Genomic DNA, 57,671 nt, shown 5'->3' with positions numbered 1-57,671 from the left:
CGCCATCGCGATGGCGACGCGCTGAGCCATGCCGCCCGACACCTGATGCGGAAAGAGGCGGATGACGCGCTCGGAATTCGCGATGCGCATCGCGTCCAGCAGTTCGATCTGCCTGCGGGTGGAGGTTTCTTCGCCCATCGCACGCAGGACGAGCTGGAGTTGCCTGCCGATGCGCATCGTGGGGTCGAGCGAACCGATCGGGTCCTGCGCGATGTAGGCGAGGGTGTCACGCCGGTAGCGCCGAAGCCCGTCGATGTCGAGCGCGAGCACGTCGACGCCCCCGACTTCGAGCGTGCCGCTCACGATGCGTGCCGAGCGCGGATGCAGTCTGCCGATCACCGACGCCAGCGTCGACTTGCCCGAGCCGGACTCGCCCACGATCGCGAGCGAGGCGCCCTCGGCCACCTCCAGATCGATGCCGTCGAGCGCGCGCACGGTCGTGGTGCCGGTGAACTCGAGGACGAGGTCGCGGATACGTACGGCGGTCATGTGAGGGACCTCGTCTCTCGAGGCTCGAACCGGTCGCGCAGTCCGTCGCCGATGATGTTGATGCACAGGATCGACACGACGAGGATCACGCCGGGGACGATCAGCAGCTGGGGAGCGAGGGTCATGTACAGCATTCCCTGCTGGATGAGCAGCCCGAGGGATGCCTCGGGCACCTGCACTCCGAAGCCCAGGAAGCTGAGTCCGCCTTCGACCAGGATCGCCACCGACAGCGCGTAGCTCGCCTGCACGGCGACCGTGCCTGCGATGTTCGGCAGGAGGCGCCGCGCGAAGATGACCGGCGTGCGCACGCCGCTGATGCGTGCAGACACGACGAAGTCGCGCTCGGCGACTGCGCGGGTCGCAATGCGCACCACGCGCGTCATCAACGGGATCGTGATGGCGATGATGCTGATGATCGCCGCGGGGCGTCCGGGTCCGATGAGCGCCGACACGAGGATCGCGAGCACCAGCGCCGGGAAGGCGTACAGGACGTCCACGACGCGCATGACCACTTCGCTGGCCCCGCCGCCGTAGTAGCCGGCGAGCAATCCCATGGCCGTGCTGAGGATCGCCGAGCAGACGACCGCGATGAGAGACACGACGAGGGTTGTGGCGATGCCCTCGAAGATCCGTGGGAGCAGTGACCGGCCCAGGTTGTCGGTGCCCAGAGGTGCGACGACGGAGGGTGCCTCGAAGCGACCTCCGACCGTCGCGCTGGTCGAGCCGGCCCATCCCGTCAGAGTCGCGAGGACGGTCGCCAGCACGATGACCCCGAGCACGACGATCGCGAGCCGCATCAGCCCGTCCATGCGGCGCCAGGCGCCCCGGGTCGCCGTGCCGGCGGCGCGGACGCGGTAGGTGGCGGTGGGTGCGACGGTCATCGGCGACTCCGTCCGGTCAGGCGCAGTCGCGGATCCAGTCCGTTGGCGACGAGGTCGACGAGAAGGCTCGTGACGATGAAGACCGCGGCGGCCAGCATCACCGCCGCCTGGATGATCGCATAGTCACGGCGGCCGAGCGCGGTCTGCAGGTATGAGCCCATCCCGGGGACGTTGAAGACGAACTCGACGATCACCGTCCCGCCCAGCAGGACGGCGATCAGCGATCCGACGACGGTCAGGATCGGTGCGGCGGCGTTGCGCAGCACATGGTGGCGGACGATGAAGCCCGGGGTCTCGCCGCGAGCCACGGCCGCCTGCACGTGGGGCTCCACGAGGACATTCATGACGGCATCCCGCGTATTGCGTGCCACGACGGCCACGCAGCCGATCGACAGCACTGCGATCGGCAGCACGAGCGACCCGACGAACCGCCCCGGGTCCTCGGCGAGCGGGGCGTACTGGCCGACCGAGATCCCCAGTCCGAGTGTCGAGACGGCGAAGACCACGACGCCGGCGAGCAGGAACTCCGGGATGCTTATGCCCAGCGCGCTGACGAGCCGCCCGGCTGCTCCCGCCGACCCCTCCGAGCGCAGGGCGGAGACGAATCCGAGGGGGATGCCGATCAGCAGCGTCGCCACGATGGTCACCACCGCGATCGTCGCGGTGACGGGAAGCCGCGCGGCGAACTCCTCCGAGACCGAGACGTTCGAGACGAACGAGAACCCGAGGTCGCCGGTGAAGACGCCGAACAGCCAGCGGAAGTACTGCTCGACGATCGGCGCGTCCAGGCCCGATGCGGCCACCGCCTGGGCCCGCTGCTCCTCAGAGGCGAGCGGACCCAGGACGAGGTCGGTGTAGTCGCCCGGCATCAGCCGCACGGAGGCGAAGATGAGCACCGACACCCCGATGAGCGTGACGAGTGCGGCGGCGACCCGCCGGAGCGACCACAGGACGACCGTCATGTCAGCCCGCGCGGAACTCGGTGATGTGACGGAGGAAGTCGCCGTAGCCTTCGTCGGTGGTCAGGGTGGGACTGACCGACGCGGTGTTCCACGCGATGGTCGACGGGCGCAGCACCAGCGGGATCATCTCGCTCTGCTCGTCAGCGAGCGCGCAGAGGTCGGTGAACACATCAGCACGCGCCTGTCCCGGCTCGGTCGAGTACCCGGCGGCGATGAGCTCGTTCAACTCGTCGGATCCGCTCATGTACACCGACGAGAATCCGGCGACTCCCGGGTTCCACCACGTGGTGACCATCGCGGGGTCGGCGTAGCCCGCGAACCAGCTCAAGGCGAGGTCGAAATCGGAAGGGTCGCCGTACACGCGGTCGGAGTAGGTGGCGTAATCCAGCTGCTCGATCGACACGGTGACGCCGATCTCGGCAAGATTCTGCTGCATCACCTGGGCGATCTGAGCGAGCACCGGCTCGTCCGTGTACACGAGCAGGTCGAGGTCGAGGCCTCCGATCTCGTCTATGACGGCCTTGGCCTCGGCGGCATCCGTCGCGGCGGACGGGAGCTCGCCGGGTGCACAGCTGTCGGGCAGTCCCGCGGGGGTGACACCAGAGGCGGCGGTCGAACCGCCGAATGCGAGCTCGTTGATGGCATCACGATCGATCGCCGAGTTGATCGCGAACCGGACCGCCTCGTCCTGCAGCGCCTCGTCGCCCGAGACGGAGTTGATCATGAGGTAGTGGTAGTCGGTGTTCTTCTGGCCGGCGACGGTCACGTCGGCGGCGTTGGAGAGCAGCTCTGCCGAATCCGCCGAGTTCAGTACGGCGAAATCCGCGGAACCGTCGCGCAGCGCGGCGGCGCGTGTCGCCTCGTCGCCGACGATGTCGATGCGCAGCGACGAGAAGCCGAGCGAACCGGCGTCGGGGTGGTGCTCGTTCGGTTCGAACGTCCACTCCTCGTCTTGACGATGCGCGGTTGCCACGAGCGGGCCGGTGCCCAGCATCTCCTGGGTGATGTCGACTTCGCCGGCCTCGATCTCTGCCATCGGGAGGACGGCGGCCGGGGTGTTCGCGAGCGCGGCGAGGAACGGCGCATAGGGCTCCGAGAGCGTCACCGTGACCTCCAGGTCACCGGTCTTCTCCACCGAGGCGATGGGGCCGAGCTGGCCGGTCCACGTCGTGGGGTTGTCGATCAGTCGCTGCAGGCTGCCGACCACGTCGTCGGCGGTCATGGCGCGGCCGTTCGAGAACACGGCGTCGTCGGCGAGGGTGAAGACATACTCGGTCTCGCTGGGCGTCTCCCAGGATGTCGCGAGGTGCGGTGCCACGGCCAGATTCTCGTCGATCGTTGTGAGGGTCTCGTACGAGAGCCCCTCGATCATCCACGATCGTGCCGTCGCGGCTCCTTGCGGGTCGAGTCCGCTCGCTTCGGCGGTGTCGTAGTCGACCTGCACGACGAGTTCGCCGCCGGAGTCGGACGACTCGTCGGCGACCGCGATGAAGCCGGGTGCTGCTTCCTCTTGCGACGGGGGTGTGGACGAGGTGTCCGCGCCCGCGGCACAGCCGCTGAGGGCGAGGGCGGCGACCGCGACGATCGCGGCTCCCGCTCGAGCTGCTTTGAGCATTTCTAGTGTTCCCTTCGAGCTGAGTGCTGGTTCTCATGGTGCTGGTGCGACACGTCCGCGTGCGCGTGCTCCTCGTGGGTGCACGAGCATGGCGCGACGGAGGCCGGGACATCGAGGGTCGGGTTCCGGTCGAAGAAGTCATGGGGTCTGAGGACGAAGCCGCAGGTGTCTACGGGCATGATCGGCCAGTCCTCGGTGCGGGGGAAGTGCGTGAGGCCGAAGGTATGCCAGAGCACCAGATCGGCGCCGTCGAGGGAGGCGTCGTCGGCGACGAACGCCGGCAGCCCCTGATCGCCGGCGCTCTGGTTCACGACCGCGCCCGCCGGATAGCGTTCGGCCACGTCGTACGCCGTCACCCAGAGGTCCGCGGTGGCGAACCGGGCGCGCGACGCGATGACGGAGTCGGGCTGCGCCAGCAGAACGGGCTTTCCTTCGCCGGCGAGCACATACGACACGGGGCGACCGAGGCGGTTCGTCGCGGTGGTGCTGCTGACGCGCCAGGTACGATCCACCGAGGCGTCGGAGCGTCGCCTGGCGCTCTTCTCGCTGGTCAGCCGCGTTGCGCGGAAGCCGATCGCCGTGCCGTGCGCGTTGTCGCCGTCGATCGGGACGGTGGTGACGTCCACCTCGTCGACGACCGCCGGTCCCTCGTCGACCGCCATGTCGAGGCGTGCGCAGAACAGGTGCTGGTGGTACGGCGCCGCGAGACCGGGCGCCAGTTCGCTGGCGTAGCGGCTCGCCCGCTCGTCGTAGGCGGCAGTAAAGACCAGTCCGGTCGCCTTCGCCTCGAACTCGATCTTGCCGTCGAGGTAGAGGTACCAGTAGAAGCCGTAGTCGTAGTTGCCGACGGTCACGAAGAACGAGATCACGAGCCGGCGCTGCCGCCGCACGTCGGTCGTTCCCGTGAACTGCTCGGTGTGCTTCCACAGCACCCCGGCATCCTCCTCGTGGATGCACACCGCGTTCGGGAGCACCTTGACCTCGCCGCGTGCGTCGGCGATCGGCACGTCGAGGTAGGTGATGTCACCGACGCAGTCGCACCCGAGCTCGAGGCTGTTGACGAGGCGGCCGAGCAGGTACTCGCCCGTGTCGAAGTAGTTCTGCCAGAAGCGGACGGGACCGGGATCGCCGTACGGCACGAGCATTTCGGCGATCGAGGCGCGGTGCACGATCGGCCGCACGCGTCCGGCATCCTCGAAACCGATCCCGTGCAGGATCAAGCCCTCGCGCATGTCGTATCCGACGCGCAACGACCACTTCTCCCACGACACGACGTCGCCGTCGAACGAGAAGCTCGGTCCTTCGGGCTGCCGGATCACGATCGGCTTCTGCGTCGTCCGTTCGGGGCCGAACGTCCCCGGCACGTGGTAGTCCGCCGTCTCCTGGGGGATCGGCACCACGCCGGTGTCGATGACCTGCGTGACGCCGCGGGCGCCGAGGTCCACGTAGGCGACCAGCCCGTCGATGGGATGTGCCCACGGCATGGTCTGCGGCGTCGGCTGGTGGTGGCCGAGCACGCGGGCCATGCGCCGGCCGTCTTCGCCTTCGATCGGAAAGCGTCCGGCGGACAACCCCGCAAGGGCGACGGTGGCGGGATCGTGGATGCCGCGCAGCGCGAGCGCGGCGAGCCACCGCTCGTCGGTTGCAAGCAGGTCCCGGATGAGGATGTGCTCCTCTTTCAGCAGCGGCACCTGGCCTGAGACGGCGGGGTCGATCGGCTCGTCGCGAGCGATGTCGCCGCGGTCCAGGTCGACCGAGATATCGTGCGCACGGCCCGTCGCGACATCCAGCAGCTGCACCAGGGCACGGCGGGCGACGGGGCGGCCGGCGAGCACCTCGCGCCGGTCCGGCTCGTCCAGGCCGATGTACGCGATCCTGTGTGTCTCCTCCAGGCGTCCGTGGCGGCGGAGAATGGCGGCCGCCTCCTGCAGCTCGCCCTCCGAGAGCGTTGCGAACGGTGCGCCGGACTCGTCGCCGAGGCGACGCGAGCGCTGCACGTGAGTGCCGGTGGAGCAGGAGCAGGTCATCGGTTCTCCGAGTCGGGTGACGTTGCCGGCTCAGATGCCGGAACGTTCCGGCAAAGGTAAGGGAAATCCGTGTTACGGCGCAAGGCCCTCATTGTTGCGAGCGGATTACAGTCTTCTGGGTGTGGTTAGAATCGGCCGCATGCAAGGGCCCCGGCGTGCGCGCCTGATCGATGTCGCCCGTCGTGCCGGCGTCGGCAAGACGACGGCGTCGGACGCCCTGAGCGGGAGCGGGCGAGTCTCTCCGGCGACTCGCGACGCCGTGCTCGCCGCGGCGGCAGACCTGGGCTACACCGCCAACACCGCGGCGCGCCACCTGCGGAACGGATCGATCGGCACGATCGGGATCGTCCTTCCCGAGGTCGTGTCGCGGTCGTCGTACTACATGGCGTTCTCGTTCGGGATCGTGACCCACGCGGCCGCACACGACGTCGACGTCACGATCGTGAGTCCTTCGCTGTCGTCGGGCCGCTCGCGACCGATCCGCGCCGACGGGCTCATCATCGGCGACCCGCTATCGGGCGACCCGGCACTTCCGGCGCTGTTCGCGAGCGGCATCCCGATCGTCACGCAGGAGCACCTGCCGGACGACGTCGAAGGCGACCCCGTCGGCGTCGTGTGGTCTTCGCACGAAGCCGGGATGCTGCGCCTCATGGACGAGATCGACCGCACCGGGGCACGCCACCCCGCCCTGCTCGTGGCGCCCGACATCACCGACTGGAGCCGCCAGCTCGTCGCGGGCTACCGGCGCGGCTGCGAGAGCCGGGGGCTGCAGCCGGTGCTCGCGCCGATCGAGTTCGAGGCGCCGTGGGCGGCGGTTCGCGCAGCCACCGAGCGCCTCCTCGCTGAGCGCCCGGAGACCGACGTGATCATCTGCGCCCCCGACTCGAGCGCGATCGAGGTGGTGGCGGTGCTAGGTCGAATGGGCCGTATCGTCGGCGACGACATCACCGTGGTCTCGTGCGTCGACCACCCTTCGCTGCCTTATCTGCAGCCCTCGATCACTTCGATCGACCTGCGGCCGCGGGAGTCGGGAGTCGCCTGTGCCGCGCTGCTGCTGGACGTCCTCGAGGGACGCGCCGAACCGGGGGCCGACATCGAATTCCCGATCACGGTCGTCGCCCGCGAGTCCACTGCGCACCCGCTGCGGGTGAGGGCGTCATGACGGCTCCGCTCGACGGCGTGGTCGTCGCGGACTTCTCCCGCGTGCTCGCCGGACCGCTCGCGACCATGACGCTCGCCGACCTCGGCGCACGGGTCATCAAGATCGAGCGACCGGGTTCTGGCGACGACACGCGAGCCTGGGGGCCGCCGTATGCCGCATCGGGAATGACCACGTACTTCGAGTCGGCCAACCGCGGCAAGGAGTCGATCGAACTGGACCTGACCGACGCCGACGACCGCGACCGGGCGCACCAGATCATCGCCCACAGCGACGTCGTCATCGAGAACTTCCGCCCCGGCCAGTTCGCTCGCCTGGGGTTCGACTGGCCGGCGATGTCGGAGCGCCACCCGCGGCTGGTCTACGCCTCGGTCAGCGGTTTCGGCGTCGGCGCCGGCGCGGACCTTCCGGGGTACGACTTCGTCGCCCAGGCAGTCGGCGGGCTTATGCACATCACGGGCGACCGCGACGGCGAGGCGATGAAGGCGGGCGTGGCCCTGGTCGACGTCCTCACCGGCAAGGACGCGGTGATCGGCATCCTCGCCGCCCTGCGTCGGCGCGAGCTGACCGGTCGCGGCTCGCGCGTGGATGTGAATCTCCTCTCGAGCCTGCAGGCCGCGCTCGTGAACCAGGTGTCGGCGCAGCTCGGAGCAGGGGTGGAACCGCGGCGGCTGGGTAACCGGCATCCGTCGATCGCCCCCTACGAGGTGCTCGAATGCGCTGACGGCCCACTCGCCGTCGCGTGCGGCAATGACGCGCAGTTCGTCAAGATGACCGCGGTGCTCGGCATGCCGGCCCTCGCCGGCGACGCGCGCTTCGCGCGCAATTCCGACCGCGTCGCGCATCGCGAGGAGCTGGCGACGGCTCTCGAGCGCGCGCTCGCCGCCGACTCGGCGCTCAGCTGGTCCGATCGCCTGAACGCGGTCGGTGTCGCAGCGGGCGTCGTCAACACGATCGGCGACGGGCTGGCGCTCGCAGAGCGGCTGGGGCTCGAACCGGTGAGCGAGACGACGGCATGCGACGGTCGGGTGTCACGCCAGGTGCGGCCTCCGATCGCATGGTCGCCGGGGATCCCGGCGCCGACCATGGCGCCACCGCGGCTGGGGGAGCACACCGATGACGTGCTGCGATGGCTCGCCGCGGGCGGCCGCTAGGGCCGTTGACGCAGCGCCAGCCACAGCTCAGCCGAGACGTCAGGATCCGCCAGCTCCACGTCAAGCAGCTGTTCGGCGGCCGCGATTCGCTGTCGGACGGTGTTGCGATGCACGCCCAGCGCTCGAGCCGTGTGTTCGGCATGCCGCCCCGACGCCAGATGAGCGCGCGTGGTCGCGAGAAGAACGGGCGATCCCTCGAGTAGGCGCACCCAGTCGTCTGCCCGTTGCGCGGAGTCCACGAGGGGCCGTCCGGGGGAGCGCCGCCAGAGTGCGAGGGCGCGGGCCGCAGCGGACGGGACCTCATCGAGGGCGACCGCGGCGCTGAGCACCCCGACCCCGCCGTCGGTCGGACTCTCGGCCTCCACGAGCGTCAGTCGGACGCCGTCTCGATCGACGGCGAGGTCGCCCACCGGGGCGTCGTCGGTCCCGCCCACATGCACTCGGGCCAGCAGCGGCAGCCCGACTCCCGCCGACCGGGCAAGCGAGCGTGCCGCAGCGGCATCCCCCTCGAGGGCCAGGTGAGCGACCCACTGTGCCGCGGACGTCGCAGGCGCAGGCGCCGGCGACGACCGCATGGTGAGGCGCAGCACGGCGACCGCGGTGAGCACGAGCTGCCGGTCCGTGCGGGTGAGCGGCCGGCTTGCGCCCACGGCGACCGCGCCCCGCGTTCGGCCGTTCGCGACGACGGGGTGTGCCACGACGACCGAACCGTGTGCGACGAACGAGGCGGCGGCGACGCCGGAGCGCTCGAGTGATCGCTCGAGGTCGGCCCTGACGGTGGGCAGCAGACCCGCGAGGCTTGCCGGATGGAGCAGCGCATCCGGTGCCGTGCGGTCGAGCGGGATCCACGCCGCCCAGCCGCCGACCGCCTCGGAGGTCAGGCGCACCACGTCGAGGACCGGGTCATCGCCGGCTGCCGCCTCCGCCAGACGGGTGTGCGTATGGCCCACCCGCACCACGGCGTCGCGCTCGTCGCGGCCTTCCAGTTGCCAGAACGACCGAGTCACGGCGAGGAAGGGCTCACCGTCCGGCACGACGAAGAGCGGCACGCCGGCGTTCGCGCAGCGCTCCGCGAAGCCCGGGGGCACGGCATCCCACCCCTCTCCGAGCCCCAGGCCGAGCGCGCCGACCCGCTGCTCCGCCAAGCGCGCGACGTACGCGTCGTCGCTCTCACGGCCGGTGAGGCGGATGCCGGTGCTCAGCAGCAGCTCGCCACCGTCGAGGTAGCGGCCGGGGTCGGCGAGTTCCGAGACATGCACCCCGGTGATCTGGCGCGCCGGATCGAACGGTCCGGCCGCAACGAGCGCCGATCCAGCGGTCTCGACGAGTTCTCCGAGCGTGGTCATGATCACATTGTGCAGGATGCACACTCTTTGCGTTCACAGAGTGCAGATCGACTATCAGACGTCGGTGTTCCGATTTGTATCGTCGCCTGCATGACCGTTGACCTTCCTCGCCTCGTGACCGAGATCCCGGGACCTCGCTCGCGCGAGCTGCACGCCCAGCGCTCCGCCGCCGTCCCGCACGGATTCGGCGTCACTCTGCCGGTCTTCGTGGAGCGCGCCACCGACTCCGCGCTGGAAGACGTCGACGGCAATCTGCTCATCGACTTCGCCTCGGGCATCGCAGTGACGAGCGTCGGCGCATCCAACCGACGCGTACGCGAACGGGTCTCCGCCCAGCTCGACCGCTTCACCCACACGTGTTTCATGGTGACGGAGTACGAGTCGTTCGTGCGTGTCGCGGAGTGGCTCAACGCGCACGTGCCCGGCGACTTCGACAAGCGCACGGCATTGTTCAGCACGGGTGCCGAAGCGGTCGAGAATGCCGTCAAGATCGCGCGTTCCTACACCGGCCGAGCGGGCGTGCTCGTGGTGGACGAGGCGTACCACGGCCGGTCGCTGCTGACGATGAGCATGACCGCCAAGGTGCACCCGTACAAGACCTCGTTCGGCCCCTTCGCCCCCGAGGTGGTGCGCGTTCCCAACGCCAATCCGCTGCGGGGGGTGGGTGTCGACGCGGCTCTGGTCGAACTCGAGAGGGTCGTGGCCGACAACGGGCCAGACGCCTTCGCCGCGCTCGTGGTGGAGCCCATTCAGGGCGAGGGCGGCTTCGTCGTTCCCGAGCCGGGCTTCCTCGCCGGTTTGCGCCGCATCGCCGACGAGCACGGGATCGTCCTGGTCATCGATGAGATCCAGTCCGGGCTCGGGCGCACCGGCGCCATGTTCGCGAGCGAGCAAGAGGGGGTCGTCGGGGACATCACCCTGACCGCGAAGGCGCTCGGTGCGGGCCTTCCGATCAGCGCAGTGACCGGACGGACCGAGATCATGGATGCCGCGCACCCGGGGGGCCTGGGCGGCACATATGCCGGCAATCCACTGGCCTGCGAGGCGGCCCTGGCTGTGTTCGAGGTGCTCGAGGATCCGGCTCTGCTGCCGCGGGTACGGCAGGTCGAGACGATCATCCGGCGCAGCCTCGAGCCGCTTCAGCTCGAGTTCGACGTGGTGGCCGACGTGCGCGGACGCGGCGCGATGATGGCCGTCGAATTCGCCGATGCGGCAGACCTCGCCCCGCGCGCCGACCTGGCACAGCGCATCTCCGTCGCGTGTCACGCGGCCGGACTGCTGACGCTGACGTGCGGCACGTACGGCAACGTCATTCGGCTGCTCCCGCCTCTCGTGATCGACTTCGCCGTGCTCGAACGCGGGCTCGAGATCCTCACCGGCGCCATTCGGGCGACCGCGTCGGACGCGGGGGAGGCGGCGGCATGACCGGCGTGCCCGACCTGCTGGATTTCGACGAACTGCTCACGGACGATGAGCGGGCGGTGCGGGACCGCGTGCGCGCCTTCGTCGACGCGCGCGTTCGTCCCGACATCGCCGACTGGTACGACCGCGCCGAGTTCCCGGTTGCTCTGATCCCGGAGCTGGCGGAGCTCGGCGTGCTCGGCATGCACCTCACCGGCTACGGATGCCCCGCCCGCAGCGCCGTCGAGTACGGCCTGGCCGCGATGGAACTCGAAGCCGGAGACTCCGGGCTGCGCACGTTCGTCTCAGTGCAGGGCTCCCTCGCGATGAGCGCGATCCACAAGCACGGCAGCGAGGAGCAGAAGCAGCACTGGCTGCCTCGTATGGCGCGCGGCGAGGTCATCGGATGCTTCGGGCTCACCGAGCCGCAGTCTGGATCGGACCCGTCGAGCATGACCACGTTCGCCCGCCGCGAAGGCGACACGTGGGTCATCAACGGGGCCAAGCGCTGGATCGGCCTCGCCTCGATCGCCCACATCGCCATCGTCTGGGCCCAGACCGACGATGGGGTTCGTGGGTTCATCGTCCCGACCGAGACCGCCGGATTCGTGGCGACGCCGATCGCGCCCAAGATGTCGATGCGGGCGTCGATCCAATGCGACATCACATTGACGGACGTACGCGTGCCGGCTGACGCACAACTGCCAGAAGCGCGCGGTCTGCGCGGGCCGTTCTCGTGCCTCAACGAGGCGCGCTACGGCATCGGATGGGGCGTCATCGGCGCCGCGCGCGACAGTTACGAGACGGCGCTGCGCTATTCGCTCTCGCGCGTGCAGTTCAACACTCCGATCGCGGGCTTTCAGCTCACGCAGCAGAAGCTCGTCGACATGGCGATCGAGATCGAGAAGGCGCAGCTGGTCGCCCTCCGGCTGGGACGGCTGAAGGATGCCGGCAAGCTGCAGCCGCACCAGATCTCAGTGGCGAAGCTCTCGAACACGCGGGCGGCGATCGCGATCGCCCGCGAGTCCCGCACGATCCTCGGTGGCAATGGCGTGGCGGCGGAGTACTCGCCGATGCGCCACGCGGCGAACCTCGAGTCCGTCCGCACCTACGAAGGGACCGACGAGGTGCACACGCTCGTGCTCGGCGCCCACATCACCGGCATCCCGGCCTTCCGGCCGTCGGCAGAAGGAGCAGCATGACCGTCACGCCATTGCGTCATCTCATCGACGGAGAGTGGATCGAGGGCGAAGGTGATCTGCTGACGGACGTCAACCCCAGCCGGCCGTCCGACATCGTGGCTGAAGGTCGCGGGGCCTCATCGGCGGACGTGGATCGCGCCTTCCGTGCTGCGCGCGCGGCCTTCGACGGCTGGCGTCGAACCCCCGCCCGCGAACGCGCCGGCGTTCTACTCCGTGCCGCGGACGTCATCGCCGCGCACCGGGAGGAATGGGGCCGCGAACTCGCACGCGAAGAGGGCAAGACGCTGCTCGAGGGGACCGCAGAGGTCGCACACGCCGCGAACATCCTGCGCTACCACGCCCAGGAGGCCGAGCGTGCGTCGGGAGAGGTGTACGAGTCGCCGACCCCGGGTGAGCGGATCCTCGTCGTCCGACGTCCGGTCGGCGTGATCGGCGCGATCACTCCCTTCAACTTCCCCATCTCGATTCCGGCGTGGAAGCTCGCTCCGGCACTCGTGTGGGGCAACACCATCGTCTGGAAGCCCGCCACGACCGTGCCGCTTCTGGCCGTTCGCTTCGCAGAGGCGCTCGAGCGGGCCGGGCTTCCCCGTGGGGTGCTCAATCTCGTCAACGGCACGGCCGCAGTGGGCGAGGCGATCGTCGCGCACCCTGACGTCGATGCCGTGACCTTCACCGGCTCGACGCGTGTCGGCCGCGCGATCGCGGCGCAGCTCGCGGCGCGCGGCATCCCGTTCCAGGGTGAGCTGGGGGGAAAGAACGCCTCGCTCGTGCTCGCCGACGCGCAACTGGATCTGGCCGTCGAGCAGGTCGCGATCGGAGCGTTCCGTGCCGCGGGCCAGAAGTGCACGGCCACCTCGCGCGTCGTCGTCGATGACGCCGTCGCGGACGAGTTCCTCGCGCGGCTCGCTGAGCGCACGCGCGCGATGGTCGTCGGCGACGCCCTCGCCGATGGGGTGGAGGTCGGCCCTGTCGTGGACGGCACAGCGCGAGATCGCGTCGCGGCGGCCATCGGCCAGGCCCATGCCTACGCTCGTCCAGTCGTCGCGCCTGACCTGTACCGCGAGGGACCTCTGGCCGACGGCTACTTCATCCCGCCGTCGATCTTCGAGCTGTCGCACGACGACCCGGGAGAGCTGTGGCGAGAGGAGCTGTTCGGCCCGGTGGTGGGGGTGCGACGCGCCCCCTCAGCGGCCGAGGGGTTCGCTCTCGTGAACGACAGCGAGTACGGATTGTCGACGGCGGTGTTCACGACGGATCTCGGCCGCGCACTCTCGGCGATCGACGACATCCGCGTCGGTGTCGTGCACATCAACTCCGCTTCGGCGGGTGCTGACCTGCACGTGCCCTTCGGGGGGAACCGGGGCAGCGGCCTCGGGCCGAAGGAGCAGGGTGCCGTGGCGCGGGACTTCTACACCGAGACCGCGACGGTCTATCTGAAGGGTTAGTCGCACGGTTACGTCCCGGCTCAGCCCAGTCGTTCGCGCACGACTCGAGCCGTGGCGACGGGGTCGGGGCGGTGCATGACCGACTCGGGCACGACGACCAGCTGGGCGCTCGCCATCTCGTCGGCCAGCCGATCGGCCGCGGCGATGAGCATGGGGAAGGTCTGCTCGCCGCGCAGGATCGTCACCGGCTGCGACACCGCGAGCATCTCGGGCGTCGGCGTCGACACCTGCGCCACGAGCGCGGTGTCGTAGACGGTCGACTGCCCGAGGGGCACGAGCGCCTCGAACTCGTCACTGGCACGCATGCCCTCGACCATCTCTTTTCGCAGTCCGATGTTCTCGAGCTGGAAGGTGACGACGGCCTCGTCGGATCGTCCCTCGTCGACCAAGCGCTGCAGGCGCTCGGCGAGGTCGGCCGGCGGCTCGTCGAGGCCGAAGCGCAGCGGCGGCTCCGACAGGAACAAGGCCTTGACGGGAACGCCCCGCGACGCGGCGTAGAGCGCGAGCACCGCTCCCGACGAATGCCCGAGCACGGCCGCGTCGCCACCGGCCGCCTCGATCACCGCCGCGAGATCCTCGACCTCGCGCTCGGGCGTCGAGCCGCGCGCGTCACCGCTTGCCCCCCGCGCACGCCGGTCCCACGAGATCGCGCGGAATCCCGCATCCGCCAATGCGGACGCCAGTCCCGCTGCGTCTTTGCCGAGCGACAGCGCGCCGCCCACGATGACGACGGCAGGTCCGTCGCCCGTCTGCTCGTACGCGATCGAGGTTCGGTCTGCCGAGGTCACGGTGCTCATGACCGCCACACAACCACGGCCCTCAGACATCGACAAGGGCGATCCGGATGCCGATCCGGGCGCGATCTCCGTCTCTTCCGTCACAGCCGGCGTTGCTGACCGGTCATCTCTGGCACAGGCACAATCCGGCCGCCATGGCCGGCCTCGCCCATCGCCGCCAGACCCCTCGAAAGGAATCGCCATGATCGACCACATTCTCGAGCCGGATGCCCAGGCCTTCGCCGATGCGACATCCCGGCCCCCCTTCCTCGCCGACCTCGGCGTCGAAGGTGCACGAAAGCTGCTGGACGAGGTCCAGGCCGCACCGATCGACAAGGCGGACGTCCAGGACGAGTGGATCACGGTTCCCGCCGAGGTCGGCGACGTCCGCGTGCGGATCGTCAAGCCGGTCGGCGCCGAGGGGCAGCTGCCCGCCATCCTCTACGTGCACGGCGGCGGCTGGGTGCTCGGCAACGCCGGCACGCACGACCGGCTCGTGCGGGATCTCGTCGCCGGAACCGGCGCCGCCGTCGTGTTCGTCGAGTACGACCGATCGCCCGAGGCGAAGCATCCCGTCGCCATCGAGCAGGCGTACGCGACCGCCCGCTGGATCATGAACGACGGCGAGTCGAAGGGCCTCGACGCGTCGCGGCTCGCGGTCGCGGGCGACTCCGTCGGCGGCAATATGGCGGCGGTGCTCGCGATCCTCGCCAAGAAGCGCGGCGACGTGTCGTTCATCCATCAGTCGCTCTTCTACCCGGTCACCGACGCGGGGCAGAACACGCCGAGCTACCGCGAGTTCGCGGAGGGCTTCCACCTCCGCGCCGACGCGATGGCGTGGTTCTGGGACTGCTATCAGCCCGACCTCCACGCCCGCAAGGATGTCACGGCCTCCCCGCTGCAGGCGCCGATCGAGGAGCTCGCCGGACTGCCCGAGACGCTGCTGATCGTCGACGAGAACGACGTGCTGCGCGACGAGGGGGAGGAGTACGGTCGCAAGCTCATCCAGGCGGGCGTGCGCACGACCCTCGTGCGGTACGACGGCACGATCCACGACTTCATGATGCTGAACCCGCTGGCGACGTCCGCGGCGACGACGGCCGCGATCGAACAGGCCGTCCACGTGCTGCGCAAGGCCTTCGGCACTCTCTGACGGGTGGCGCACCGATGATCGCAAGCAACCCGCCGCTGCGTCGCGTCGATGCCGGTGAGCTGTCGGTCGGCTACTACGACCTCGGCAGCCCGTCGGACGAGCCCGTCGTTCTGCTGCACGGCTTTCCGTACGACGTCCACAGCTATACCGACGTCGTCCCGCTCCTGGTCGAGGCGGGGTTCCGTGTGCTGGTTCCCCATCTGCGCGGCCACGGGCCGACGCGCTTCCTCGACGAGCACGCGGACCGGTCGGGGCAGCAGGCGGCGCTCGGGGCGGACCTGCTCGCGTTCCTCGACGCGCTCGACCTGGAGGAGCCGGTGCTGGCCGGCTACGACTGGGGCGGTCGCGCGGCGTGCGTCGTCGCGGCGCTGTGGCCGGATCGGATCTCGGGGCTCGTCTCGGTGAACGGATACCTCATCCAAGACATCGCGGCGGCGCAGAACCCGATCCGGCCCGATCTCGAGGCCGGCTTCTGGTACTTCTGGTACTTCGCCACCGAGCGGGGCCGGCGGGGGCTGGAGTCGCACCGGCGCGAGATCGCCGAGGTGATCTGGCGGCGCAACTCGCCGGAGTGGTCCTTCACCGGGGACGACCTCGCCCGCGCCGCGCACGCGTTCGACAATCCGGATTACGTCGACGTCGTGATCCACTCGTACCGCCACCGGCTGGGGCTCGCCCCGGGCTCACCCCGGTACGCCGGCCTGGAGCAGCGCCTCGCCGCGGCCCCCGGCATCCGTGTTCCGACGATCACGCTGGATGGCATGGCGGACGGCAACTTCCCCGCCACCGACGGCAGCCAGCACGCGCACCTGTTCACCGGGCCGCGCGAGCACCGGCAGATCGCGCACGCCGGGCACCACCTGCCGGCCGAAGCACCGCACGCATTCGCGGAGGCGATCTTCGACGTCGCCGAACCGCCGGGCGACGGCGCGGGAACGCCGTGAGACAGGGACGGCCGCGGGTCTCAGTGACCCGCGGCCGCCCTTGGTGTCACTGCACCTGGTCGGCGGGACGCACCAGGATCTGGTTCACGGCGACATGGTCGGGCTGGCCGAGCGCGAAGACGACCACGTTCGCGATGTCGTCGGCGGTCAGCGTCCGCATGGACTGCTGGATGCCGGCCGCCATCTCCCGCATCACCGGGTCGGTGATGTGACTGGTGAGCTCGGTCGCGACGAAGCCGGGCTCGATCACGGTCACGCGCACGCCACGCGCCGTGACCTCTTGACGGAGCGCCTCCGAGAACGCGTTGATGCCGAACTTGCTCGCGGCATATGCGGCGTTGCCGGCGGATGCGATCCGCCCGGACGTCGACGAGACCTGGACGATCGCTCCTCGCGACTCGATCAGGTGCGGCAGGGCCGCATGCGCCGCGTACATCGAGCCGAGCAGGTTCGTCTCGATCATCCGGACCCATTCCGTGATGTCGGCGCCGACGACCGGTCCCGCCAGCATCAGCCCCGCGTTGTTGACCAGCGAGTCCAGGCGACCGAACCGCTCGACGGCCGCTGCGACGGCCGCGGTGGCCGAGTCGGGATCGGTGACGTCGAGGGTGACCGCCAGCATCTCGCCGGGCGCCTCGGCCACGAGGGCGTCGAGCCGCTCCGCCCGCCGTGCGCCGACGACCACCTTCGCGCCCGCCCGCGAGAGCGCCAGCGCGATGGCTCGCCCGATCCCCGATGAAGCCCCGGTCACCAGCGCGACATGGTCGTTGAGAGTGTTGTGCATCAGTTCCTCCGAGCAGTTCGATCGCCGGCGCCGCGGAGCGCTCGCCGGCGCGTGGCAAGCCGCCACAGCCATGACCGCGGAGGGCCCGCTTCTGTGACGCCTCTCGTGCGCGCGCGGGGAAGGCGACGCGCAGGCGGGGCTGGACGCCCACGACCTCTCAGGCGCGCACACCCCGGCGCACAGCATCCGGAGTTCGCTTCGGCGCTCCGCCGGGCGGAGAATCGCGCGAATCTCGGAGCACGCGCGCCCGATCCTCCGCCCCGGGCGTGATCCTCCGCCGGGCGGAACCACCGATCCTCCGCCGGGCGGAACCACCGATCCTCCGCCGGGAGGAAAGGCGATTCCGGATGCCGCGCCCCGACGCCCATCGCCGGGACAGGTTCGTCCGCTGGCAGGCGCCGCCACCGCGGATCGTCACAACCGCGAGCCGCATCCGGTCATATCTGCGGGGACGGATGCCGTCGGCCGCTGCCGATCCGATGCACCGTGTGGTGCCGACCAGAGGAGGACTCATGAGCGAACCGGGTGACACCGGGGCGCTGCACAGCGCGCTCGGCACCGAGCTGTTCGTGCTGCAGTCCGCCGCGAGCTCGACGATCAGCGAAGCGGGGACGCGCTCGACCATCTATCTGGCGACGCTGTCGGGCGGGCTCGTCGCGCTCGGGTTCGCCGGATCCTCGCCATCGCTGCTGGCCGTGATGACTTTCACGGTGCTTCCCACCATCTTCATGCTCGGCTGGTTCACCGTCGTGCGATTGGTCGACACCAGCGTCGAGAGCATCACGGCCCGGCACCGGATGGCTCGGATCCGCGCGTATTTCGCGAGCCTGCATCCGCTCGGCCCGACTCTCATCGCGCAAGACGACCCGCGCACCAACGGCGAGCTCGGCGTGCGCTACGCGCGCTCGTCGTTCCTGTTCACGATGGCGAGCATGGTCGGAGCGGTCAACTCCGTCGTCGGCGGCGCTCTCGTCACTCTCGTGCTGACGATCGGGCTGGGCCTGCGGACGCTGCCTGCGACGCTCTTCGGCATCGCCGCCGGTCTGGTGCTGCTGCTCGCCACGCTGCGCTACGAGCGCCGCCGCATCGCTTCGGTCAACTCCGGAGCGACGGATGCCTCACAGTCGCGGTGACGGTGCCGTCGTGGTGTTGCCGAGGGATTCACTGCCCAGCCGCATCGACACGAGTTCGGTGAAGCCGGCCCGCTGGGCGAAGCGGACCTTGCGGCGCTTGTAGATCTCGAAGCCGAACTTGCGGTAGACGGCGAGGGCGGGCGCGTTGGTGTCTTTGATGTCTTCGAGCACGAACTCGTCGTAGCCGGGCTGGGCCAGCAAGAAGCTCAGCAACGCCGTCGCGACGCCCCGGCCCTGATGGGCCGGCTCGGTGGCGACGAACCCGATCTCGGCGCGGCCGGGCCGGGCCTCCTTCGATGTGCCCATGAACCAGCTGCGGATCACGATGAGGCAGAGCAGCCCCCGCACCAGCCCGAGGTGACGCCGGATCTCGCGCCACCGTGGCGCGAAGAGCATCTCATCTCCCTCGGTCAGCGACGCCAGACCCGCGGGGTCGTCATCTACCAGGGCGACGTAGAACCGCTCGAGCAGCATCATGTGCTCGAACGCGTCGGCGAGCTTGCCGGTGTCGCGCGAGAACGCGACGAAGTCGTCAGCGAAGCTGCGCACGTAGACCTCGGTGATGCGGCGCCGGTAGCTCTCGCCGAGGCGGTCGCCTCGTTCGACCCGCACCGCTGCCTCCGTCATCCGTCTGCTCCGATCGGTGATTGCGGGATGCCGTCACTCACAGCATCCCGCAATCACACGTGTTTCCTGCAGAGGCGGGTTTCAGGCGACGGCGTTGCGCCGGAAGTAGGACGGCGCGGTGAACATGAGCACGCTCGCGGTCCAGACCGCGAGGATGTGCACGACGCGCGAGACGAGGAATGCGGCGTCCCAGCCGGTCGCGGCGGCGAGTGCGTCGCTGACCGAGCCGCCGTCGAGCAGGTAGGTCAGAGGGTCGGCGACGAGCGACCACGTGCCGAGTCCGGTGAAGAGCACGAGCAGTGCGTAGCGAGACCAGCCTCGGCCGGCGCGAAGCGCGAGGGCCAGGACTGCGAGCACGATGAAGGCGAGCAGGCGGATCCCGATGGGCGCGAGCAGCGAGCCGAACTGCTCACCGGCAGACAGCGCTTGCGTCACCGAGATGGCTGCCTCGAAGACGCCCGCGGCGAGCGCGAACATCCAGAGCCAGAAGGCGGCGGTGATGCGGCGCGGGCGGACCCGCGTTGTGGTGGGGAGAGACGAAGACGTGGCGATCATTGACATGGGGCACCTTTCCGTCTCTCACGATGGCCCTGGCTGGGTGGGCCGAACATGGTGCGTGCCCCCGCGGGGGAGTAGGGCAGACCCCCGAACGCTCGCCGGGCGCTACGCGATGCGGAGCGCGAGCTTTCCGACGTAGTGCTCGCGGAGCGCGAGGTGTGCGTCTCGGGCCTCGTCGAGCGGGAACATCCGGTGGACGTGCACCTGCAGGCCGCCCGCCTCGATGATGGCGTTCAGCCGGTCGGTGGCCGCGCTGCTGCGGTCGCCGTTGTAGTTCGAGACGGACGCGCGGGGCGCAGTCGAGAGCGCGGGGTAGACGCCGTAGGGCCAGGCGATCCGTCCCGAGTCCTTCACGGCACTCAGCGCCTGCTCGGTCGTCGCGCCTCCCACCGTGACGAGTGCCGCGTCGAGACCTTCAGGAGCGAAGGCGGATGCTGCGGCCACGACATCTTCGCGACGCCCGTCGACGCTCGCGTCGGCGCCGAGGCGTCGCGTCAACGCCACGCCGTCGTCACCGGAGGCGACCGCGAGCACGCGGAGTCCGCGGTGCTTCGCGATCTGGACGGCCAGATGCCCGATGCCGCCGCTGGCGCCGAACACCATGAGCGTCGCGCCGGGCTGCAGGTCGAGCAGGTCGACGCCGCTCAGCGCGGTCAAGGCGTCCCAGGCCAGCGCGCCGGCCTGTGCCGCCGGCATCCGCCCGGGCAGGTGGGCGACATGCTCCGCCTCGACGACGGCGTACTCGGCGTACGACCCGCCACGGGGGACCGGGGTGATCGCGGCATAGACGCGATCGCCGACCGCGAACCGGTCGACGCCCCGGCCGACGGCGGCGACCGTGCCCGCGGCATCCCACCCGAGCACATAAGGGAAGGTCGACGGCACGCCGAACGCGCCGGCGTAGTCGCCTTCTCGCTCGGTCGCGTCCCACGACCCGATCCCGGAGTACTCGACGCGGATCAGCACGTCGTCCTCGCCGACCTCCGGCCTGGGGATCGTGCGGAGCGACAGCTCTTCGGGGCCGCCGAAGCGATCGAGGACGACGGCGTTCATCTGCGCAATGGTCATCACCTCAACCGGCAACGCGATGCGGCCGTGATTGATGCCCGACGGGTGGTGTTCGTCAGCCCCGGTCCTGCATCAGCTCGACCATGGCTTCGGGTATGCGCGTCTTGAAGTCGAAGACCTTCGCCCACGTCGGCCGGATCGAGATGAGAGCCATCTGGTCGTACATCTCCGCCGCCTCGCGTTCGAACTCCGCCCAGTACTCGCGTGGCATCCTGCGCAGGTTGGCCGCGACGTACTCCGGAGCCGCACCCTCGACGATCGTCACTGTCGCCATGCCTCGAACCAGCAGCGAGGCGGGCGGCTGCTCGACATCGTCGATCGTGAGCGCCACCGCGGGGTTCTCGCCGAGCGCTGCCACCTTCGGCGCGCGCACCGGCGAGCCGAGGACGAAGGCTTCGCCGGTGAACACGTAGGCGACCGGAATCACGCGCGGTGTGCCGTCGACCGCGATGTAGGCGAGCCGCGCGGGGATCGTCGACTCCAGCAGCTCGCGGGCGGTGGGGTCCTCGTTGAGCAGCCGGAAGACGTCGCTCTCGAGCATCAGCTCCTCGTTCCAGAGCGCTGGAGGTGATCGCCGAGCACGTCGAGCGCGCTCTCCCAGCCGTCTCGGGTGTCGCTGTCGATCGAGCCTTCGGCGGTGAGCACGAAGGTCATTCGGGTGCGCTCGCCATCCGGGTCGAGGGACACCGTGATCTTCGGCGCCGTCTCAGGGTCGGCATCCGGGCTGCCCCAGGTGAAGGCGAGGCGCTCGAACGGGTCGACCTCGAGGTAGACGCCGCCGGTCGGGTAGGACTCGCCGGTCTCGTCGTCGATCATCGTGTACGCGTACCGGCCGCCGACGCGGGCGTCGATGGCCACCGATTCACGGGGTGTGGAGACGCCCCGCGGATGCCACCAGTGAGCAGCCTCGTCAGGATTCGTCCACGCGTCCCAGAGCTCCTGCGGGGTGGCGTCGAAGACGCGGACGAGGGTGAAGCTGCGTGCAGTGTCGGTCATGATTCTGATCCCTTCGTTGTTCGTCGTTCACGGAGTCGCTCTTCCAGGAGATCGAAGTTCTCTGTCCAGTGGGCGCGCTGTTTCGCGATCCACTCCGAGGCATCGTCGAGGCCGTCGTCTTTCAAGGCCACCTCGCGCCACTGCGCGTTCACCGTGCGGGCCACGAGCCCGGCACTCTCGAGCACCCCGAGGTGCTGCGAGATGGCCGGACGGCTGATGGTGTAGTTCGCCGCGAGGGTGCCGACCGTGACGGGCCCGGTTGACAGTCGGGTCAGGATGTCTCGGCGGGTGGGATCCGCGAGCGCACTGAACACGACGCTGAGTCGGTCTGTCGCTGCCATTAAGCACTTCCTTACGTAAGGACTTGCTTACATTAGGTCGATCGGTGCGAGTGTGTCAAGCCCGCGGTTGTTCGTGCTGGTTCCGCGGTTGATTGCTCCGGAGACTTAGCATGCTAAGTTAGCCACTATGACTCGCGGACTGAGCTTCATCCTGCATGTGCTGACCGCACGACTGGATCGCGCTGCGGACCGCATGCTGCAGGCCGAGCATGGGGTGTCGTACAACCGGTTTCTCGCGCTGACGATGGTGGGCGAGCTCGACGTCTCCACGCAGCGCGCGCTGGCCGACGCGCTGGGTGTGACTGAGCCGTCGGTGAGTCGCATGGTCGGAGTGCTCGCCGCGGACGGGCTGCTCGACGTGCAGCGCAGCGCCGCGGGGGAGCGCGGCCGCCGGCTGAGCCTCACCGAAGCGGGCTCGACACTCGTCGCCTCGGTGCAGAGCCGGCTGGAGGAGCGGTTCGCCGAGCTGGTGAAGGCGAGCGGCGTCGGGCTCGACGAGTACGCCGAGCAGACGGCGCGGTTGCTCGGGACGCTCGAGCAGGTGCAGGCGCGAGAGGAGAGCACGACGTGAGCGAGGGCATCGACAGCACCGTGCGGTCCGTCGACGGGACGGAGATCGGATACCGGACGCTCGGCGCCGGCCCGGACGTTCTGCTGGTCGGCGGTTCCCTGCGCAGCGCGGAGGACTATCTCGGGCTGGCCGCGGCTCTGGCCAGCGAGTTCCGGGTGCACGTGATCGACCGGCGAGGGCGTGGCCGGAGCGGTCCGCAGGGTTCGGACTACAGTCTCGCTCGCGAGCTCGAGGATCTCCTTGCGGTGCAGCAGGCGACCGGTGCCCGGCTCGCTTTCGGGCACAGCTTCGGCGGTCTCGTGCTGCTCGAAGCCGCGAGGGTGACTGACCGCTTCGATCGCCTCGTGGTCTATGAGCCCGGTGTTCCGGTGGCGCCTGTCGCGACCGGGTGGTTCGAGCCGTATGAGCAGCGCCTGGCCGCCGGCGATCCTCACGGTGCCTTCGTGCACTTCCTCCGCGGAGCCGGGGGAGCGCCGCCGATCCTGGCGAAGCTGCCGTACTGGTACCTGCGCCTGGCGCTGAGGGTGGGCTTCCGCGGGGAGTCCTGGCGGCGGATGCGCCCGTTGCTGGGGGCGAATCTTGCCGAGCATCGGGTGATCGCCGAACAGGCGGGGCGCGTCGAGGATTTTCAAGCCGTGCGTGCGGACGTGCTGATCCTGAGCGGGGGCCGATCGGTGGCGGGGACAGCCGAGGAGCTCGAGGTGCTCGCGGGGATTCTTCCGGCCGGCGAGATGGCGGTGCTGCCGGGTTTGGACCACTTCGGCCCGGAGGCGGAGCCCGCGCCTGCTGTCGTGGACCGGACGAGGGCGTTCCTCGTGCGGACGGTGCCGCCGCTCGCCGGGTCAGCCGGCCTTTCGGCGGCGCGCGATGACGATCGCAATCACGATCAACACCACGCCGACCGCGAGCACGATCGGCCCGATCGTCGCCCACAGCGGTGAGCCGCTCATCGCCGACCCGCCGAGCACGTTGAATCCCTGCAGGGTCCACACAATGCCGACCAGCGCCAGGATCACGCCTGGCACGAGGTACGGCCAGATTCGCTTCATGGCGCGACCTTACTCCGCCTGAGTGCGGACCGGAGATGCCGTCACGCACTGCGCTCTTCGGATCCGGGCGAGACTCGCGCTGCATCCACCCCGGATTCAGGCGTTCCTCCCGCCCGCGGTCGGCGTCCATTGAAAGAAGAATTGAAGTCTCGCCGGTGAACAGCGGCTGTTGACGTTCGGATTCGGACGCGCCTTCCTCCTGTGGTCCATGGCGCCCCGATCGTTGATTTTGCGGCCTTCGGCAAAGGTCGGACCTCCGTACGCAGCTTCCTCCTCCCCAGGGGCGACCCTCGCGTCGAGTCGTTCGGGCGCCCGGAGCCCTGAACGGCCGGCGGTAGCGAGCGTGCGATCATCGACGAGCCCAAATCCTCGGCGACGATCGTCTGAATCCGGAGGGGATCGGCAAGATCGAGCACTCCCATTTCCCGAAGGCCCTGATGACCCGCTCTCTCAGCACACTTCTCGGTGTCGTACTGGCATTCTTGGGGATCGCGGCGACGCCGACCCCGGTTGCCGCTGCAGAACAAGAAGACGATGCGATCACCTGGATGGTGCGACCGAGCGACGGCGTCGGGGAAGACGGTCGCTCGTGGGTCGAACTCGAACTCGACGCGGGCGAGACAGTCCAGGAGCACCTGCTCGTCCGGAATCTCAGCGCATCGCCCGTGACGTTCTCGCTCACGGCGGCGGACGGGTACTTCACCGAGACCGGTCGGTTCAACATGCTGACTGCCGACAGGGAGTCCGTCGACGCGGGGACGTGGATCGAGATCCAGGACGACGTAGAGGTCCCGGCGGGAGCCGACGTGATCGTGCCGTTCACGATCACCGTTCCCGGCAACGCGACCCCAGGCGATCACCCCGCCGGCGTCGCCGCGGCCATTCGCTCGGGTGGCACCGAGGAGGTGGGCATCGAGTCACGTGTCGGCTTCCGCGTGATGACGCGAGTGACCGGCGAACTCGCGCCGGCCGCGGCTGCGACAGCCGCCGGCGAGTACACCGGGTCGCTGAATCCGTTCGAGGCCGGACGGATCGATGTGGACTACTCGGTCGAGAACACCGGGAACACGCGCTTGTCGATCCTCCCGCAGGTGGAGGTCAGCACGTTGTTCGGGTGGGTCTCCTACACCGCGACCGGCGAGGAGATCGTCGAGATCGCGCCGGGTGAGTCCCGCTCGGCCACGATCTCGTTCCCGTCGGTGTGGCCGCTGTTCGTCTACTCCGCTGACGTGACGGCTGCGGCGGAGCCTGTCAGCGAAGAACTCCCCGCGCGCGGGATCGAGCCCGCCTCGGCGCATGCGCTCGTCGTCGCGATCCCGTGGCCGCAGCTGGTGTCGATCGCCGTCGCGGTGCTGCTTCTCTGGCTGCTGTGGCGGGACCGCCGCCGCCGCGACCGCAAGGTCGCGGAACTCGTTGCCCAGGCCCGACGCGACGCCCTCGCCGAGTCGGCCGGAGACCGGCAGCCGGCGCTCCGGCGGATGGCCGGATCCGCCGGGGTCGCGATCGCGTTGCTCCTCGCGGGACCGCCCGCGATGGCGGCGACCCCGGAAGACGATCCGGTGGAGATCCGCGTCGAGATCGCGCCGAGGACCACCCCCGGCGCGACCTCGCCCGCAAGCCCGGCGCCGGCCATCGGAGGCGAGGATCTTGCGACGACGGGCGCTCCCGACATGAGCGCCTGGCTGTGGGTCGGCGCCGCTGCTGTGGCGACGGGCGCAGTGATCTACTCGGGGCGGCGGCGCCGGGCTCCCCAACCCGAATTGCGTTCCCGGTAGGAGCGCCGGGTTCACCAGCGCGACACCGGCGGGTTACCCGGGCCGCCCGAGAGGAGTGTTCACTAGCGCGCGTGACCTCGGCTCTCTCGGTACGACGACGGATGGCGTCCATCGCGGCAGCCGGCATGCTCGCTGTGACGCTCGCGGCGTGTGCCCCACCAGACCCGGCCATCTCGGCAGCCGAGCGCACTCCATCACCCGTTCCGCCGAGTTCCGCAACCGGCAGTGCCGGCCTCTCCCACCCGGCGCCGGGGCGCACCGTCGAAGCGGTGGTGCCCGGTCACACCGGCGACGTACGGGGCGTGCGGGTCGCCGTCGTCGTTCCCGACGACGGTGCCACGAGTCGCGCGCTGCAGGAGGCCCTCCACGGCTTCGCGGAGGTGAACGGACTCGTCGTCGAGGAGTTCGCCGCGACGGGGGATGCGGCATCCATCGATGCGGCGTTCACCCGGGCGCTTGCGGTCGAACCGCACATCGTGGTCGGTCTGGGCGCAGGGGTCGTGGATGTGTTCGCGTACAACTCGTCGCAATGGCTGGATCAGGATTTCCTCCTGCTGGGAGCGCAGGTCGCAGAGCCCACCTCCAACGTCGCCGCGGTGGTCTGGGAGGGCGCGACATCGCGCGGTTCGGGAGCCCCCGCCGACGGCGAGCTGGACCACGCCGCGGTCACCACCGCGCGTGCCGCCGACGCGGTATCGGTCGGTCTGGCGACCGTGATGTCGGGCGAATCGGGCATCGTCCTTCATCTGCCCGCGTGACAGGTGTGGTCATGGCGACGCCACAGGCCGGACAGCGGGCGTTCACCTCTGCGCCGACATCAGGTCATGCCGCTTCGGGAGGTTTCTCGGGAGCGCTCTCGCGCATCTTCCCCATGCCAGATCGGAGCATCCTCTTGCCCATTTCCGATGTGACCGCGGACATCGTCCGTGCCGCTCCCGCGACCAGGACGGTTCGGCGGACTGTAGCGGGAGCCGTCTTGGTCTCGCTGATCGCGGGTTCCGCCGTCGCGACCGCCGCATTCCCGGCGGTCGCCGCCCCGCAGATCACGCCCGCTGCCATCACCGCTGCAGCCGAGCCGCTGCGACTCGAGGGCGAGCAGTACACCAGCGGATCGAACCCCAACGGAGAAGCGCTCAAGCGCGAGTCGATCAACCTGGGCAACACGTTCAACGGCACCGTCGTGCAGTTCGACGACGTGGACTTCACGAACCGCATGGGCACGCTCACCGTGCGCGCCGCCACGCGCGACGACGCGATCGGCGCGAACCCGCGCCTGGAGTTCTTCCTCGATGAGGCGATCGCAGCGAACAAGATCGCCGATGTCGCGCTGCCCACCACGGGCGGATGGAGCAACTGGCTCAACACGACCGTCGACCTCAGCACGACCGTCACCGGCGTCCACGATGTCATCATCGTCATGCACGTCGATGACCTCCCGGATCGTCGCAACTACGTCGCGAACTTCGATTACTTCGAGTTCGGGCCTGCCGCGCCGGTCGCCCTTCCCGAGGCCTACCTCACGAGCGACTCGCCCTGGAAGTACTCCGACAACGGCACCGACCCGTCGGGCGATGGCTCGCTGTCGTGGACCACGGCGCCGTTCGACGACACGGCTTGGAAGGAGGCTGCCGGCGCCTTCGGATCGAAGCGGGGCGCGGCGGACCTCGGCAACGGCTACATCGCCGACACGCTCCTGCAGTATGCGCAGGCGGGCTCGGCCGACACGGTGCCGACCTACCACTTCCGCACGGAGGTGACGATCACGGCGGAGGAACTCGAGCAGCTGGACGCTCTGCAGGGCGAGCTGGCGTACGACGACGCCGTGCGCGTGTTCGTCAACGGCGAGAAGCTCGCCGGATTCGCGGATGATCGCGTGAACGGGGCCGCGAACCAGAACCTCACCTACGCGGGTGTGAGCGCGGGCGACCCGGCCACCAGCACCGTCCGGATCCCGGCCGACAAGCTGGTCGCCGGTGAGAACCAGATCGCGGTCGCGCTGTACCAGGACCGCGAGACCAGCAGCGACATCTTCCTCGACTTCAAGGGCCTCACGCCCGTCGAGAAGCAGGACGTGACGACCGCCAGGATCTCCGATCTGCTCCTCGGTGTCGGCGCGACCGCGGCCGAGCGCAACCTCGCCTGGTACTCGGACATCGATGTGCCTCAGGTGGCTCAGCTGACCGAGGCATCCGCGATCATCGACGGAGTCTTCCCCGCCACCGCGTCGACGTTCCCGGTCACCTCCGGCGGCGCGACCAGCAGCGGTGAGTTCTTCCGGGACGCGACGCTGTCGGGGCTCGAGGAGAACACCGAGTACGCCTACCGTGTGGGTGCCGACGAGACCGGCTGGTCGACTGTCCACACCTTCCGCACGCAGAGCTTCACGGGCGGGTTCGACTTCCTGTTCTTCGGCGACCCCCAGGTCGGCGCGTCGGGCAATCTCGCCAACGATGAGGCGGGCTGGATCGACACGCTCAACGTCGCGTCGCAGACCTACCCGAACGCCGAGATGCTCTTCTCGGCGGGCGACCAGGTCGAGAGCGCCGGCAACGAGAACGAGTACACCGCGCTCCTCAAGCCGGACCAGATGCGCAGCATCCCGTTCGTCGCGACCAACGGGAATCATGACGTGGGGTCGAAAGCCTACGAGCAGCACTACAACCTGCCGAACGAGGACCTCACCGCCGGCGCGGCCGGGAGCCCGTCGTCGTCGGGCGGCGACTACTGGTTCATCTACAAGGACGTGCTCTTCCTCAACATCAACTCGAACAGCCGTGACTACGCCTCGCACAACGCCTTCCTCGAGAAGGTCGTGGCCGAGCAGGGTGACAAGGTCACCTGGAAGGTGCTCGCGTTCCACCACTCGATCTACTCCGCGGCCGTGCACGCGACGGACGGTGACGTCATCGACCGCCGCAACAACATGCCCGCGAAGATCTCGGAGCTGGGGATCGACATGGTCCTCATGGGCCATGACCACCACTACACCCGCAGCTACCTGATCAAGGACGGCCAGCTCGCCAACCCCGACGAGCAGGCCGCGGCCGCCGAGGTCGTCGCCGGTCCGGGCGAGGTGCTCTACGTCACGGCGAACTCGGCGAGCGGTTCGAAGTACTACAACCTCAACACGGGTATCGACCTGTGGTGGTCCTCGGTACGCAACCAGGAGCGCGTCCGCAACTACTCCGCGGTCGAGGTGACCGACGAGTCGATCACGGTTCGCACGCTGCGCAGCCAGGCCAACGGCACCGCCAATCCGGTGAACAGCGTGGTCGACGAGGTCGTGCTCCGCAAGGCCGATGCGGCTGCTGATCTGGATGTGTCGGTGTCGGCTTCGACGCGGGTGCTTGCGGGCAAGCAGTACGTCTCGGTCACGGTGACCAACAACGAGGACGTGCCGGTGGATGCTGTGGTCACGACGCCGTACGGCGCGAAGACGTTCACCGCGGTTGCACCCGGCAAATCAGCGGCTGTGTCGATCAACTCCCGCCTCGGGTCCATCCCGGCCGGTGACGTCACCGTCCAGGTGACCGGCCAGGTCGGCGACGAGACCGTCACCGTCACCAAGTCCGCCCCGTACGCGGCTGCCGGCTGACCCGACGCCGGCGGCCCCGCGGCGCAGGCGTTCCGTCTGCACCGCGGAGATCAAACCCCCCAATGAAAGTGAATGAAATGAACAAGTCTGTCCTGCTGCGCAGCAGCGTCATCGCCTTCGGCGCCGCCCTTCTGGTGTCCGCGGGCTCGGCGGCAGTCGCCGAAGAAGAACACGGCACCCAGGACGTCGATGTGAACGTCGCGATCGAAGAGGTGGCCGGCCCCGGCGCTCTGGCCCTGACGGTGGAGGGCGCCGACACCACCCTGGTCGAGGGTGCATCGACGGCGCTCGAACGCACGTTCACGGGCACGCTGCCCAAGGTCACGGTCACCGACACCCGTGCGGCCGAGGATGTCCCGGCAGGATCGGCGTGGTACGTGCTCGGCTCGACGAGCGACTTCGTGGATGCCACCACGAGCAAGACGATCGCGGCACAGCACCTCGGCTGGGTGCCCAAGCTCGTCACAGGCGAGGGTGAAGGCGAGCCGTTCGTCGAGGTCGGCGGCGACGTGCTGCCCTCCGAGCCGGGTCTGGTCGACCAGGAACTCCTCTACCTCGCTGACAGTGCCGAGGGCAACGCCGGAGGCGGCGTCTTCTCCGCCACGGCCGACCTGCAGCTCGTGGTTCCGGCCGATGTCGCGGCCGGCAACTACACCTCGACGCTCACGCTCTCGCTCTTCGAGTAAGACCCGGTCCGGGGCAGGGATGAGCTCGGCGCTCACCCCTGCCCCGGCCTGCGCCCACGATCGCGCCACCCCACCTGGAGATCCCACTCTCATGTCGCTTCCGTCATCGTCCCTCCGGTTCCTCGCCGTGAGTGCGGCCGTCGCTCTGCTGGGCGCCGGATTGCCCACCACGGCCGCGGTCGCGGTGCCCACCGCGCTCGCGCCGGCTGCGGCATCCGTCGACACCGACTACACCGCGTTCGTCAACTCGTTCGTCTCGACAGAGGACGACTTCGGTCAGGATCTCGTCGGTGCGGAAGCCCCGAACTCGCTCGTGAAGATCAACCCCATGACGGTCTCGGGTCGGTCGCACAGCGGCTACGACTATGCCGAGGACCAGATCGCGGGCTTCACGCACACCAACCTCAACGGGGTCGGCGGCTCCGGCGCAGGCGGCGATCTGCTGGTCGTGCCGACGTACGAGAGCTACACCAGCCGCCCCGGCACCGGCTCCTACGCGAAGAACTACAGCCACGACGCCGAGGACGCCGCGCCCGGGTATTACGGTGTCGACCTCGCCGTCGCCGGCGGCGTGATCCACGCGGAGGCGACGACGGATGTACGCACCGGCCAGGACCGCTTCACGTTCCCGTCAGCGGGAACGGCGTCGCTCGTTCTCGACCTGCGCAACAACTTCACCAGTCGTCGCGGTGCGACCCTCGACTACACGACGCTGCCGGACGGCCGCGTCGCGGTCTCGGGCGACTTCACCGGTCACTTCAACGGCTACGACTACAAGATGCACTACTACGTCGAGTCCACCGCGGCCGCGAAGAGCACGCGGACGTGGGGCGGCAGCGGGGCGCTCACCGGCACCGCGCACCAGGAGGGCACCGACATCGGCGCGGTCGTCGAATTCGACGTCGTGGCAGGACAGCAGGTGGGCCTCAAGGTCGCGCTGTCGCCGATCAGCGTCGAGCAGGCCAAGATCGACATGGCCGCCGAGATGGGAGACCGCGCCTTCGACCAGGTGCGTGCCGACACGAAGGCCGACTGGAACGCCATCCTCAGCCGTCTCGACGTGACGTCCTCCCAGACGAGCGACCCGACGGGCGACCTCAAGACGCTCTTCTACACGCACCTGTACCGGATGTTCGGCTCGCCGGTGAACGCGACCAGCACGAGCGGCACCTACCGGGGACTCGACGGTCAGGTGCACACGGCCGACGGGTACACCCACTACGACGGGTGGGGCTTCTGGGACGACTTCCGCAAGTACGAGGTGCTCGCGATCGGCTACCCGGAGGTGTTCCACGACCAGGCGCAGTCCATCGTCGACCTCTACGCGTCGTTCGCCTCGACGGGCCGCGGATCACTGTCGAACGTGACGCACTCGGTTCCCACCGTGCGCTTCGAACGTGCGGCGGTGGTCGTCGCGGACGCCATCGCGAAGGGCGCGCAGCTGCGCGGGCTGTCGCAGGCGTGGCCGGCGCTGGTCTCGCAGTCCGCGGGCGGATACGGCAACGCTGACAACGTGAGCCGCGGATACATCGCGAACGAGGTCGACGACACGCTCGGAACGGCCTACGACGACTGGGCCATGGCGACGATCGCCGACGAGCTCGGCAAGACGCAGGAGGCGAACGACTACCGTCTTCGTGCCGCGAACTGGACGAACATCTTCAAACCGGATGCCGTCACCCTCGCGGACGGCACCAAGACGGGCCTCATCTTCCCCAGGAACGCCGTCGGCGCATGGAACGACGCCGACCCCGAGCGGTTCGAAGCCGGCAACGTCTACCAGGGCACACTGTGGCAGTACCACTGGTACGCGGCGAACGACATGGGCGGCCTCATCCAGAAGATGGGTGGCGAAGAGACGACGCTCAAGGCGCTGAGCTTCATGTTCGGTGAGCACGCACCCGACGACGGCAGGCGGATGCTGCACGCCAACGCGAACGAGATCGACCTGCAGGCACCGTACCTCTTCAATTACGTGGGCGCGCCTTCGCGCACGCAGGAGTGGGTGCGCAGCATCTACACGAAGGAGACGTGGAACCGCTACATCGCGACCGGCAGCACCCACGAGTACCCGTCCGGCGGCGGTGAGTTCACGCCTCCGGTGAAGATGAAGGTGTACCAGAACAGCCCGAAGGGGTTCCTGCCGACGATGGACAACGACACCGGGACCATGTCGTCGATGTTCGTCGCCGCATCGCTGGGCCTCTTCCCCGTGCTCGCGGGGTCGGACGAGTACCAGATCGGAACGCCGTTCTTCGAGAACGTGCGCATCAACTACGAGTCCGGCCGCGCGTTCGACATCTCGGCCGAGGGCGTTTCGCCCGACGACTACTTCATCCAGTCGGCGACGCTCAACGGTCAGGACTTCGACCGCACGTGGATCACCTACGACCAGCTCACCGCGGGTGGGGGGCTGGCGTTCCGCATGGGCGACGCGGCATCCGATTGGGCGGCCGACTCGATGGCATCGTCGTCGCTGAGCGACGAGCTCTCGAGCTCGCGCTACGACCCCATCAGTGCGATCTCTGTGTCGTCCCGCCTGTTCACCGAAGCCGCTGCGGGCGACGGGTCGATCGGCAACAGCATCGATCTCGTCATCTCCAACGGCACCTTCGCCGGCGCGGACGGCGCCGACCTGTCGGCATCCATCACCGCTGAGAACGTCCCGGCGGGGCTGGCTCTGAAGGCCGAGCGCACCGGGCCGCGCACGGTGAAGCTGTCGCTCACGGGCACGGCCGACGCGTCCGCGCCGATGGACAGCATCGACGACCTCGTGCTGAAGATCGCCGACGGAGCCTTCTCGCGGAAGCCGTCGAACGGATCGCGCGACTTCACGCTCAAGGTCGTCTTCGAGGGTGCAACGCTCTCGATCGACACGCCTCGCATGAAGGCTGCTGCCGACGGCTCGGTGGATGCGACGGCGAAGCTGGCGCTGAGCGGCGCGACCTTCGCCGGAGCCGCCGGGCGCGACCTCGTCGCCGACGGCGCACTCGCGATCACGGGTCTTCCGGGCGGCGTGTCGGCCTCCGTCGTACTGACCGGTGCCGACGCGGCGACGCTTCGGCTCACAGGGTCGCTCGGCGAGTCGCAGCGCGCATCGTTCGCGCTGGACTTCGCCGACGCCGCCTTCGCGGGCACGCCCGCGACGAGCGTGCGCGGAGACGGGGTGTCGGGGCTGGGCACTCTCGTGCTCGAGCGCGACCAGCAGTGGCGTGAGAAGCTCACGGCGCTCGCGGCCGAAGCCGATCTGGTGGTTCGCGGTGCGTATTCCGCGACGTCGTTCGCAGCGTTCGACAGTGCTCGCACGGTCGCTCGTGAGGCCCTCGCCAGCACCACGGCGAGCGACGACGACCTGCAGTCGGCGCTCGACGGCCTCAGCCGGGCGATCGAGGGACTGCGCATCGTCGAGACGGCGTATCGCGTCTTCCAGGCCGAGAACTTCGAAGCATCCTCTGGCGGGCGCTTGGGCACGGAGTCAGGCAACGACTCCACCGGTGCGCCGTTCGGAGCCGTCAACGGCGTGCAGGTCGGCTCGTGGATCGCGTACGACGGCGTGGACTTCGCCGGGGTCGAGCCGCTGCGCGTCAAGATGCGCTACTCCAACCACCCCGGTGACAGCGCGACGGACGAGTTCGTCGAGGTGCGCGTCGGAGCGGCGGACGGTCCTGTCGCTGCCAAGGTGGCCGTTCCGCCCACGGCGGGCTGGAGCGACTTCGCCACGGTGGAGGCGAAGATCGATGACCCGAGCGTGCTGGCGGGGTCGAACCGCCTCTACGTGGTGTTCGGAGGCACGCCCGATGCCACACAGCCGAACTCGTGGGTCGTGAACTTCGACTGGCTCCAGTTCCTCAAGACCGCGGAGGATGCTCCGGAGTCCATCGAACCTGTGCGGGTCGAAGCCGAGACCTACGACGCCGACAACGGCAACGGCCTCAAGAAGGAGGGCGGCGACCCGCCCGCGGGCAACGTCGGCGGCACCTGGGACGGCGGCCAGCTCACCTACACCGCGCGAGACTTCGGCGGCGAGCCGCTGACGCACGTCACGGTGAACGCGTCGACACGCGACGAGCGGGTCGGTGACAACAGCCGACTCGAGTTCTACCTCGACGAGGTCAGCGAGACGACGAAGGTCGGAACCGTGCAGCTGCCGAAGACCGGTGGGTGGACGAACTACGTCTCGACCACCGCGAAGCTCGACACCGCGGTATCGGGCACGCACACGCTGCTCGTCGTGATGCGCACGGACGCCGTTGCCGGCCAGGAGTTCAACTACGTCGCCAACCTGCAGTGGTTCGAGTTCGGCGGGGCGCCACAAGAGACTCCCGAAGTCGATCTCACGGCCCTCACGGCTGCCATCGCCGAGAGCGAGGCGCTCACGGTGCACGAGGAGCGGTACATCGCGATCGACTTCGCCGTGTTCCGCGCCGCGCTCGACGAGGCCAAGCGAGTCGCGGCGGCCACCGATGTCACCCAGGATGCAGCGGATGAGGCGCAGCGCGTTCTCGCACTCGCCGCCGGGCAGCTCGAGTACGCGGTTGTGCGGCAGCTGTCGGCTCTCATCGCGCGGGCCGAGGCCGTCGATCCGTCCGCTCATGCGCCCGAGCGCATCGTGGCACTGAACGAGGCGCTCGGCGTCGCACGCGCCGTGCCCGCCGATGCGCCCTACGAGCAGACCGCCTCGGCGGTGGAGGGACTCGCTGCGGCGCTGGACGCACTGACCGAGCCCGGCCCGATCGCTGATCTGGATGTGTCGGTGTCGGCTTCGACGCGGGTGCTTGCGGGCAAGCAGTACGTCTCGGTCACGGTGACCAACAACGAGGACGTGCCGGTGGATGCTGTGGTCACGACGCCGTACGGCGCGAAGACTTTCACGGCGGTCGCACCCGGCAAGTCGGCGTCTGTGTCGATCAACTCGCGTCTCGGGTCCACTCCTGCGGGTGAGGTCACCGCCGAGGTGACGGGTGTTGTGGGCGACGAGACGGTCACCGTCACCAAGTCCGCCGCGTACTCGGCTGCCGGCTGATCCGAACCCGAACGGGCCCCGTCGCGCGCGTGGCGGGGCCCGTTCGCTCCGTCCGCGTGAGGCCCCCCGGTCTGCGCTGGCAGTGCGGGGATGGTGCACCCCGACCGACGCGACCGCGGGCGTGGCCGCTACGGCCGCCTGCGGCGCGCTGCCGGGGAGGGAGAGACGCGACGGCGGGAGTCGAATGGCACCGAGCGACTTCCGCCTCGATCCGTCTTGATCGGAAAGCCGCGGAAGTACGCGGGTCTGCGGGGATCTTCGATCCATCTCGATCGGGCTGATTCGGGGCGGTTCTTGCCGAAGTGTGGGCAAAGTGTGGGCAAAAACCGATGCCGCGAGGGCTCAGTGTCGGAGCGATGAACGGTGCTGCTGGTCGACGACGTCGTTACCGAAGCGCACCACGGCTGCTTCGACAGTGTCGCACATCCGCCGCGCTGCGTGCAGTGCTTTCGCGGCGTAGCCTCGGCCCTCCGCTCGTCGGCTACCCCACGGTTTCTAGCACTACGCGTGCCGGATGTGCCTGTGAGCGAGGAGCGCCGCTGCACGAAAAGGGTGCCCTGGAGATCATCAATCAATCCTGGCGCTGCGAATCGGGATCGCGGCTCGGGTCACCACAGCTGCGAGCGACGTGTCGACTCTCGCAAGTGACGCCATCACAGGGCGGCGATCTTCATCCACTATCCCCAACACGATGTGCGAGAGCCGCGAGCTCCGTCGACTCGATCGGAGGTGCGGCAGTTGATGAACGGCATCGGGCGGGTTGAGTGAAGAGGGACGTGGGGGAGATCCGCGGAATTCCGCGGATCTCGGGTTGGTCACCGATGCCGGTGGGAGTGTTGGAACGGGGATTCTGCGGACTTTCCGCGGACTGAACGCTGCACGCTGAAGTCCGAGACACCAGTACTCGGGAGCGGTGCTGGCTCACTGCGGGTTGTGGGCAGACTAGGCCACAGTTCCCAGACGCATGTCAACACGTGGACCTGGACCTCGACGCTCACTCTGCCCTGCATCGTCTCGCTGCGAACGCCAGTGCCGGTGATCGGATTTCAGCCGCTGGCCGGGACCGTGGCCCGCGTTTGCTGCCCCGTTCTCGACCCACGTTTTCGCCGCCAGCGATCTGCGCCGGACCTATGCCTTCCGCGGCCCTGTGCTGCGCGCTCGCGACCGCGCTGACCACGCTCGTCTCCGGGGTAACCGGCGGCAGCCCGGCGAGCAGCGAACTGGCGGACCATTCGGCGCGGTCACGCGACTTCGACGACCCTCTCGCCGCCCTGTTCGCGTGCCGCCGGCGCCGAGCTGCATCGACCGCTCGACGGCGGAGGGTCGGCGGCGTGTTCATCATTCGGATGTATGGTTCATATATGTGCACCCGATGCCGAGAGGATGGGCAGGGTTGAAACCGACGGCGACCCTCGGCGACCTGACCATCGCTGAGAAGGCTTCCCTGCGCGCCGGAACCGACGCGTGGCATTTCCCGGGCGTGCCGCGTCTCGGGATCCCCCACCTCCGGGTCGCCGACTGCGGGCACGGCATCACGGTCATGGGCGAGGGTTCGACGAACGCCACCAGCTTCCCGACCGGGATCGGAATGGCGTCGACCTGGAATATCCGGCTGCTCGAGGAGGCCGGCGCCGCGATCGGTCGTGAGGCGCGCGGCCTCGGCGTCTCGGTGGTGCTCGGGCCAAAACTGAACCTGCACCGCGTCCCTCTTAACGGCCGCAGCTTCGAGACGTTCTCGGAGGATCCGTGGCTCGCCGGACTGCTGGGGGCAGCTGTCGCCCGCGGCATCCAGAGCGAAGGAGTGGGTGCCTGCATCAAAGCAATCGCAGCCAATAGTCAACAAGCGGATCAGGAGGTGCTCTCGTCCGAGGTTTCCGAACGGGCGCTGAGAGAGCTCTACCTCCGGCAGTTTCAACTCGCGATCGAGCTCGCGGATCCGATCGCCGTGATGACGTCGTACAACCGGATCAACGGCGTCTACCCGTCGGAGCACGCCGAGCTGCTGTCGGGAATCGTCAAAGGCGAGTGGGCCTACGAGGGAGTGATCGTCTCCGACTGGCGAGCCGTGCACAGTCCGCGGGCCCTCACCTCGGGGCTGGACATCGAGATGCCCGGACCGGGCCGGTGGCTCGACGAAGCGTCGGTCCTGGCAGCCGTCGACGACGGGCGCGTCTCCGCGTCGCAGTTGGATGACTCGGCGCAGCGTATGCTCCGGCTACACCGCCTGTACGGGGCCTCGGCGGAGGTCGCGCCGGAGACAGGCCTCGTCGACACCGAGCGCAATCGGGCACTCGCGCTGGAAGTGGCCGAGGAGTCGATCGTGCTGCTGCAGAACATTGGCGGCGTACTTCCCCTCGACCGACGCAGGCTGGCGCGCGTGCTCGTCGTCGGACCGAATGCGGAGCACGCGCGGCTTGGCGGGGGTGGAAGCGCTTCGGTGACCCCGGCCTACTCGATCAGCCCGCTCGAGGGCATCCGCGAGGCCCTCCGCGGCTTCGCCGAGGTGGAGCACCTCGAGGGGAGCGGGCTCACGGGTGCGATGGTCTCGCCTGGAGACGCACTGCACTACCGCGACGACGAAGGGATCCTCCATCCCGGCGTCGCCGTCCGCTACCGCGACCGGGATGGCACGGTGGTGACGGATTGGGTCGTCGAGCCGACCACGGACCTGGCGTGGGGATGGGCGTCACCGGCGGCCGGAGTCGGCCAGAGCGGCTACCGCGCCGAGGTGCGTGCGGTCCTCATCCCGCCGGCCACGGGAAGCTACCGTCTCGGCCTCCAGGCGAACCACGGAGTGGCCGAACTTATGATCGGCGAACACCGCCTCGGCCGCATCTCCGAGGAGGCGCTCGCAACACAGGGCTTCGAGGCGGACTACAGCGACCACTACGAGACGGACACCGTCGAGCTCGTCGCGGGAGAGCATTACGAGCTGACGGTCGACTTCCGGAAGACCGGATCGGCGGCGGCGTTGCGGTTCGAATGGGAGGAACCGGGGAGCGCCGGCAGCGCTCGGCTCCGTGCGGCGGCAACCGCGGCCGATGCGGTGGTCGTCTGCGTGGGACTGTCGAACATGCTCGAGGGTGGCGCACGCGACCGGAGCAGCATGCGCCTCCCAGAGGCCCAGGAGGACCTCATTCGAACGGTCGCCGGATCGAATGAGAACGTCGCGGTCGTCCTCAACAACGGCGGTCCCCTCGACGTCCCGTGGGCTGACGACGTCCCCGCGATCCTGGAAGCCTGGTACCCAGGGCAGGAGGGCGGCCGAGCCGTCGCTCGTGTTCTCTTCGGCGACGTCAACCCGTCCGGGAAGCTACCCGACACGATGGCCGACGCTCACGCGTACCCGTCACTCGACACATACCCGGGCGAAGCCGACATCTCCGAGTTTCGCGAGGAGCTCATGGTCGGATATCGACACGTCGACGCCGCCGGCATCACCCCGCGATTCCCGTTCGGGTTCGGACTCAGCTACACCGAGTTCGCGGTGAGCGCACCGAGGGTGACCGTCCTCCGGGACCCCCGCGAGGCTCCCGAGGTCGACGTGGCCGTGGAACTCTCGAACATCGGATCCGTGAGCGGGGCGGAGGTCGTCCAGCTGTACCTCGCGCACGCCGATGAGGAGCCCGATCGCCCGGTTCGACAGCTGCGAGCCTTCACGAAGGCGTACCTCGAGCCCGGCGCAAGCGCATCCGTCACCTTCCGTCTCGGGGTTCGGGAGCTCGAGATTTGGGATCAGGACGCGGCGTCCTGGCGCGTGCGCGCCGGTGGCTACATCGTCGGTGTCGGCACCAGTTCCCGTGACCTCGTTCACGTCCCGTTCGACTTGACCGCTCCGGAGGCCTGACGCATGACGCGCCTGAACAGGGTGACACTCGAAACGACGCTGAAGCCCTTCGCGCTCGGGCGCCCGGATGTAGACGTCGCCGAAGAGATGCTCCGGCAATGGGACGACCTCGTCGCGGAGGGGAGCAGCATCTCCATCCTGGTGTGGACCGGTGACGGCAGCGAGATTCTCGAGTGGTCGGGGAACATCGACGCCGAATTCGAATGGGCGCGATTTATCGGCTTCTCCAACCCGGAGCAGTTCGGCCTGACAGCCGACGCCCCGACCAGCGCGCGGCCCTACGCAGGAGCAGAGGGGCCTATGCGGTATCGGCGACTGCGAGAGATCGTGGGGGCGCTGAGAGCCGCGGCGCTCCGCCGGAAAGCCCATGTCGCGATCGGAACCGCCTTCGATCCGGGGCCGGAGTTCGCGCCCTCCGATTTCAAGTTCGTCCGGCATCCCGAGATCAGCGAGTCGCCGTTCGATCTCGGCGACGCGCCCGTCAAGACCCACTACCGGGTCACCTGCAGCTGGTCAAGGCTGAACGCCGACGACGTGGCATACGCGGCATTCCCGGAAGGAATCCCGCAGGGACTGAGCTTCGGATCGTTCCTCGGCGGGCAGTGCGAGAGCTTCCTGCCTGCGATGGGGTTTGACTATCTGTGGTTGTCGAACGGCTTCGGGCTCTCGTTCCACCCGTGGTCGTACCGCGGGATCAACTTCGACGGGCACCGTTTCGGTCGAGTCGACGTGGGCGAGGCGACGGCGTACGCACTGTCGTTCTGGGACGACTTCGCTGCGGCATGCTCGTATTCGCTCGAGGTGCGTGGGACTAACTTCCCGATCGGGGTCGAGCTCGCCAAAGATCTGACCCCGCTCCGCACGATCTACGAGCGCGGCTACCTTCGCCTGCCCGCTCCGAACTCGCCGTGGGGGGCACTAAACCGCAACTTCGGGGTCGAGATCGCGGGCGCGATGAGCCGCGCGGCCCACATCCCCGGCGAAGGCTACCCGTTCCGCTTCTACGCGAACGACCCGTGGTTCTGGCAGAACCCGTGGCGCGACTGCTACGGGCGCGAACCCTACGACATCTACATGCCCATGTCGGTCGCTGCCCTCCAGGGAGACGGCACCATGCGGACCGCGTCGGTCGTCGAGATCCTCAGCGTCGACAGCGAGCACGGCATCCTCGACGGGCGTGCCGCCCGCGAGATCGTCCCCCATCTGCTCAGCGGCATCGACACCGCGCCCGACCGACCCGGCCTCCTCTGCTGGGTGTATCCGTTCGAGGAGATGTCCGACCTCATCGCGGAGAGGCCGGAAGCCGGATCGAACCTGTTCCTCCAGGACTGGTTCGTCGCGCAGGCGTTCACCAACGGTGTGCCGGTGAACAGCGTGGTATCGACGGCCGAGCTATCCCGGATCCTGGCCGGGCGGCAAGACGTGCTGTCGGGCACGATACTGTTGGTCTGCGCGGCGACGATCGGCGAGAAGGTCGCCGGGGAGCTGGCCAACTTCGTCCGCTCCGGTGGGCGCGTGCTCTTCTACGGGGCACCCGCGTTCGACTCCATTCGCGCGTTGCTCGATCTCCGGGCGGCGCCGGCCATCGAGGGCGATGCGACCATCGTCACCAGGCGGCCGATCGACAACCTGGTCGACATTGGCCGGTGGGGTCGAGTGCGGATGAGCGAGGCCTGCTCGGCCGGCGGCAGCGCGGAGGTCGCCGGTCCCGCCGCCGATATTGTCGCCGGACTGGAATTCGCGGGTGGGGAACGCGTGTTCGCGGTCACGCGAACCAACCCCGGCTGGAACGGCGGACGGGCGTCGTGGATCCGAGCCGCCCTGCCGATCGATGAGGACGGCACCGCCGACCTCCCGCAGCGGCTCGGCGAGGAGTTCGTCGATGCGGCCGCGCTCCTGCGCCCCCTGCTCGAGGACTTCGGCAGCGTCATCCGCCAGACCCGAACCCCGGAGGCGGCCGTATTCCACGACCGCACCATCTACCGCGAGAATGCGCGTGCCATCCAGTTCACCGCGTCGCGCTCGGACAACGCGCTCTGGCTGTCGGGGTACGAGCAGGACACCACGGCGGAGCTCGCCCTCTGTCTTCCCGGCGGGATCCCGGTGCCGGTCGGCCAGACCGTGCGCATTAGCGACGGTCTGGGGGTGCTCCACCTCGACAGCTCCTTCCGGCGCGAAGTGCGGGTGTACGTGCAGCAGGATGCGGACGGGCCGGTCGCATGCAAGGACGGCCACCCGATCACGACGCGACTTAACCCGGATGTACGTCGCGCACTCTCGGTGTCGCCGGTGGTGGACGCACGGATCGAGGTGCACCCTCCCTGGGACGTGCTCGAGCGTGGCGCGGTCGAGGTGCGCGTCGACGGGGAGCCGCTCGACGGCTCCCTTGTCGCGCGCACCCGCGACGGTGTCCTCGTCGAGCACGTGTCGGGCAGCATCGAGTTCATCTGGTAGCCGGATCGACCCCGGATGATCGACGCCCACGTCCACGCCTGGCCGCGATGGCCGTACCCGGTGTCGCGCCTCGACGGAGACGACGACGCGACGGTGTCGCGGCTGATCAGGCATCTCGACGAGGAGGGCATCGACGCCTGCTGGCTGATCGCCGCCGATCTCGCCGACGCTGACGGGGACGAGGGTGACAACGCATACGCGGCCCTAGCCCGCAGCGAACATCCCTCGCGCATCAGCCTTTTCGTCGACGTGGACAGCAGATGGTCGTCGGACCACCATCGGGCGGGCGCCCCGGAACGACTGAGGGCTCGACTCGACCGCCATCCCGAGGCGGCCGGCGTGGCCCACTATCTCGCCTCCGACGACGACCGATGGCTCGAGTCCGGTGAGGCCGCGCGGTGGCTCCGGGAAATGGCCGACCGTGGTCTGGTGCTCAGCCTCGCGGCCGGCCCGAACTGGTACTTGTCGATCGCGGCCGCCGCCCACGCGGTCCCCGGCCTTCCGGTCGTGCTCCATCACCTGGCCGGCGTCGCCCACGAAGAGGATTTGACGCGGCTGGCTGCCCTCGCCGACGTGCCGAACGTGCACGTCAAGCTTTCGGGCGCCCACTACCTCGATGCGCGCGTGGGCACGACGGCCGCCGTCGACCGCCTCCTCGATGTGTTCGGGGTCGACCGGATGGTGTGGGGCTCGGACTTCCCGGTCGACGGCAAGTACGTGGCGCCGCGCGAGGCGAGAGCGATGCGGGAGCTTCTCCTGCGCGGACTCAGTCCTTCCGAGCGGGACCGCGTGACGCATGCGAACGCCGCGCGGCTGACGCTCACGTCTCGGTAGCCGCGAGGGCCGACGCGTAGCAGGCCTCGACGAACTCCACAGTTGCGGCACCATTGGCGGGGTCGGCGAGGATGTCCCCGGAGCGTGTTTCGCCACGCAGCACATCGATCAACGCCAGAACCGGTGCCGACGCCGGGTAGGGGCTGCCAGATCCCTCGGCGTCGGTGTCGGTGAGCACACCGGCGGACGCCGTGATCCGGCCGTGCATCGCGTCGTGAAGCAGCCAGCCGTCGGTTCCCGTGTAGCGAAGCCACGCCGTCCTGTCGTCCCAATGCCTGACGGTGCCCGCCGAGGCGAGCGAGACGACGGCTCCATCGGCTGTCATCGCGGTCGCGCCGAGCGCGATGTCCATCGGCGGACGCTCCCAGAGCATGTTCGCGCTCACTCGCACGAGGGGGCGATCGATCTCGGCGAAGAGGAGCGAGACTAGGTGACCGAACTGCGACTGGCCCTGCCCGCCGCCGGCCAGCGCAGGATCCGAGTATGTGCCGGCCTGGGGCGCGAAACCCTGGTAGTCACGTGCCGGGCCGTCGTCCAGCCTGCCGCGGATCAGATGCGCCACCACGCTGTCGAACGCTCCGGTCACGCTGACGAGGTCTCCGATTGCACCGTCCGCGAGCAGCGAGCGCACGCGGGGAGTCAGAGGGTGGAACAGGTAGGGATGGCTCACGATGAGGGGTACAGCCGACTCGTGGGCGAGGTCGCGGAGCGCTCGGGCGTCCGCAGCGGTCAACGCGACCGGCTTCTCGACGAGCACCCCGACCCCGTGTTCGATCGCCGTGCGACTGATGGGCGCGTGCGTCGCGTGCGGCGTCGCGACGACGACCCCGTCGGGCGCCCCCTCGCGGAGCAGGCTCGTCACGTCGGCGTGAACCTCGCCGCCGAAGCGTCGGACGAACTCGTCGGCACGAACCCGGTCGGGATCGACGACGCCGACGACACTCGCGTGCGCCGAGGATGCCACGGCGGGCGCGTGGGTCGTCGCCGACCACCAGCCTGCTCCGATGAAGCCGATTCGCACGCTCATCGATCGAGGAACCCGAGGTCGGCCGGCGCCAGGCCAACGCCGGACCTGCCGCTCGCTCGTGGTGCATCCACACTCGTCGTCGCGCTCAGCACGAGCGTCTCCGCGAGGGAATCGGGCGCGCACGCGGACAGCAGGTGCAGCGCCCAAGGCTGGAGCGTCGACGCGTGAGGCGCGAAGGTGACGCCGTGCTCCGCGGCGACCGACGCGATCGTCCGCGCGATTCCGATCCCCCCGCACCAGGTGACGTCGGTCTGGATGACATCGACGGCACCCCGTGTGATGAGCTCCTCGGCGACCTTCACACCGGCCAAGTGCTCCCCGGTCGCGATCTGCACGGTGCCGTCGAGCGCGTCACGGAGCCGCAGGTGGGAGACGACGTCGTCATAGCCGAGCGGTTCCTCGATCCAGGCGAGCCCAAGCCCCTCGCAGGCCCGGGAGAACCGGGCGGCGTAGGCGACATCCCACGAGGCGAAGCAGTCGACGGCGATGCGCACGTGCGGCGGAACCTGTGCTCTCAGCTTCTCGACGCGTGCGACGTTCGCAGCCACGGACCCACTGCCGTCGGCGGGGCCGAACGCCATCGGCACCTTCACCACGTCGACGTCGATGGCTCCCTCGAGAAGTTCACGGGCCTCGTCGATCAGTTCGGCGGAGCCGATCGTGACGTAATGACGGAGCGGTTCCCCGTGCCCGCCGAACAGTCGATACAAGGGGACCGCCATCGCCCGCGCGTTGAGATCCCAGAGCGCGAGCTCGACGGCGGAGACGGCCATCGCGCCGAGGAAGCCGTGGGCGTACGGACCGAGAGCCCGCTTCAGCTGCTCTCCGAGCGATGCGACGGATGCGGCGTCCTGGCCGAGGAGGAGCGGCGTGAGATGGTCGCGGATCGCCGCCTCGGTGACGGTTCCGCCGCGGCTCTGACCGATGCCGACGAGCTCGTCGCCGGCGCGGACCCGAACCCAGACGAGGTCCGCGCCCGGTCCTCTCCACGTACTCCGCCGCTCCGCGAAACGAGGAAACCAGGATAGGGGGCTGGAGATGCGTTCCTCATCGAGCCACGTTGCCGTGGAGAACGGGACGACGCGGGTGTCGACGGCGGTGATTTTCAGCACGAGAGGCCTCCTGGGACTATTGCGAGACTAAGGGGTCGAAGGGCGGTAGTGTTCGGTATATGGAACCAACAGGCCCGAATTCGGAACAGCTCGACTCGCCGGCCGGCGGCCGGGCCGTCGAGCGAGCCCTCAGCGTGCTCGAGCTCGCCGCGGCGTCCGGGGGACGGCTCCGGTTGACCGACATCGCCGACAAGCTGGGGATCCCCAAGTCCAGCGCGCACAACCTGCTCGGCAGCCTCACGCGCACCGGCTGGCTCGAGCGCAACCCCCGCACGCGCGAGTTCAGCCTCGGCGTCCGGGCGTGGGAGATCGGTCACGCCTACGTCACGCTGAAGCCGCTGACCCAGCGCGCGCAGCCGGTCATGGACTCGCTCAGGGATCTGCTCGGCGAGACCGTGCGGCTGTCGGTGCTCGTCGACACCGACAACCTCTGCGTCGCCAAGAGCTCCGGAACGCATCCGCTCATCTTCGACCAGCCCGTCGGGGCGCGACTGCCCGCACATGCCACCGGGCTCGGGAAGGCGCTGCTGAGCGGACTGACGACGGAACAGATCACGGCGCTCTACCCCGACGACAAGCTGGACGTCTTCACCTCTACGACGCTCGCCACCGTCCGCGACCTCGAGATGCGGCTGGAGGAGGCGCGAAGCCAAGGATGGGTCGAGGATCACGGCGAGTACGTCCCGGGGATCTGGTGTGTGGCGGTGCCGATCCGCGACGAGGATGACGCGGTGGTCGGTGCGATGTCGGTCAGCTTCCCGGTCGAGCGGTTCGCCGCGGAGTCGGAGCATGCGCGGCGCGCCCTGCTGCAAGCGGCCGCCGAGGTTTCGCGCCGGCTCGGCGCCAGCCATGCGGTCATCGGGCGCGGCTAGCGGGGCAGTCCGCCCGCGTACACGAGCACTTTCGAAGTGGACGACGCGTCGTCCCCCGCCAGAGCGGTGAACGCGGCATCGGCCTCGTCGAAGGAGACCCGATCGTCGATCAGCCGGTCGAGCAGCGCCGGCTCTCCGGCCGCCCACTCCGTCGTCTCCCGGAACTCGTCGGCCGTGTAGCAGAAGGAGCCGACGATCGTCCGCTCAGACACCGAGATGGCGTACGCGGGCAGCTGGATCATGGGCGACGCCATCCCGACGAGGGAGACGATTCCACCAGACGACACTGACTCGAGCGCGGTCGCGATCGTCGTCGCGCTCCCGACGGCGTCGATCGCGACATCCACGCCTCCCTCCCGCCGGCAGGTCTCCGCCACGTCGTCGACGGTGGGGTCGACGACGGTCGCGTCGAGCTGCTCGGCGCGCGATCGCCGCTGCGCCACCGGTTCGCTGACGATCACGTGTGTGGCACCGAGCCGGCGTGCGGCGATCACGCATGCGAGGCCGATCGGCCCCGCTCCGATGACGAGCACCCTCGATCCCGCCGTGACCCCACCGCGCCGTGCGGCATGGAATCCGACGGCGAGCGGCTCGACGAGCGCACCGTGCTCGACGGTCATCCCGGGCGGGAGGGCGATCACGTTCTCCACCGGCACCACGAAGAACTCGGCGAACGCGCTGGAGATCTCGGGGTTCACACCCAATACCCGGGCTCGACCGTCGGGCCCGGCCCGAAGCTGGGGGTTCACGGTGACCACGGTGCCCAGCGGGATCGCGGAGTCGGTACCTGGGCCGTGCTGCGCGACGACGCCGACCGTCTCGTGGCCCATCACCTGCCCCGGGTGTCGCCTGCCGTTGTGACCCGTGTACCCGTGGATGTCGGAACCGCAGATGCCGGTCGCGATCGTGCGGATGAGGACCTCCCCGTTTCCGGCGACAGGTTTCGGCCGCTCTTCGACGCCCATTCGGCCGAATTCTTGGAGCACCAGTGCTCGCATTCTTACTTGCCCATCTGTTCGATATTTGGAACTGTTATTTACGGTGTTGAACTGATGTTACACTGGCAGAAGAATCTCGGAGCCCACGTGAGAGCGTGGAGCGCAACGGAGCGAAGGGAAGGTGCCGGTGACCAGCAGCGTCGCTGAAGTCGACAGTCGGGAGGAGCCGCGGCTGCGACGCCGACCGCGATGGCGCTCGTTCGTTCCCCTTTACCTGGCACTGCTGCCCCTGGCACTGGTCCTCGGCGTGGTCGAGTACTACCCGGCCATCAGCGGGATCTGGTACTCGTTCTTCGACTGGAACCCCGGTGGCGAATCGGAGTTCATCGGCGTCGACAACTACACCAAGATGTTCGGCGACCAGATCTGGTGGCAGTCGTTCCGCGTGCTGGGCGCCATCTTCGTGTTCGCCATCGCGTCCTGGCTATTCCCCCTGCTCGCCGCCGAGCTGCTGATCAGCCTGCGCAGCGCCCGCGCCGCATTCGTGTTCCGAACGCTTCTCATCGCGCCCATGGCATTCCCGGGGGTCGTGACCGCCCTCGTGTGGTCGTTCATGTACCACCCCAACGACGGCGTCATCAACACCATGCTGACCTCGCTCGGGCTCGGCGACCTGACCCAGAACTGGCTTGGAGACCCGTCCATCGCGCTCATCGCCTTGCTCTTCGTCGGCTTCCCGTTCGTGGCCGGGCTTCAGTTCCTCATCTTTTACTCGACCCTCCAGAACATCCCCAAGGAGGTCTTCGAGGCCGCCGATCTCGACGGCGTCGGCAGGCTCCGCCGGTTCTGGAGCATCGACCTGCCGCTCATGGCGACGCAGGTGCGCTTGCTGATCGTCCTCACGATCATCAACACGCTCCAGTACGGATTTGTCGCATACCTGCTCACGGCCGGGGGGCCGGACAACGCCACGATGGTCCCCGTCCTCCGGATGCTGAACGTCGCATTCCAGGGGCAGGACTGGGGCTACGCCGCGGCCCTCTCGACGACCCTCTTCCTGCTCACCCTCGTGTTCAGTGCGATCGCGGCGCTGGCGGGAAAGAGGGACTCGATCTCGAACGTACGAGGACGGAAATGACCATTCATGCCGAGAGTCCCGTGATCCCCGCTGCCGCGCTGGCGACCGCGGTGGAGCCGCCGCGCCGCGGACGGCGCCCCCGGCGCAGGCGGATGCAGATCGGGATCAACCTCGCGCTGAGCGCCATCGTGTTTGTCGCGTTCTTCCCGTACATCTTCATGCTGCTGACGTCGTTCAAGTCGAAGGAGCAATTCGCCGAGCAGTACTGGCTGCCCGCGTGGCCGCTGAACCTGGAGAACTACGCGAAGGCCTTCGAGCAGGTCGCCCCTTACCTACTGATGACGTTCCTCGTCGCCGCCGTCTCCGTCGTCGGGATCCTCTTCCTCAGTCTCCTGAGCGGGTATGTGCTGGCGCGCTTCACTTTTCCCGGGCGACAGTTCTTCTTCCTGATGGTGGTCGCGCTCCTCATGGTGCCGAGCATCGCCGCCCTGATCCCTAGATTCGTCCTGGCGCGGGACCTGGGCATGCTCAACACCTTTCCGGTGCTCGTCATCCCGTACATCGCTGCCGGCGTGGTCCTCGGGACGATCCTCATGAAGACCTTCATCGAGGGAATCCCCCAGGAGCTCTTCGACGCCGCCCGGATGGACGGCGCGGGGCAAGGGCGACTGTTCTTCTCGATCATGCTGCCGCTGTCGCTGCCGGTGGTCGGCACCGTGGCCCTCATCAACCTGATCGCGGTGTGGAACGACTTCTTCTGGCCGCTCCTGACGATCACCCAGAACAGCCTCAAGACCATCTCGGTCGGATTGCTCTTCTTCCAGGGCCAGAGCGGCACCGACTTCGGGGCCATGTTCGCGGGCTACATGCTCGCGAGCCTCCCCCTGCTTATCCTCTTCACCTTCTTCTCCAAGTATTTCCTCGCGGGTATCCAGGGAGGCCTGCCGGGATCCCACTAGGCGTCCCCTCGATAACACAGCACACCGAACAAAGGAGTAAGGAATGAGCCCTACAACCAAGAGGTACCTGCGCGGAGGTGCGATCCTGGGAGCGGCGGCTATGACCGTTGCGAGCCTCGCTGCTTGCAGCGCCGGGAGCGACAACCCGGAGGACACCGTCACCATCACCCTCGCCGGTCCGAATCAGTGGAATGCCGACCCCAGTTCGTTCGGCCCCGAGTGGGAAGCGCTCGTGGCGGCGTTCGAGGAGGCCGAGCCCAACATCAAGGTCGAGACGGTCGTCCTCCCGCTCGCCGAGTTCGCAACGACCCTGTCGACACAGCTGTCGGCGGGCACCGCACCCGAGCTCATCTTCAACCAGGCCCCTCACACTCCCGACCAAGTGGTCGCGCTCGACGAGTACCTCGATCAGCCCAACCCGTACGTCGAGGGCAACGAGAAGTGGGTCGACGTGTTCAACGCCGACTACTTCGGACCGACGGCGACCAACGCGCGGAACGCGGCGGGCAACTACGAGTTCATCCCCTTCAACCTGTACATCAGCGGCCTCTACTACAACGCCGACGCGTTCGCCGAAGCGGGGATCGACACCCCGCCGACGACCTTCGACGACTTCATCGAGGCGTGCGGAGATCTGAAGGACGCTGGGTACATCCCGCTCGCCGTAGACAACAGCTACGCGTCGCAGAACTACGTGTACTCGCCTATCCGGGCGATGCTGCAGGACAAGTACTTCGACGAGTGGAATGTCTTCGCTCCCGACGGAAGCCCCGGGACGTCGAAGCAGATCGGCGCCAAAGGGTTCGCCCACGCGGTGCTGACCGGCGCACTCGACGCCACCACCACTCCTGAGATCGCCGAAACCATGACCCTCATGAAGACGGTCTTCGACGAGTGCGGCACCCCGAACTGGTCGGGCGTCACGAGCACCGGTGCGGCGTTCACGGGCGGCGAGGACTTCCTTGGCGGCGAGGCGGCGATCGCGTTCGGGTCGAACTTCGCGGCTACTAACCTCACCGACGTGGACTGGGAATACGGCACGATGCCGTTCCCGACGATCACCAAGTCCGACTCGGCGCTCTCGTCAGGTCGTGAGGCGCAGTCGGGTGCGAGCGTCGGCGGCACCAGCTATATGATCCCGGCGACCACCGAGGGCGAGAAGCTCGACGCGGCGGTCAAGTTCCTGCAGTTCGCGTCGGCTCCCGAGCACATCCAGCCCTGGCTGGATGAGACGGGTGGGATTCCGGCACTGGCGGACGCCGAGCCGGCCCCAGGCCTCGAGGGCCTCATGACCGGCTCATGGTTCGAGTCGCCCCGCGTGCCGGCCCGTGCCCTCATCCCGCGCGCGTTGGCGGGCCAGGCCGTGTACACCGGATGGCTGACCGGATCCAAGTCGCTGCAGGACCAGCTCACCGAGCTTCAGGGAATGTGGGTCGAGAACTCCCACGAGCTCGCGGAAGACGGCGGCTGGACCGAGGACTGGGCCACCAAGTAGTCGCTTCGGCGAACGATTGCAGCGAGGGGGCTGGGCACCCGACGGGTGCCCGGCCCCTCGTGACGAGGAGAAGACATGCAGCTGTTCCGTATCGGCGACGCCGGGCGGGAGATCCCCGTCGCCCGAGTCGAGGAATCGACCGAGGTGTTCGACCTGCGGCCGCTCGGCGACGACCTGGATCCCGAGTTCTTCGTCAGGTCGATCGATCGAGCGGCGCAGGCCATCCATCGAGGGGAGCTGTCGGCGATCGCCACCATGGACGAGCTTCGCGACGTCCGGAGGGGCGCTCCCCTGGTGCGGCCGGCCGCTGTCGTCTGCGTCGGCATGAACTACGCGGCCCATGCCGCGGAATCGGGCGCCGAGCCTCCCACGGTGCCGGTCGTCTTCTTCAAGCACCCGAACACGATCACGGGACCGGACGACCCGATCGCCCTTCCGCCGGAGTCAGAGGCGCTGGACTGGGAGGTGGAACTGGGGATCGTGATCGGCCAGCGCGCTCGGTATCTCGATTCCCCCGGGCAGTCGCCGCAGCACATCGCCGGCTTCGTGATCTCCAACGACGTCTCCGAGCGCGATTGGCAGCTGAGCCGATCTGGGGGTCAGTGGAGCAAGGGGAAGACATTCGAATCGTTCAATCCCCTCGGACCGATCCTGCGTACCCCCGACGGGTTCTCTCCCACCGACCTCCGTCTGCGGAGCTGGGTCAACGGCGAGCCCCGCCAGGACTCATCGACCGCGGACCTCATCTTCGATGTGAACCGGATCGTCTACGAGCTGAGCCAATTCATGGTGCTTGAGCCCGGTGACCTCATCAACACGGGAACCCCCGAAGGTGTCGGGCTGTCAGGACGATTCCCCTACCTTCGCCCGGGCGACACGGTCGCCTGCGAGATCGACGGACTGGGCAGGCAGGAGCAGCGGGTGGTCCTCGCCGCGGACTACCGGGACGCGCGCCGCCATGGATGACGACAATTTCGCACCGACGCTCCGCCGGGTCCGGCGCCTCGTGGTCGACTACCTTCGCCCGCATCTGGATCGAGGGTCGACCCCCGTTCCCGTGGCGGTGTGGGAGGCACCCGGTGAGCCGGTCGGATGGTCGGAGGCCGTCGAGATGGACTTCCGGCCAGTCACCGCCGGCACCCCTTGGGGACGACCATGGGGCACGGCCTGGTTCCGCGTCGACGTCGACGCGAGCGGACTCCCGGGCGCCCTCGAGCTTCGCGTCGACATCGGGTTCGATCACAGCCGGCCCGGCTTCCAGTGCGAGGCGACCGTGTGGGACGGCCGGGGCCGGATCGTCAAGGCGCTCGAACCGATGAACGACCGGGTCACGATCGAGGCGAGCGCGGGGGACACCGTCACGCTCTACGTCGAGGCGTCGGCGAACCCCAACATCCTCTTCGCGGAGGGGGGCAGCGCGACTGCGCAGCTCAACAACATGCCCACGCCGCTCGGCGACCTCGGAACCGCGCCGGCGGATCCTCTCTACCGTTTCCGCGGCGCATGGGTCGCGCCGGCGCCGGGAGAACCGGCCGAGCTGATCGCGGACATTGAGGTTCTCGAAGGGATCCTCCGCGTCGGCGCGCGCGACTCCCGTCGGTACGCCCAGGTCTGCCGTGCACTGCGCGCGATGTTGGAGGTGGTCGACACTGATGACCTCGACGGGACCGTCGACAGGGCAAGGGCGGCGCTCGCCCCAGCGCTCGCCGCCCGGGCGGCGCCCAGCGCCGCGGTGCTGCACGCGGTGGGGCATGCGCACATCGACAGTGCATGGCTGTGGCCGGTTCGCGAAACGCGGCGCAAGGTCGCGCGGACCTTCGCGAACGTGCTCGACCTCATGGAGCGCGACCCGGAGTTCACCTTCGTCGCCAGTTCCGCCCAGCAGTTCGCCTGGGTCGAGGCTGACTATCCGGAACTCTTCGGGAGGGTGGCTGACCGGGTTCGCGAAGGGCGGTTCCTTCCCGTCGGCGGCATGTGGGTCGAATCCGACACCAACTTGCCCTCGGGCGAATCCCTCGTTCGGCAGTTCGTCGAAGGAACCCGGTACTTCCTAGAGACTTTCGGCATCGAGAGCGACGAAGTGTGGCTCCCCGATTCCTTCGGCTACACGGGCGCGCTGCCGCAGATCGCCGCGGCGGCCGGCAAGGCGCGTGCACTCGTCCAGAAGGTCTCGTGGAACGACACCAATAGGATCCCGGTGAGCAGCTTCGCGTGGGAGGGCATCGACGGCACGCGGATCCTCACGCACATCCCCTCGGTCGACATCTACAACACCGACCTGCGAGCGGAGGACCTGGTTCGGGCGGAGAGTCAGCTCCGTCCTCGGGGCGGTCTCACGCACACGCTGGTGCCCTTCGGGTACGGGGACGGCGGTGGCGGTCCGACGAGGCAGATGATCGCGAGCGGTCGCCGATCGCGCGACGTCGAGGGCTTGCCCCGGCTCCGGTTTTCGTCTCCGTCCGCGTTCTTCGCGGATGCATCGGCTGAGCTCACAGCCGACCTCGCCTGGGTGGGGGAGCTATATCTGGAAGCACATCGCGGCACGTACACCACTCAGCGGGCGATGAAGGTCGGGAATCGCACGATGGAGCGTCTGCTCGAGAAGGCGGAGCACGTGGCGGCGGCCGCCGCGATCCTCACGGGCGCGGAGTACCCCTACGCGCTGCTGCGCGCGACATGGCAGCGGGTGCTGCTGCTGCAGTTCCACGATATCCTCCCCGGCACCTCGATCGCATGGGTGCACAAGGAGGCGCGACTGGCTTACGCGGAAGCGGAGGCCACCATCCGGGCCGTCATCGACGAAGGCCTGGGCTACCTACCTGCCGCGGAGCCTTCGGCGCACGCCGCGTTCCCAGTATCCGCCGTTTTCCAGGAGGGTCGACACGTGCTCGCCAATGAGTACCTCGAGGCCGTCGTCGACCACCGGGGATGGGTGGTGTCACTGCGCGACCGGCGGTCCGGGCATGAGCTGAACGCGCCCGGCGAACCACTCGGGGTCCTTCGCGTGCATCCTGACACCCCCGGCGAGTACGACGCCTGGGAGCTCGATGCCGACGTCGAACGCGTGGGTGCTGAACTGCACGATGTGGATGAGATCGTTCATTCCGGTGACGACGGGGCCCGGACCATCGAGGTCGTCCGATCGTTCGGCCACTCCCGATTCCGACAGCGGTACACACTCCGCGCAGGGGTCGCCGCCCTCGAGTTCCACACCCACGTCGACTGGGCCGAGTCCCGGAAGCTATTGAAGCTCGCCTTCGCGCTCGACGTGAAGGCCGAGTCGGTGTCGTTCGGCACGCAGTTCGGCTACCTCGACCGACCCGCAGTGCGCAACACTTCCTGGGATCGCGCGAAGTTCGAGGTCCCTGCTCATCGGTTCGCCTGGATCGGGATGCCGGGGCAGGGCATCGCCGTCTGCAACGACGCGATCTACGGCCACGACGTCTCCCGGCATACGCGCGACGGCGGCGGGTCGACGATCGAGGTTGGGCTGTCGCTTCTCCGATCTCCTCGCTTCCCGGATCCGACGACCGATCAGGGTGAGCACGCGTTCGCGGTCTCCCTTTCCTCGGCGGATGGGATCGCCGACGCGATGCGGGAGGCGGATCGGCTGGAGGGCCTCTCGATCGAACCGATCCCGCCCGCGGCGCGGCTCGTCTCCTCGATGGATCCCGGAATCGTCGTCTCGGCGGTGAAGCTCGCCGACGACCGCAGTGGGGATGTCGTCGTCAGATTCCATGAGGCTCTCGGGGAGAGGGGGCGGGCCCGACTCGGTCTCCACTTCCCAGCCGGGAAGGTGCGTCGCGTCGATCTTCTGGAGCGTGAACTGCCCGGGTCGCCGGTATGCCTAGACGGCGCCGAGCTGAGCCTGGATATCCGCCCCTTCGAGCTGGTCACTCTTCGGTTGTCCAAGCATGGAAATTCGACATATTGAACAAGAGACCCAAATATTGAATTCACCTACACATCCCTGTAGCTTGCAAGAGCGTGCGTGATGGAGCGCACGCCCACGTGAACCGAACGGGATGAACGATGAAGATCACCACTAAGGGACTCGCCGGCCTCACCATCGCGACTGCGATGGTGCTGGCACCACTGCCCACCCTTGCGGCGCCACCGAGCCCGGACTCCGCAGGCGTCTCAGGAGGGAACGACTACCTCATCGGCGCCTACTACTTTTCTGGCTGGTACGAGGAGCCCAACCGCCATTTCTCCAATCCGTTGATCAACGGAGGCCGGGACTGGCGGCTCGACGCACCCGAACGGGAGCCGGCCTACGGGTGGTATGACGACAGCCAATCGGTCATGGATCAGCAGATAGTGGACGCGAGCTCCAACGGGCTGGACTACTTTGTCTTCGACTGGTTCCCCGATCGACCGAATCTCGACGATCGCGAAGGCGGCATGGGCCAAGGCGGAAGCTACGGGCTCCACAACGGGTTGGATCTCTTCCGCACCTCGCCCGAGAAGTCGGCGATGCAGTTCTCGCTCATCTGGGCGAATCACGCCCCGTTCGACATCTCGTCGCTGAAGACGCCGGGCATGACCCAGTCGCAGTTCGAAGCGGTCCGCGCGGCCGAATGGGACACGATGACCGATGCGTGGGTCGAGCTCTTCGCCGATCCCCAGTACCTGAAGGTCGACAACAAGCCGGTGATCAGCACCTTCGACGTCCAGAGCCTGCAGGTTGACTTCAGCACAGGAACACGGACGAACCTGAATCCGCACCAGCTCGCCGGTGTTCCAGAGGAGCGCGCCGTGCTCGCGGACGCCGTGCACCTCCTGCGCCAGAAGGCGAAGGACGCCGGGTTCGACGACGTCGTCTTCGGCGCGGGCCTCACGCAGCCCGGGGTCGACGGCGAATACGTCGGTGCTCATGACCAGGACGACGAGGTGTACGACTTCTTCAGCTCGTACAACTGGGCGCCGCTCAAGTGGACCGACCAACGCGACCTGAGCTATCACAACATGATCCGCTCCCATCACGACTACGTGTGGGATTACTACGCCGACAACCTCGACGACGGGACCGATTACATCCCAGTGATCTCCGCCGGATGGGACAACATCCTGCGGACGGACCGGGAGCGCTGGGTACAGCAGCACACACCGCTCGAGTTCGGCAGCATGCTCCGCGAAGCCAAGTCATACCTCGACGGTCACCCGCAACAGAACCTGTCCGGAGACCCGAACCTCAAGATGGCCGTGATCGCGAGCTGGAACGAGCTCTTCGAGGGGCACTCGATCGTGCCGACGAAGGCGGAAGGTGACGCGTGGGTGTCGAAGGTCGGGGAGGTCTTCGGAACCGGCCTCGACGCGGCACGACAGCGTGCGCGACTGGACGACGTGGTCGGCCTGACCCAGGCGCTGCGTGACTCCGCGACGACGGCTGCACCTGCGTCTCGAGTGCAGATCGCCGCGCTGCTGGCGCAGCTCCGCCTGCTAGAGAAGTCGATCGAGCGCGACGCCGCGCGCCCCAACCGCGATGCGCAGGTGCGGCTCATCAGCGCCACATTGAGGGCGATCGAAGGCGATGTCGAAAAGCACCCCTCACGATGGCCAGCTGACGCTGCGGCTCGTGTCGCCGAGATCTACGGATCGTGGGGCGCGACCGTCGCCGAGCTCTACGGTGTGCGCGTCGACATCGCCGTGTCCGACTACAGCGTCGTCGAAGGCCAGGAGGTCTCTCTCGAGCTGGCGATCCGATCCGAGGGCGGCGGGACTCTCCCCGCTGCCGCCGCCGACTGGGCGGTCGAGTTCCCAGAATCGTGGCAGCTCGCCCCGCTCGGGGTCGAGCGCCTGACGGCTCAGGCGAGCTTCTCGGTGCCCCCGGGGGCGACTGGCGGAACAGACTACGTGCTCGACAGCCTCCTGCCGACGCCGTCGACGCTCCGCGGCTCGCTCCAGGACCTCGAGGTGCAGGTGCAATACTCGATCGCTGACGTCGACTTCGCGACGACGGTGCCGGTGCAGGTGACGGTCATCCCGCCCGTCGATGCGAAGATCGTCGCCGTCCCCTTCGCCGGCGAGGAGAACCGGGCGGCGGTCTGGATGCAGAACATCTCCGATGCGCCGATCAGCGGAAGCCTCAGCCTTGAGCAGGCGGACGGGGTGTCGCACGACCTCTCGAATGCGACGTTCACACTCCAGCCGCGCGAGCGGAAGCGCGTCGACGTAACGATCGTGAACACGCTCAACGCCCCCCAGCAGCTGGACCTCCAGTTCGACACACAGGAGCGCGGCGTGCTCCTCCTGGAGACGCTGACCGTGCAGCCGCGCCAGCAGATCGTGTCCACGTCGGCGTCGCTCGACGCGTCGATCCGAAGCACCGGGGTCGTCGAGCTCGCCAGTCCCGACCGGATTCAGGTGGGCAACGCTGCGGCCGCAGGAGGCGACATCGAGTATCGCGTCGTGTTCTCGATCCCGCTCGAGTCGGTGGAGCGCGACCAGGTCTCGACCGCGCGACTCAATCTCGCACAGTTCCAGTACATCCGGCCCGGCCAGGTGGTGATCGAGCATCTCGCACCGACGGCGGCGATCACCTCGGCGGCGTACGCGGCGCCGAGCTCGGGCTCGAAGATCCTCGCGCCAGGGACGCCCGCGACCAACACGACGACGACGACGATTCAGGAGATCGACGTCACCGACTGGGTCAACGCAGAGCTCGCGGCGGACGCGACGCACCTTACGGTGCGCGTGCGGATGACGGAGATCACCGCGGGGGTCAGCTCGATCCGCGCCTACCGCCCGACCGAGTACACCCCGTCGGATCCGCTGGACGGCGCTCTGCTGCGGATCTGGTAGACACCTGCGGGCGGGGCAGCTGCCGTGTCCCGCCCGCAGGTCCCCCGGCGGTGCACCGGTCGGGGACGACGACCGATCAGGCGATGTCGACGGTTCCGGCTGTCGCGTTCCATGTGGCCGTGTAGCCGGCGGCGGTGAACAGCGAATACGGCACCAAAACGCGCTGACCGATCCACGCGGGCGCGGCCGACATGGCGAACGGCACCCCGTTCAGGTATCCCGTGGAATTGCCCACCCCGACCCGGATGAGGTCGCCGGTGGGCGACAGGGCGTTGATGGCGTACGCCGCGGCGTCGAACTCGGTTCTCCACCCGAGGGCCCGGAACGCGTACTCGCCGGGAACCAGCGGGACGGTGCCGGGAAGAGAAGGCGCCTCGTAGCGGTCCCGGATTCCGGACACCCTCAACAGGGGCGTGGCCTGCGGAACGTTGAGCACCCGGATGTAGTCGACCTCGAACGTCGCAGGCGAGAACAGGACCGTCGGATCGAAACGGATCTGCCGGATCGTGCCCTTCCAGGTCGGGACCTTCCACATCGGGATGTCGACGATGCCGTAGCCGGACGTGTCGGGCTCGGCGTGGAAACTGATGCCCTTCGACTCCGACCAGGCGCCGTCGGCGGCGGTGATGAAGAAGAGCTCGCCGCCGGTCGACGGTGCCGACTTCATCCGGATGCGGATCCACGGATGATCGGCCGCCTCGAGGCCCAGTACGTCGGGTGAGAGCAGCCCGGGGTCGGCGCCGGTGGCGCTGCCGGAGAGGATGCTGCCTGCTGCCGCGAGACCCGTGACCTGCTTGTCCACGGTCCAGCCGTCTTCGTCGGCGGAGAAGTCCCAGTCGTAGGTGTACGTGGTGCTCAGGGGCGGAGCGGTCCTCTCGAGAGTGCGCACGGTTCTCGACGGCGGGTAGAGGAGGCTGACGCGTTCCTTCTGGGCGGTCGTCGGTGTGACGTTTGACGGGAACGGACCCGTGCCGAACGTCGCGCGGATCGCGTTCATGAAAGCAAAGCCGTTCGACTGCGCGGGCATCAGATAGTGCCCCTCGGCGAACTCGTTCCAGTTGTCGAGCAGGACCATTGAGGCGGTCACGTCACCCACCGTCCTTCCAGGCAGGTAGGTGTCCCTGATCCATTCCGCCATGGCGGTGAAGGCAGCCGGCGTCGTCGAGAGACCTGGTCGAGCGCCCCAGGGTGCCGCGTCGTATCCCATGCCGACGCTAGCGACGGCTCCGACCGTGCTCGCGGAGTCGAGCGCGAGCAGCGTGTCGCGCTGCGCGGTGAAGTTGCCGCTCTGCCGGGTATAGATGTACTCCGCGTCAAATCCCATGGTCGCCGCGTTCGCATCCGCGGTGGTCGTCAGCAGCAGGATGTCGTCGAACCCCGCGCTCTGCACCGCGGCCCTCAGGAAGTCGATCTCGTCGGTCGCTGCCGCGACGGATCCGAAGATCGTGCCGAGCCTGCTGTTGCGGTAGATCGAGAGCACCGGCTTGTTGT

43 protein-coding genes (2 of these 43 cut by a window edge) are annotated in these 57,671 nt (G+C 68.6%); 25 read left to right on the top strand and 18 right to left on the bottom strand.

From position 1 onward, the window contains the following. The 5 genes in view from HF576_RS10160 to HF576_RS10140 are tightly spaced (at most 2 nt apart) and all read right to left on the bottom strand, a layout consistent with a single transcriptional unit that may run on beyond the window. Positions 1 to 489, bottom strand: the 5' portion of a protein-coding gene (locus HF576_RS10160; RefSeq protein WP_168912671.1) for an ABC transporter ATP-binding protein. Its footprint begins 486 nt before the window's first position; the window shows 489 of its 975 coding nt (coding positions 1–489); its start codon is at positions 487 to 489; its stop codon lies beyond the left edge, outside the window. After that, entirely contained in the window at positions 486 to 1,370 is an 885-nt protein-coding gene (locus tag HF576_RS10155) for an ABC transporter permease (RefSeq protein ID WP_240948804.1), read from the bottom strand. The genes HF576_RS10160 and HF576_RS10155 overlap by 4 nt, the downstream gene beginning before the upstream one ends. Next, positions 1,367 to 2,332, bottom strand: a complete 966-nt coding sequence (locus tag HF576_RS10150) for an ABC transporter permease (protein WP_168912670.1) — start codon at positions 2,330 to 2,332, stop codon at positions 1,367 to 1,369. The genes HF576_RS10155 and HF576_RS10150 overlap by 4 nt, the downstream gene beginning before the upstream one ends. A gap of 1 nt (position 2,333) precedes the next feature. Next, positions 2,334 to 3,947, bottom strand: a complete 1,614-nt coding sequence (locus HF576_RS10145) for an ABC transporter substrate-binding protein (RefSeq protein WP_168912669.1) — start codon at positions 3,945 to 3,947, stop codon at positions 2,334 to 2,336. A gap of 2 nt (positions 3,948 to 3,949) precedes the next feature. Further along, positions 3,950 to 5,974: a primary-amine oxidase gene (locus tag HF576_RS10140; RefSeq protein WP_168912668.1), complete on the bottom strand. Its 2,025-nt coding sequence runs from the start codon at positions 5,972 to 5,974 to the stop codon at positions 3,950 to 3,952. Positions 5,975 to 6,113: 139 nt separating this feature from the next. Here HF576_RS10140 and HF576_RS10135 point away from each other — a divergent pair, with 139 nt between their 5' ends. Next, entirely contained in the window at positions 6,114 to 7,136 is a 1,023-nt protein-coding gene (locus tag HF576_RS10135) for a LacI family DNA-binding transcriptional regulator (protein ID WP_168912667.1), read from the top strand. Further along, the gene (locus HF576_RS10130) at positions 7,133 to 8,287 is read left to right on the top strand and encodes a CaiB/BaiF CoA transferase family protein (RefSeq protein WP_168912666.1); all 1,155 of its coding nucleotides are present in this window, start codon (positions 7,133 to 7,135) and stop codon (positions 8,285 to 8,287) included. Before HF576_RS10135 ends, HF576_RS10130 begins: the two co-directional genes overlap by 4 nt. Here the strand turns inward: HF576_RS10130 and HF576_RS10125 are convergent. Then, positions 8,284 to 9,633 (bottom strand): PucR family transcriptional regulator, encoded by a 1,350-nt coding sequence (locus tag HF576_RS10125; RefSeq protein ID WP_168912665.1) that lies wholly within the window; start codon positions 9,631 to 9,633, stop codon positions 8,284 to 8,286. The genes HF576_RS10130 and HF576_RS10125 overlap by 4 nt on opposite strands. Before the next feature lie 90 nt (positions 9,634 to 9,723). Here HF576_RS10125 and gabT point away from each other — a divergent pair, with 90 nt between their 5' ends. The 3 genes from gabT to HF576_RS10110 are packed head-to-tail and all read left to right on the top strand — an operon-like array spanning position 9,724 to position 13,681. After that, positions 9,724 to 11,058, top strand: a complete 1,335-nt coding sequence (gene gabT, locus HF576_RS10120; RefSeq protein ID WP_168912664.1) for a 4-aminobutyrate--2-oxoglutarate transaminase — start codon at positions 9,724 to 9,726, stop codon at positions 11,056 to 11,058. Beyond that, on the top strand, positions 11,055 to 12,236 hold the full coding sequence (locus tag HF576_RS10115; protein ID WP_168912663.1) for an acyl-CoA dehydrogenase family protein: 1,182 nt from the start codon (positions 11,055 to 11,057) through the stop codon (positions 12,234 to 12,236). Before gabT ends, HF576_RS10115 begins: the two co-directional genes overlap by 4 nt. Continuing rightward, positions 12,233 to 13,681, top strand: coding sequence for an aldehyde dehydrogenase family protein (locus tag HF576_RS10110; protein ID WP_168912662.1), 1,449 nt, complete (start codon positions 12,233 to 12,235; stop codon positions 13,679 to 13,681). The genes HF576_RS10115 and HF576_RS10110 overlap by 4 nt, the downstream gene beginning before the upstream one ends. A gap of 20 nt (positions 13,682 to 13,701) precedes the next feature. Here the strand turns inward: HF576_RS10110 and HF576_RS10105 are convergent, their stop codons facing one another. After that, positions 13,702 to 14,478 carry an alpha/beta fold hydrolase gene (locus HF576_RS10105; protein WP_168912661.1) on the bottom strand — a complete coding sequence of 259 codons (777 nt, stop codon included), beginning with the start codon at positions 14,476 to 14,478 and terminating at the stop codon, positions 13,702 to 13,704. Positions 14,479 to 14,659: 181 nt separating this feature from the next. Here HF576_RS10105 and HF576_RS10100 point away from each other — a divergent pair, with 181 nt between their 5' ends. Together HF576_RS10100 and HF576_RS10095 are read left to right on the top strand one after the other, a co-directional pair. Next, entirely contained in the window at positions 14,660 to 15,610 is a 951-nt protein-coding gene (locus HF576_RS10100; RefSeq protein ID WP_168912660.1) for an alpha/beta hydrolase, read from the top strand. Between the two features lie 14 nt (positions 15,611 to 15,624). Further along, positions 15,625 to 16,554 (top strand): alpha/beta fold hydrolase, encoded by a 930-nt coding sequence (locus HF576_RS10095; RefSeq protein ID WP_168912659.1) that lies wholly within the window; start codon positions 15,625 to 15,627, stop codon positions 16,552 to 16,554. A gap of 46 nt (positions 16,555 to 16,600) precedes the next feature. On the opposite strand, the gene HF576_RS10090 is transcribed toward HF576_RS10095, so the two are convergent. Then, on the bottom strand, positions 16,601 to 17,338 hold the full coding sequence (locus tag HF576_RS10090; protein WP_168912658.1) for an SDR family NAD(P)-dependent oxidoreductase: 738 nt from the start codon (positions 17,336 to 17,338) through the stop codon (positions 16,601 to 16,603). A 512-nt stretch (positions 17,339 to 17,850) separates the two neighbouring features. Between HF576_RS10090 and HF576_RS10085 the strand changes: the two genes are divergently transcribed. Beyond that, positions 17,851 to 18,471, top strand: coding sequence for a hypothetical protein (locus HF576_RS10085; protein WP_168912657.1), 621 nt, complete (start codon positions 17,851 to 17,853; stop codon positions 18,469 to 18,471). Here the strand turns inward: HF576_RS10085 and HF576_RS10080 are convergent. From HF576_RS10080 to HF576_RS10055, 6 genes are all read right to left on the bottom strand, one after another. Beyond that, positions 18,457 to 19,098, bottom strand: coding sequence for a GNAT family N-acetyltransferase (locus HF576_RS10080; protein WP_168912656.1), 642 nt, complete (start codon positions 19,096 to 19,098; stop codon positions 18,457 to 18,459). The genes HF576_RS10085 and HF576_RS10080 overlap by 15 nt on opposite strands. A gap of 81 nt (positions 19,099 to 19,179) precedes the next feature. Beyond that, the gene (locus tag HF576_RS10075) at positions 19,180 to 19,659 is read right to left on the bottom strand and encodes a hypothetical protein (protein WP_168912655.1); all 480 of its coding nucleotides are present in this window, start codon (positions 19,657 to 19,659) and stop codon (positions 19,180 to 19,182) included. A 102-nt stretch (positions 19,660 to 19,761) separates the two neighbouring features. Continuing rightward, positions 19,762 to 20,724, bottom strand: a complete 963-nt coding sequence (locus HF576_RS10070) for a quinone oxidoreductase family protein (RefSeq protein WP_240948803.1) — start codon at positions 20,722 to 20,724, stop codon at positions 19,762 to 19,764. A 55-nt stretch (positions 20,725 to 20,779) separates the two neighbouring features. Next, positions 20,780 to 21,265, bottom strand: a complete 486-nt coding sequence (locus HF576_RS10065; protein WP_168912654.1) for a pyridoxamine 5'-phosphate oxidase family protein — start codon at positions 21,263 to 21,265, stop codon at positions 20,780 to 20,782. Beyond that, positions 21,265 to 21,720, bottom strand: a complete 456-nt coding sequence (locus tag HF576_RS10060; protein WP_168912653.1) for an SRPBCC family protein — start codon at positions 21,718 to 21,720, stop codon at positions 21,265 to 21,267. The genes HF576_RS10065 and HF576_RS10060 overlap by 1 nt, the downstream gene beginning before the upstream one ends. Continuing rightward, positions 21,717 to 22,061 (bottom strand): ArsR/SmtB family transcription factor, encoded by a 345-nt coding sequence (locus HF576_RS10055; RefSeq protein WP_168912652.1) that lies wholly within the window; start codon positions 22,059 to 22,061, stop codon positions 21,717 to 21,719. The genes HF576_RS10060 and HF576_RS10055 overlap by 4 nt, the downstream gene beginning before the upstream one ends. Before the next feature lie 127 nt (positions 22,062 to 22,188). On the opposite strand from HF576_RS10055, the gene HF576_RS10050 reads away from it, so the two are divergent. The 10 genes from HF576_RS10050 (at position 22,189) to HF576_RS10005 (ending at position 41,895) form a co-directional block, all read left to right on the top strand. After that, positions 22,189 to 22,632 carry a MarR family winged helix-turn-helix transcriptional regulator gene (locus HF576_RS10050; RefSeq protein ID WP_168912651.1) on the top strand — a complete coding sequence of 148 codons (444 nt, stop codon included), beginning with the start codon at positions 22,189 to 22,191 and terminating at the stop codon, positions 22,630 to 22,632. Further along, on the top strand, positions 22,629 to 23,573 hold the full coding sequence (locus tag HF576_RS10045; RefSeq protein WP_168912650.1) for an alpha/beta fold hydrolase: 945 nt from the start codon (positions 22,629 to 22,631) through the stop codon (positions 23,571 to 23,573). Before HF576_RS10050 ends, HF576_RS10045 begins: the two co-directional genes overlap by 4 nt. A 545-nt stretch (positions 23,574 to 24,118) precedes the next feature. After that, a complete protein-coding gene (locus tag HF576_RS10040) occupies positions 24,119 to 25,456 on the top strand; it encodes a COG1470 family protein (protein ID WP_168912649.1) in 1,338 nt (445 codons plus the stop codon). 71 nt (positions 25,457 to 25,527) lie between these two features. Beyond that, entirely contained in the window at positions 25,528 to 26,214 is a 687-nt protein-coding gene (locus HF576_RS10035) for a hypothetical protein (protein ID WP_168912648.1), read from the top strand. Positions 26,215 to 26,432: 218 nt separating this feature from the next. Further along, the gene (locus tag HF576_RS10030) at positions 26,433 to 29,051 is read left to right on the top strand and encodes a carbohydrate-binding protein (RefSeq protein ID WP_168912647.1); all 2,619 of its coding nucleotides are present in this window, start codon (positions 26,433 to 26,435) and stop codon (positions 29,049 to 29,051) included. 77 nt (positions 29,052 to 29,128) lie between these two features. Next, positions 29,129 to 29,737, top strand: coding sequence for a hypothetical protein (locus HF576_RS10025; protein WP_168912646.1), 609 nt, complete (start codon positions 29,129 to 29,131; stop codon positions 29,735 to 29,737). A gap of 91 nt (positions 29,738 to 29,828) precedes the next feature. Then, entirely contained in the window at positions 29,829 to 34,760 is a 4,932-nt protein-coding gene (locus HF576_RS10020; protein WP_168912645.1) for a glycoside hydrolase domain-containing protein, read from the top strand. A gap of 1,393 nt (positions 34,761 to 36,153) precedes the next feature. Continuing rightward, positions 36,154 to 38,607 carry a beta-glucosidase H gene (locus tag HF576_RS10015; protein ID WP_168912644.1) on the top strand — a complete coding sequence of 818 codons (2,454 nt, stop codon included), beginning with the start codon at positions 36,154 to 36,156 and terminating at the stop codon, positions 38,605 to 38,607. Positions 38,608 to 38,610: 3 nt separating this feature from the next. Continuing rightward, positions 38,611 to 41,061 carry a hypothetical protein gene (locus tag HF576_RS10010; protein ID WP_168912643.1) on the top strand — a complete coding sequence of 817 codons (2,451 nt, stop codon included), beginning with the start codon at positions 38,611 to 38,613 and terminating at the stop codon, positions 41,059 to 41,061. Between the two features lie 15 nt (positions 41,062 to 41,076). Continuing rightward, a complete protein-coding gene (locus HF576_RS10005; RefSeq protein ID WP_168912642.1) occupies positions 41,077 to 41,895 on the top strand; it encodes an amidohydrolase family protein in 819 nt (272 codons plus the stop codon). Here HF576_RS10005 and HF576_RS10000 read toward each other — a convergent pair. Together HF576_RS10000 and HF576_RS09995 are read right to left on the bottom strand one after the other, a co-directional pair. Further along, positions 41,882 to 42,922, bottom strand: coding sequence for a Gfo/Idh/MocA family protein (locus tag HF576_RS10000; RefSeq protein WP_168912641.1), 1,041 nt, complete (start codon positions 42,920 to 42,922; stop codon positions 41,882 to 41,884). The two genes, HF576_RS10005 and HF576_RS10000, sit on opposite strands and share 14 nt — an antisense overlap. Next, positions 42,919 to 44,034 carry an enolase C-terminal domain-like protein gene (locus HF576_RS09995; protein WP_168912640.1) on the bottom strand — a complete coding sequence of 372 codons (1,116 nt, stop codon included), beginning with the start codon at positions 44,032 to 44,034 and terminating at the stop codon, positions 42,919 to 42,921. Before HF576_RS09995 ends, HF576_RS10000 begins: the two co-directional genes overlap by 4 nt. 59 nt (positions 44,035 to 44,093) lie before the next feature. Between HF576_RS09995 and HF576_RS09990 the strand changes: the two genes are divergently transcribed. Then, positions 44,094 to 44,906 (top strand): IclR family transcriptional regulator, encoded by an 813-nt coding sequence (locus HF576_RS09990; RefSeq protein WP_168912639.1) that lies wholly within the window; start codon positions 44,094 to 44,096, stop codon positions 44,904 to 44,906. On the opposite strand, the gene HF576_RS09985 is transcribed toward HF576_RS09990, so the two are convergent. Beyond that, a complete protein-coding gene (locus tag HF576_RS09985) occupies positions 44,903 to 45,871 on the bottom strand; it encodes a zinc-dependent alcohol dehydrogenase (protein ID WP_240948802.1) in 969 nt (322 codons plus the stop codon). The genes HF576_RS09990 and HF576_RS09985 overlap by 4 nt on opposite strands. A gap of 160 nt (positions 45,872 to 46,031) precedes the next feature. Here HF576_RS09985 and HF576_RS09980 point away from each other — a divergent pair, with 160 nt between their 5' ends. From HF576_RS09980 to HF576_RS09955, 6 genes are all read left to right on the top strand, one after another. Beyond that, a complete protein-coding gene (locus HF576_RS09980; RefSeq protein ID WP_205835079.1) occupies positions 46,032 to 46,982 on the top strand; it encodes an ABC transporter permease subunit in 951 nt (316 codons plus the stop codon). Continuing rightward, complete coding sequence (locus HF576_RS09975; RefSeq protein ID WP_205835078.1) at positions 46,979 to 47,881, top strand: carbohydrate ABC transporter permease; 903 nt, start codon at positions 46,979 to 46,981, stop codon at positions 47,879 to 47,881. The genes HF576_RS09980 and HF576_RS09975 overlap by 4 nt, the downstream gene beginning before the upstream one ends. Positions 47,882 to 47,924: 43 nt before the next feature. Continuing rightward, complete coding sequence (locus HF576_RS09970) at positions 47,925 to 49,376, top strand: ABC transporter substrate-binding protein (RefSeq protein ID WP_168912637.1); 1,452 nt, start codon at positions 47,925 to 47,927, stop codon at positions 49,374 to 49,376. Between the two features lie 75 nt (positions 49,377 to 49,451). Then, positions 49,452 to 50,342, top strand: a complete 891-nt coding sequence (locus HF576_RS09965; RefSeq protein ID WP_168912636.1) for a fumarylacetoacetate hydrolase family protein — start codon at positions 49,452 to 49,454, stop codon at positions 50,340 to 50,342. Continuing rightward, positions 50,335 to 53,310 (top strand): alpha-mannosidase, encoded by a 2,976-nt coding sequence (locus HF576_RS09960; RefSeq protein ID WP_168912635.1) that lies wholly within the window; start codon positions 50,335 to 50,337, stop codon positions 53,308 to 53,310. Before HF576_RS09965 ends, HF576_RS09960 begins: the two co-directional genes overlap by 8 nt. Before the next feature lie 98 nt (positions 53,311 to 53,408). Continuing rightward, on the top strand, positions 53,409 to 56,180 hold the full coding sequence (locus HF576_RS09955) for a glycoside hydrolase family 99-like domain-containing protein (protein WP_168912634.1): 2,772 nt from the start codon (positions 53,409 to 53,411) through the stop codon (positions 56,178 to 56,180). A 76-nt stretch (positions 56,181 to 56,256) separates the two neighbouring features. On the opposite strand, the gene HF576_RS09950 is transcribed toward HF576_RS09955, so the two are convergent. Continuing rightward, positions 56,257 to 57,671 carry the end of a glycoside hydrolase family 99-like domain-containing protein gene (locus HF576_RS09950; protein WP_168912633.1) on the bottom strand. Its footprint extends 1,690 nt past the window's final position, so 1,415 of the gene's 3,105 nt are visible here — the last part of the coding sequence; its start codon lies beyond the right edge, outside the window; it ends in the stop codon at positions 56,257 to 56,259.

This window comes from Microbacterium salsuginis, assembly GCF_012524205.1.
GTDB lineage: Bacteria > Actinomycetota > Actinomycetes > Actinomycetales > Microbacteriaceae > Microbacterium > Microbacterium salsuginis.
The sequence above is the reverse complement of the archived record's forward strand: the minus strand, read 5'-3'. Positions and strand labels throughout refer to the sequence as shown.

Excerpts from the sequence above, each read along its gene's own strand:
- HF576_RS10095 (WP_168912659.1), top strand. The coding sequence starts at position 15,625 with ATGATCGCAAGCAACCCGCCGCTGCGTCGCGTCGATGCCGGTGAGCTG.
- HF576_RS10000 (WP_168912641.1), bottom strand. The coding sequence starts at position 42,922 with ATGAGCGTGCGAATCGGCTTCATCGGAGCAGGCTGGTGGTCGGCGACG.
- HF576_RS10005 (WP_168912642.1), top strand. The coding sequence starts at position 41,077 with ATGATCGACGCCCACGTCCACGCCTGGCCGCGATGGCCGTACCCGGTG.
- HF576_RS10055 (WP_168912652.1), bottom strand. The coding sequence starts at position 22,061 with ATGGCAGCGACAGACCGACTCAGCGTCGTGTTCAGTGCGCTCGCGGAT.
- HF576_RS10140 (WP_168912668.1), bottom strand. The coding sequence starts at position 5,974 with ATGACCTGCTCCTGCTCCACCGGCACTCACGTGCAGCGCTCGCGTCGC.
- HF576_RS10085 (WP_168912657.1), top strand. The coding sequence starts at position 17,851 with ATGAGCGAACCGGGTGACACCGGGGCGCTGCACAGCGCGCTCGGCACC.
- HF576_RS10150 (WP_168912670.1), bottom strand. The coding sequence starts at position 2,332 with ATGACGGTCGTCCTGTGGTCGCTCCGGCGGGTCGCCGCCGCACTCGTC.
- HF576_RS09955 (WP_168912634.1), top strand. The coding sequence starts at position 53,409 with ATGAAGATCACCACTAAGGGACTCGCCGGCCTCACCATCGCGACTGCG.
- HF576_RS09970 (WP_168912637.1), top strand. The coding sequence starts at position 47,925 with ATGAGCCCTACAACCAAGAGGTACCTGCGCGGAGGTGCGATCCTGGGA.
- HF576_RS09990 (WP_168912639.1), top strand. The coding sequence starts at position 44,094 with ATGGAACCAACAGGCCCGAATTCGGAACAGCTCGACTCGCCGGCCGGC.
- HF576_RS09975 (WP_205835078.1), top strand. The coding sequence starts at position 46,979 with ATGACCATTCATGCCGAGAGTCCCGTGATCCCCGCTGCCGCGCTGGCG.
- HF576_RS10105 (WP_168912661.1), bottom strand. The coding sequence starts at position 14,478 with ATGAGCACCGTGACCTCGGCAGACCGAACCTCGATCGCGTACGAGCAG.
- HF576_RS10110 (WP_168912662.1), top strand. The coding sequence starts at position 12,233 with ATGACCGTCACGCCATTGCGTCATCTCATCGACGGAGAGTGGATCGAG.
- HF576_RS10090 (WP_168912658.1), bottom strand. The coding sequence starts at position 17,338 with ATGCACAACACTCTCAACGACCATGTCGCGCTGGTGACCGGGGCTTCA.
- HF576_RS10065 (WP_168912654.1), bottom strand. The coding sequence starts at position 21,265 with ATGCTCGAGAGCGACGTCTTCCGGCTGCTCAACGAGGACCCCACCGCC.
- HF576_RS10075 (WP_168912655.1), bottom strand. The coding sequence starts at position 19,659 with ATGTCAATGATCGCCACGTCTTCGTCTCTCCCCACCACAACGCGGGTC.
- HF576_RS10020 (WP_168912645.1), top strand. The coding sequence starts at position 29,829 with ATGTCGCTTCCGTCATCGTCCCTCCGGTTCCTCGCCGTGAGTGCGGCC.
- HF576_RS09960 (WP_168912635.1), top strand. The coding sequence starts at position 50,335 with ATGGATGACGACAATTTCGCACCGACGCTCCGCCGGGTCCGGCGCCTC.
- HF576_RS10145 (WP_168912669.1), bottom strand. The coding sequence starts at position 3,947 with ATGCTCAAAGCAGCTCGAGCGGGAGCCGCGATCGTCGCGGTCGCCGCC.
- HF576_RS10100 (WP_168912660.1), top strand. The coding sequence starts at position 14,660 with ATGATCGACCACATTCTCGAGCCGGATGCCCAGGCCTTCGCCGATGCG.
- HF576_RS09985 (WP_240948802.1), bottom strand. The coding sequence starts at position 45,871 with ATGGGCGTCGAAGAGCGGCCGAAACCTGTCGCCGGAAACGGGGAGGTC.
- HF576_RS10025 (WP_168912646.1), top strand. The coding sequence starts at position 29,129 with ATGAACAAGTCTGTCCTGCTGCGCAGCAGCGTCATCGCCTTCGGCGCC.
- HF576_RS10070 (WP_240948803.1), bottom strand. The coding sequence starts at position 20,724 with ATGACCATTGCGCAGATGAACGCCGTCGTCCTCGATCGCTTCGGCGGC.
- HF576_RS10125 (WP_168912665.1), bottom strand. The coding sequence starts at position 9,633 with ATGACCACGCTCGGAGAACTCGTCGAGACCGCTGGATCGGCGCTCGTT.
- HF576_RS09965 (WP_168912636.1), top strand. The coding sequence starts at position 49,452 with ATGCAGCTGTTCCGTATCGGCGACGCCGGGCGGGAGATCCCCGTCGCC.
- HF576_RS10115 (WP_168912663.1), top strand. The coding sequence starts at position 11,055 with ATGACCGGCGTGCCCGACCTGCTGGATTTCGACGAACTGCTCACGGAC.
- HF576_RS10080 (WP_168912656.1), bottom strand. The coding sequence starts at position 19,098 with ATGACGGAGGCAGCGGTGCGGGTCGAACGAGGCGACCGCCTCGGCGAG.
- HF576_RS10155 (WP_240948804.1), bottom strand. The coding sequence starts at position 1,370 with ATGACCGTCGCACCCACCGCCACCTACCGCGTCCGCGCCGCCGGCACG.
- HF576_RS10040 (WP_168912649.1), top strand. The coding sequence starts at position 24,119 with ATGACCCGCTCTCTCAGCACACTTCTCGGTGTCGTACTGGCATTCTTG.
- HF576_RS10130 (WP_168912666.1), top strand. The coding sequence starts at position 7,133 with ATGACGGCTCCGCTCGACGGCGTGGTCGTCGCGGACTTCTCCCGCGTG.
- HF576_RS10010 (WP_168912643.1), top strand. The coding sequence starts at position 38,611 with ATGACGCGCCTGAACAGGGTGACACTCGAAACGACGCTGAAGCCCTTC.
- gabT (WP_168912664.1), top strand. The coding sequence starts at position 9,724 with ATGACCGTTGACCTTCCTCGCCTCGTGACCGAGATCCCGGGACCTCGC.
- HF576_RS10050 (WP_168912651.1), top strand. The coding sequence starts at position 22,189 with ATGACTCGCGGACTGAGCTTCATCCTGCATGTGCTGACCGCACGACTG.
- HF576_RS10135 (WP_168912667.1), top strand. The coding sequence starts at position 6,114 with ATGCAAGGGCCCCGGCGTGCGCGCCTGATCGATGTCGCCCGTCGTGCC.
- HF576_RS10060 (WP_168912653.1), bottom strand. The coding sequence starts at position 21,720 with ATGACCGACACTGCACGCAGCTTCACCCTCGTCCGCGTCTTCGACGCC.